We start from the raw sequence: 55,933 nt of genomic DNA on the forward strand, positions 1-55,933 counted from the left end.
CAGACACAACCCCCTTTTTTATTATTTTCTTTCGCATGTTTCTTTTTTCTACAAAACCAGTGTTTTCGTTGTTTTTATCAGCTATTTACGTATAAAAAGCAGGCTCATGGCCTGCTTTTTATTATTTTCATTTCGATTTAGTCAGTGAAAGTCACTCGTGCAATGGCTTTTTTACCCGATTGGATGATTAAAGTGACATTCTCTTTTACAGAGTAGCTCATATCGACCACATTCCAGTCAACTTTTACTGCACCACGACCCACGGCGTCTTTCGCTGCTGCTGCATTCGGGTTTAAGCCTGCAACACGAAGAATGGTTGCAATAAATAACTCACCACCAAACTCGCCACGAGAAATGGTCACTTCTGGGGTATCTTCTGGTACTTCGCCTTCAGTTACACGGTTACCTGCACTCTTATGTGCATTTTCCGCTGCTTCTGCATCATGGAAACGTTCAACCAACTCAAGCGCCAAGATACGTTTGATTTCCTGTGGGTTACGACCTGCTGCCATTTCATCAAGCAGTACTTTGATTTCATCAAGTGACTTGAAGCTCAGTAAATCAAAATAACGTTCAATCAAGCTATCTGGCATCGACAGGATTTTTTGGTACATCGCACCGGGAGTGTCAAATACACCAATATAGTTACCTAAAGATTTAGACATCTTATTCACGCCATCTAAACCTTCAAGAATCGGCACAGTAATACACACTTGTGATTCTTGACCATAACGACCTTGTAGAGTACGACCCATTAACAAGTTAAAGGTCTGGTCTGTACCACCTAACTCGACATCTGCCTCAAGTGCAATCGAGTCATAGCCTTGTACCAATGGATACAAGAACTCATGAATTGCAATCGGTTGATGGTTGTTATAGCGCTTAGTAAAGTCATCACGTTCTAACATACGTGATACGGTTTGCTGGCTCGCCAATTGAATTAAATCAGCTGCTGTTCTTTGATTAAACCATTCCGAGTTAAAACGAACTTTGGTTTTATTTGGATCTAAGATTTTAAAAACTTGTTCTTGATAGGTTTTCGCGTTGGCTTCAACTTGCTCACGAGACAACGGCGGACGTGTTGCGCTTTTCCCAGACGGGTCACCAATCATGGCCGTATAGTCACCAATCAAGAAAGTAACCTCATGTCCCAAATCTTGGAAGGTTTTTAATTTATTAATTAGAACCGTATGTCCTAAGTGTAAATCAGGAGCCGTTGGGTCAAAGCCTGCTTTTACACGGAGTGGACGATTCTCTTTCAGTTTTTTCAGTAAATCTTCTTCAGAGATAATCTCGTGCGTGCCTCGTTGAATGAGAGCAAGCTGTTCTTCGGCTGGCAAGAAATTTGACATCACAAAACCTAAACACATCAGTTATTCAATTTGTGCGATATACTAACATTTTTTCAGCATCTTGCAGGATAAGTTGTATATGAGCGCGATCTATATTGGTGTAATGACAGGCACGAGCATGGATGGTGTTGATATTGTTGCAACTTCATTCGACCCTTTAACGCTGCATGCCACGCTGACTGTGCCTTTTGAACTTGAATTACGCGATGAGTTGATGGCATTGACACTGCCTGATGACAATGAAATTGATCGTATGGGTAAAGCTGATGTTGCTTTAGCGCAAATGATTGGGCATGGCATTAATGAACTGATTGAAAAGAATAATTTAGATCGCACTCAAATTAAAGCCATCGGTTCACATGGGCAGACCATTCGCCATCGTCCTGAGCATGGTTTTACCTTACAAATTGGTGACCCCAATATCATCACAGAAATCACGCAACTGCCTGTAGTGTCGGATTTCCGTCGTCGTGACATGGCCGCTGGTGGTCAAGGCGCGCCTTTAGTACCTGCTTTCCATCAAGCGCTGTTTCAACATGACAGCATTCACCGCGTGATTTTAAATTTAGGTGGCATTGCCAATGTCAGTATGCTGCCTGCAAATAACCTAGACGGCGTTTATGGTTTTGATACTGGTCCTGCCAACATTTTGATGGATGCTTGGTGTCATCGCCACACAGGGCATCCTTATGATGAAAATGGTGATTGGGCTGCCTATGGCAATCCCATCCGTTCGTTATTGGAACGCCTACAGAATCATGAATTCTTTGCCAAAGAACCCCCGAAGAGCACTGGTCGCGAAGACTTTAATTTAGAGTGGCTAGATGAGCAACTCAGTGATTGGCGTAATGATCTGGAATATGATGAATTGGAAGATACGCCAGAAAATATTCAATCTACTTTAATGAAGCTCACCACACGTGCGATTAAAAAAGCGATTTACCGTAGCAAAGAAACCATGCCAACGGGGGAAATCTATGTCTGTGGTGGCGGTGCTTATAATTCACATTTACTTGAGCAACTCCGCTGGCGCTTACGTAAGCACAATTGGTCGGTACAAACCACGGATGCACTTGATTTAGCCCCGACATGGGTAGAAGCGACCGCTTTTGCGTGGTTAGCCATGCGTTTTGTAGAGCAGCTCAGTGGTAATTTACCTGCGGTGACGGGTGCAGCTGGAGATCGTATTCTCGGTACCATCACCACGGTATAAAACAAAAAAGCTTCTCAATTGGAGAAGCTTTTTTTATATATCTAGAAGCTTTTAAATTGAGAATGATGAACCACAACCACAAGTTGTGGTCGCATTCGGGTTCTGAATGACAAAGCGTGAACCTTCAAGTCCTTCAAGATAATCAACAACTGAGCCGATTAAATACTGGTAGCTTAAAGAATCCACCAACATTTTTACATCACCATTCATGAACTCAGCATCATCTTCATTGACGCTTTCAGCGAAATTAAAGCCATAAGAGAATCCTGAACAACCACCACCCGTTACATAAACACGTAACATAAGGTCGTTATTGCCTTCACTTTCGCGTAGTTGGCGAACTTTTTTGGCAGCATTATCTGACAATTCTAGAGCTTGGGCGTTCATGATGGACTTTCCTCGACTTCACTTCGTCTTTAATAAATAAAAGACCTGATATTCAGTATAGCATACTCAATATCGGGTCTGTATTTGAAGTTTAAAGTGCTGTTAAAGACTTTTTATACGATTATTTGTAGTTCTCATCCTGTAAACCGCATTCAAAGTTTTTGGCATCTTCACGGCAACGGAATTGCCATAACAATTTCATCATGCGCTTGTCATAGATTCCTTTAGCGGTCAGATTAATACGCGCTTCACGCATTAATTTTTGATAGCCTGGTTTGTCAGAAGCTGGAACTTCCATCCAATATTTTTGTGGAATGTCTGCTTTCATTTTTCCAAGAATGGTAAATGCGCGTGGTAATTGTGCTTTGACCCATTCTCTTGACTTTTGACCAAAACCAGCTGGGAATTTATCCGGATGAATGATTAAATTACCAGTGACTTGTAAAATTGGGTAATTCACAATCGCCCCTTTGGTTCCCAAGCCCTTATACAGTTCTAAAGGTTTGAACGCTGCCGCTGGTGCCCCAATAATATCCACCTGACCATTGTTAAACTTCGCACCAAAGTTGGTGATATCTGAACTGACCGCTTGTGCACCGACTTGTGACGCCATAATTTTTTGGGCTTCGTCATAATCTAAAACGGCGATTTTCTTACCTGCAGCTTTAGCAACCGTATTGATATTACGGTCATTCACAAGCAAATAGGCATCACCCACAGGAATAACACCAACCACCTCATATTTGCCATTCACCATCGCTTTGGCAAAAGTCGGGCTGGCTAAACCCTGCATCACTTTAACGGCCAATTTAAGATCGGTAATCGCCCCAATTGCATCCAATGAACCAGTAAATTGGTTAAACTGACGACCACGCATTCCTGTGATACTCACGCCATCACATTTTCCTGCTTTAAAGTCTTCTGCAATGACCGCTTCATTGGTTCCAACTTTAAGCTCAATATCAGCGCCCCAAGTTTTTGCAGCGAGTTGATAATCCTTCATTAATGCATAAACATCGCCACTTTTGCCCACGATATCAAATACACAAATTGTTTGTTTTGCCTGAGCACCTGCGGATACAGCTGCAATCCCTGTCGCAAGTAATAGTGTTTTAAACCATTGCATCTTATTTTTCCTTTGCATCTATGCTGATTGTTGTTGCATCCCATCCAACATCAAAAGACTGGCGGTATAGCTTTAAATACGGTTTACCAATGAATCAATGTTTTAATACAGTCATGTTTAATCATCCTGATTGAAACATCTTTTAAATCTTCCAGATTCGATTTGGTTTTTATATTTTAATATAATTACCAGCTTTGCCAATCAATACAATGGCTTAAATGACATCTGCAAAAAAACAAAAAAGCCTAGATAAATCTAGGCTTTAAGTCTTGATTATGGCGATTCAGGATTATTCACCCGGTAATGCACATTCAAAGTTTGCTTTGTCTACTGAACAACGTGCTTTCTTCAATACAGACATCATGCCTGCATCGTAAATACCACGTTTAGTCAGGTCCATACGACCATCACGTAATAATTTTTGATATTTCAAGTTGTCTTCGGCACTCAAGTTCATTTTGTATTTGGCTGGAATTTCAGCTTCATAACGTTTGATCATAGCGAATGCTTTTGGAAGTTGCTTCACAAAGTAATCACGAGATTTTTGACCAAAGCCAGCAGGGAATTTCTCTGGACGAAGAACAAGATCCGCAGTCACTTGAAGTACTGGGAAGTTAAACATTGCACCATTTGAACCTAAGCCTTTGCTTAATTCTAATGGTTTGTAAGCATAAGCAGGTGCACCGACCATATCGACTTGGCCGTTATTAAATTTAGCAGCAAAGTTAGAAATATCAGAAAGTACCGCTTGCGCACCTACACGTTGAACCATGATTTTTTGTGCATCGTCATAACCCAATACCGCGAATTTTTTACCCGCTGCTTTTTCAATTGAGTTAATGCTCTTGTCACGTACGAAAATGTAAGCAGCGCCTAATGGCGCAATACCACCGATTTCATACTTGTTACCACCTAAATTGGTGGTCATTTTGGCTGCATTACGTGCATCCAATACATAAGTAATCGCACGTTGTGCAACTTCATTGCTCGGTGCACCGCCCAATGAATCGACTGAACCTGCAAATTTGTTATATGGACGAGCACGCATTGCTGTCATCGCAACAGCAGCACATTTGCCCGCTTTAAAGTTATTGTCTGCAACCTGTTCATCCGTGATTGCAAGTAAGTTGACATCAGCGCCCCAGCCTTTCGCTGCGAGTGCCCAGTCTTGCATCATTTTGTATGATTCACCTGACTTTCCTAATAAGTCGAATACACACACATCTATTGCTGCTTGAGTAGAAGCAGACACACCAAAGATCGAAGTTGCTGCAAGAGCAAGTGCAATTTTTTTCATATTTTTCATCCTTTCACAAACTTTATGTTTGTCTCCTTGTTCGAAGCAAATATTAATCATGTTTTTTGAAAAAAAATAGAGCTTATACTCTATTTTTATGACTAGATTGTTTACTTTTTACCCTCTTTTATCTATTTCTATTATTTTCATAGGCAATTTTGTTATATATACCTAATTTTATGTATAGATTTAGATCTATTCAGTTATTCTCCTTTTTTATTCACCACTCAAAGTACACTCAAAGTTGGTCCGTTCAACCGTACAACGGGCACGCTTCAGCACATTCATCATACTCGCATCATATACGCCTTGCTTGGTTAAATTCATGCGTCCATCCCGTAACATTTTTTGGTAACGGGTTTTATCTTCATTGGTCAAAGTAATCTTTTTGGCATTCATTCCCGCTTCTAAACGCTGCACCATGGCAAAGTTACTCGGCAGTTTATTCACGAACCACTGTCGAGATTGTGGACCAAAACCACTTGGGAATTGCGCAGGACGAATAATCAGGTCACCGGTAATATTCACCACAGGGAAATTAAACAATGCACCATTGACCAAGCCTTTACTGATTTCTAAAGGCTTATACGCATAAGCAGGTGCGGCAATCACATCCACTTGCCCACTATTAAATTTTTTCACAAAATCAGAAATATCCGATGGCACAGCAACCAGATCGATACTTTCAACAATGGCCTTTTGTGCTTGATCGTAATGTAAATAAGCGAATTTTTTGCCTTTGGCTTTTTCAATGGTGTCGATCTTTTTGTCACGTACAAAAATATAAGCCAACCCAACTTGAATAATACCCGCAACTTCAAATTTCTCGCCGTTCATCGTTGCCGTTAAACGATGCTGATTACGTTTATCCAGTACATAGGTAATCGCCTTTTGCGCAATGGCGTTGCTGGTCACGGCCCCAACTGCATCAACTGAACCTGCAAATTTATTATATTTACGGGCACGCATCGAAGTCATATAGACCCCATCACATTTGCCTGCATCAAAATCTTTTTCCGCTTTTTCTTCGTCTTGATAAGGAATCAGTTCAACATCGCCCTGCCATGTTTTAGAAGCCAGCTTCCATTCCTCAATCAGTTTATAAGACTCCCCAGCCTTACCCAATAAATCAAAAACACAAATTTGTTGTTTTGCCTGTACAGGAGTGCTCATGACAAATAGAGCTGTAGCACTCAATGCCCAAAGTCCTTTTTTCATCTTGTTTTCCCTTACTTTGCTATTTTTGCACAATTTTCCATCAGCGCTTATTCAATATAGTCAGATTTTGACCAAAAGAATAGCGCTTTTATATACATATGTCGGGTTTTCATCTGTTTTCCCCATCTGCATCACAGAATCAAATCCCGAGATGGCTAGGCACGAGTCAACAAGAAAACATGCCCTGTAATCCCGATTTACTCACCGCCCAAGCTACATTCAAAATTGGTTCGATCTACCGTACAGCGCGCGCGTTTCAGTACACTCATCATGCTGGCATCGTAAATGCCACGCTTGGTCAATCCCATACGTGCTTCACGCAAGATTTGCTGATAACGGGTTTTATCCTCGTTACTGAGATTGATTTTGTATTTGGCTGGCAATTCTGATTCAAGACGCTGGATCAGTGCGAAATTGGTATTCAGACGGCTCAGAAACCATGCCCGAGAGTTCTGTCCAAAATTACTGGAGAATTTTTCAGGACGGATGATCAAGTCCATGGTCATATTCACCGCTGGGAACGTAATAATTGCCCCCTCATTTCCCAACCCCTTTGATAATTCTAAAGGCTTATAGGCATAGGCAGGTGCTGCCATAATATCGGCCTGACCAGTATTAAACTTTTTGGCAATATCAGAGATATCCGCAAGTACCGCTTGTCCACCTAAGCTTTTGACCACAATCTTTTGTGCTTCATCATAGCCAAGTACTGCAAATTTTTTCCCTTTGATTTGCTCAATGGTATTCATCTTCTTATCTTTGACAAAGATATAGGCCAAGCCAATTTGCGAAATTCCTGCAACTTCATAATTTTCATTATCAACGGTACTGAGCAGACGGCGTTGATTACGCTTGTCCAAAGCAAAGCTAATCGCTTTCTGTGCAATTGCATAGCTTGGCACCGCCCCAATGGCATCAATCGAACCTGCAAATTTGTTATAACGGCGCGCACGCATCGAAGTCATATAGACGCCATCGCATTTGCCTTGTTCAAAGTCATTTTCTGCCAGCGCTTCATTCTGATAGCTGATCAGAAAGGTATCACCACGCCATGCTTTAGCAGCCAAGGCCCACTCTTCCATGGCCTTATAGGCTTCTCCTGATTTCCCCAACAAATCAAAAACACAAATTTTGGTCGCTGCATGTGTTTCTGTATAGCTCCCCAACACCAGCATTGCCCCCAATGCAAGAATTCCCTTGTTCATCCTTAAATCCTATGCTGCTACTTTTAATCTTGTTGCTTATTTTTCATATAATTTAAATAATAATCTGATTCGCGTCACAAAAATAGAGCTTTTACTCTATTTTATCATTGGTTGATCAGCTCAATTCGAACAACTTGATCTTAAATATAAAAATTTGCATTCATGGGCGATCACCTTAAAATGCAGCTATCTATTCGCTATTTTGCATGCTCATGATCCAATTTGACCAAGTTTCATTACGCCGTGGTGGGCGAGTTTTATTCCAAAAAGCTTCAATGCAGCTTCATCCAGGCTGGAAAATTGGTCTTACAGGCGTGAATGGTGCAGGTAAATCGACTCTATTCGCTGCATTCTTAGGAGACTTGGTTGCAGATGAGGGCAATCTGACCCGCCCCGCGGTCTGGACTGTGGCGCATATGGCGCAAGAAATTAAAGCCTTGGAAATGCCAGCAATTGATTTTGTTTTATCTGGTGACGAAGAATATTGGGACATTCAAGAAAAATTAGCGCATCCAGATCAACTCAGTAATGATGATTTAGCTCGACTGCATGGCCGTTTCGATGAGATCCATGGTTATGCAGCGCCTGCCAAAGCAGCACAATTGATGGCAGGTCTGGGCTTTCTCGATCATCAATTAAAATTAAATGTCGCCAGCTTCTCGGGCGGGTGGCGCATGCGTTTGAACTTGGCGCGTACCCTTATGAGCCGTTCAGACCTGCTATTACTGGATGAACCGACTAACCATTTGGACTTGGATGCGATCTTGTGGTTAGAAGACTGGCTCAAAGCTTATGAAGGCACATTGGTCTTGATTTCACATGATCGTGATTTCCTCGATGCCATTACCGATCATATTCTGCATATCGAAAATCAAGAATTAACTTTATATACTGGTAACTATTCAACCTTTGAAACGACCCGTAGTGAACGCTTAGCGCAACAACAACAAGCCTTTGAAAAGCAGCAAGAAACGCGTGCGCATCTACAAAAATTTATTGACCGCTTTAAAGCCAAAGCCACCAAAGCCCGCCAAGCACAAAGTCGAATTAAACAGCTTGAGCGTATGCAACAATTGGCACCTGCACATGTTGATACCCCATTTACCTTTAGCTTCCGTGAACCAACCAAAATGAGTTCACCTCTACTGAGCTTGGATGCCGCTACAATTGGTTACGGCGATAAAATCATTGCTGAAAAAATTCGTCTGCAAATCACCCCAAGTTCACGTATTGGTTTACTCGGGATGAATGGTGCAGGTAAATCAACCTTAATCAAGACTCTTGTCGGTGATTTACCACTGCTCGCAGGGGAACGTAAAGCCTCTGAACTGCTCAATATTGGGTACTTTGCTCAGCATCAAATGGATGCTTTGGATGCTCATGCCAGCCCAATGCTGCAATTGGCACGTATTGCCGACAAGCACATCAGTGAAGCTGCTCTACGTGCCTTTTTAGGTAGTTTTGGCTTTAGTGGCGAGCGTATGGATACGCCATGTGAGAGCTTCTCTGGTGGTGAACGTGCACGTCTGGCGCTGGCACTGATCGTATGGCAACGTCCCAATGTCTTGATTCTGGACGAACCAACCAACCATTTAGACTTGGATATGCGTCTGGCGTTGACCATGGCGCTACAGGACTTTGATGGTGCGGTGGTGCTGGTATCACACGAACGCCAATTGATTGCCAGTGTCTGTGATGACTTGTTATTAGTGCATGCAGGTCAATGCACAGAATTTGCAGGTGATCTACAAGACTACGCCAAGTGGTTACGTGAAGCGCGCCAACAACAGATCAATGCACAAAATGCATCACAACAGCAAAGTACAACCAGCCAAGCCCCTGCCGTAAAAGTAGATAAGGAAGCGCAACGTAAAGAAGCAGCTCGTCGCCGTGAAATGACGCGTCCAATTCGTAAAAACATCGAAAAAGTCGAAGCTCAAATTGAAAAGGTTCAACCACGCTTAGCTGAGATTGAACATGCTTTAGCGGATAGTGCCTTGTATGAGGCCGACCGCAAAAATGATTTGATCAAGCTGATGAATGAGCAAAATGAGCTCAAAGCGAAATTAGAACAGCATGAAGAACAGCTTTTAGAGTTGATGATGGAACTTGAAGAGCTGGAAAGCTCTTTTGCAGATTAAGCTGCCAGCTGATTCATACACAGCTCTGTTTGAGTGTGTATGAATCACAACGTTTAAGGTCATTTATTTAAACAGAAGCATCCCATTTATGGCCCTAAAAGATGCTTTGGATACTTAAAAACACTATGAATAGCATGAAAAATGTCATGAATTTGTCGAGAATTTAAGATAAGGTAAAAATTGGAATTTTCTGAGAAAATTGAGCTTTAGGCTCAGGCTCGATATACTCAGCTGCCACTGTTGTAAATTTATAAGTGACGAATGAATCCTGAGGGTTAAATTCATTTCACATTTTTTGTACTTTAATTTGGTGAGTACTCTATTTTGGATCATACAAACTGAATGAATTCTTTAGATTTTATTTTTAATTTTGAACATATTCTACCGGTCTTGGTTCAAGAATATGGCTTATGGATTTATTTTATCCTTTTTCTGATTATTTTTTCAGAAACCGCTTTTGTTTTTATGTTCTTCTTACCCGGAGACAGTCTGTTACTCACTGTTGGTGCATTATGCTCTGTGGTTGAAATCATGCATCTTGGTTATATGATCAGCTTACTGTTCTTTGCAGCAGCACTGGGCTATATGGTGAATTACCATATTGGCCGTCATTTTGGCGATCGTATTTTCAATGTTAAATCACGCTTTATTAAGCAAGAATATTTGCAAAAAACCAATGTGTTTTTCTTAAAGCACGGGGGGAAAACCATCCTATTGGCTCGTTTTATTCCTTTTGCCCGTTCATTTGCGCCCTTAGCAGCAGGTTCAAGCAACATGAACTATAGCCATTTCGTTATTTATAACATCTTGGGTGCATTACTGTGGATCAGCGTACTCGTCACTGCAGGATACTTGTTTGGTCATGCGTTGATTCAAGTGAGTGACTTTGTCGAAAATTAACAAGCTCTTTTGCTGACAGCAATCTAATTATTCATTCATTTCAAGCTTAAATAGATCATTGATAGGTAGGCGATTTCATCGACTACCTTTTTTTAATCATTTTATTCAGTGTAAGGTTTCACGTGGAACGTAAAAAACAATAGTAAATAATAATGAAAATAATTATCAATAAAAATAAAATCACTTCATAAAAACACAAATCTTAAGGAAGCCAATGTTCTCAGCCTCATTGGAAAATCAGTTATGAAGCAAACAGCAACTGCCATTAAAAAAACCAACTCGCGCTGGTTTCGCATTAACTTATGGATTCATCGCTGGGTCAGTTTGGTGATTGTGGTGCCCTTTGCGATTTTATCCATCACTGGGGTCATTCTGATTTTCCATGAAGAGATTGATCATGCACTTGGTGTAGAGCCTACGGCTCAACATTCTTCTTTACAACAGCAACGACCGCTAGCCGACTCAATCGCGACCGCACAGAGAACCTACCCTACCGAGCAGATTCTCAGTACAGGCTATGACCCCGAGCATCATCCTGGTGTACTCCTTATCGGGATGGCGAAACCTGAACAAAGCTTTGAACAAGCACGTTGGCTGTTTGCAGATATTGGTTCTGCAACGCTGATTGATCGACCAAATGAACGAGATACTTTGACTGGCTTCTTACTGGAACTGCATGCCAACTGGTTTCTAGGTTTTATTGGACAATTGATTGGGGCACTGATTGCTTTGTTAGTGTTCTTATCTTTGGTTTCTGGCTTGGTGATCTATGCCCCCTATGTGAAAAAATTCTTTTTGGGCATTCTTCGTTTTAGAAAGGGTCAGCGACTATTACAGCTCGACCTACATAATTTAATTGGCTCTGCAATCCTCGGTTGGGCCTTGGTAGTGACCTTAACTGGATTTCTACTGGGTTTTGGTACGGTTGCAATTGGAGTTTGGCAAATGACTGAACTGAAAGCCCTGCAAGACAAATATCAGCATGCCCGTGTGATTCATCCAAATTTAAGCATTGATCAGGTCTATGCGGCCGCTCAGAAAGGTCAAACAGATTGGCACCCCACCAGTGTGTTCTACCCAAAAACAGAATACGCCACCCAAGGTCACTATATGGTGTTACTGCAAGGCAATGAGGGCTTAAAAGAGAAGATGCTAAAAGTCGCCTTGGTCAATGCAGAAACAGGACAAGTGGATACGGTTGAAGAATTACCCACCTATCTGAAAGCTATTTTACTGTCACAACCGCTGCATTTTGGCAATTACGGCGGCATGCCCCTCAAGATCTTATGGAGTCTATGTACCTTACTCACCTTATTTATCACTTTAAATGGCGCATGGTTATGGTGGGCAAAACGCCAACAAAAAGGCTTAAAAGGAGTCAACAATGCAACTGTGGAATAAGTTAAGTGTGTTATGGCTGTTGGCTTTATGCAGTATTTTAGGAATTGTTGGCATGCTGCTGATGGATGGTATTGCAGATGTTATTTTTTTGATCATTACCCTACTCCCTCTATCGGTTGCAGGATGGAGAGCTTATCTTTTACAGCACGGTAAAAGATAAGCTCTTTTTATTGGGTATTGATGCCTAAACTAATTAAGCATCAATATCTGCATTTAACGCATTTTCTTCAATGAAGGCACGACGTGGTTCTACATCATCACCCATTAAGCAAGAGAACATACGATCTGCTTCAATCGCATCATCAATAGTCACTTGCAACATATTACGGTTTTCAGGATCCATCGTGGTTTCCCAAAGCTGCTCAGCGTTCATCTCACCCAAACCTTTATAACGTTGGATCATCATACCGCGACGTGAGTCTTGTAAAATGTGCTGCCATACTTGATGGAAGCTCGTGACCTGAATACGGCGATCACCTTTTTGCAGATAAGCCCCATCTTCCAGCAACTTGAACCAGCTCTTCGAGTTCTTCAGTAAACGTGCGTACTCAGCAGAATTTAACAGACCTGCATCTAATAGATACGAATGCGGTAAGTTATGCACGTAGACGGTGACGCGTGGCCAATAATGTGCTGATTTCTCGCCCTGCGCATTTTCACGCTCAAACGCTTCTAATGTAATCTCGGGACGTAGGCTTGGTTGTAATTTTTCAATTGCAACACGTAATTGCTCAGCCCATGTTTCAACATAGTCGCGTTCATGGTTGTGATCTGTTTTAAATGCATCAAGCTCAAGTAAACCATCTAACAAACTTGCAGGATAACGTTGAGTCAGGCGTTGTAAGCTTTTTTGTGACACTTGATAGTCGGCAATAACACTGGCTAATGCAGCCCCATTAATCGCAGGTGCCTCAGCGCTAACATGTAATGCAAGTTCATCAATCGCATTGGAAATCAAGAAGGTTTCCAGTGCATCATTGTCTTTCATGTACTGCTCATGCTTACCTTTCTTCAACTTATACAATGGCGGCTGTGCAATATAGATATAGCCACGCTCAACCAATTCTGGCATTTGACGGAAGAAGAAGGTCAATAACAAAGTACGAATATGTGAACCATCCACGTCCGCATCGGTCATGATGATGATTTTGTGATAACGTAATTTGTCTGGATTATATTCTTCCCGACCAATACCACAGCCCAAAGCGGTAATTAAAGTACCGACTTCTTGGCTTGAAATCATTTTGTCAAAGCGCGCACGTTCCACGTTTAGAATTTTACCTTTCAACGGTAAAATTGCCTGCATTTTACGATTACGACCTTGTTTGGCACTACCGCCCGCAGAGTCACCCTCGACCAGATACAGTTCAGACAATGCAGGATCTTTTTCCTGACAGTCTGCCAATTTACCCGGTAAACCGGCGATGTCTAGAGCACTCTTACGACGGGTCATTTCACGTGCTTTACGTGCTGCGTCACGCGCACGTGCTGCATCAATAATCTTGCCTGCAATCGATTTTGCGGCTTGTGGATTTTCCAGCAAATAAGCTGAAAACTCTTTGTTCATTGCCTGCTCTACTGCAGGTTTCACTTCACTCGACACCAATTTTTCTTTGGTTTGTGATGAGAATTTTGGATCTGGCACTTTCACTGAAATAATTGCAGTTAAGCCTTCACGCGCATCATCACCTGTGACAGCAACTTTTTCTTTCTTAAGAATATTTTCACTTTCAAGATACTGGTTTAAACCACGAGTTAACGCAGCACGGAAACCTGCAAGGTGTGTACCACCATCTTTTTGTGGAATATTATTGGTAAAGCAACGAACGTTTTCTTGGTAACTTTCATTCCATTGCAATGCAACTTCAACGGCAATACCACTATCCGTATCAGCGGTGAAATGGAAAATCTCATTTAAATGGGTTTTACCTTCGTTAATGTATTTAACGAACTCGGATAAACCACCTTCATAATCATAAACATGTTCGAAGTTTACACGCTCATCACGCAATACAATTCGCACGCCTGCGTTTAGAAAAGACAGTTCTCTTAAACGGCGAGCCAAAATATCGACATTAAAAATGGTTTGGCTAAAGGTGAGTTCACTCGGCCAGAAACGAACCGTTGTACCCGATGTATCGGTTTCACCTACAACTTTTAATGAATATTGCGGATCGCCATGCGCGTATTCTTGTTCATGGATTTGGCCAGCACGGTGAATGGTCAAATGCAATTTTTTAGATAAGGCATTTACAACTGAGACACCTACACCGTGTAAACCACCCGACACCTTATAACTGTTGTCATCGAATTTACCACCTGCATGCAGAATCGTCAGAATCACCTCTGCCGCCGACACCCCTTCTTCTGGGTGAATATCGGTTGGAATTCCACGACCATTATCCGAGACACTCACCGATTCATCTTCATGAATCGTCACGATAATCTCGTCACAGTGTCCTGCTAAAGCTTCATCGATGGCATTATCCACCACCTCAAACACCATATGGTGTAGACCTGTCCCATCATCGGTGTCACCGATATACATGCCAGGACGTTTACGAACCGCATCTAATCCACGTAATACTTTAATACTAGAGGAATCATAAGCCTTTTCATTTGTTTGTTCTGTTTGAGAGACTGATTGAGACTCTGAACTCATGGTTACTCCCTAGTAATATTGATCTATTGAAAGATGAAAAATAAAATTATGGCGCAGCAAGACTGACTTGACCGTGAACAACGTGGAATAATTGAAAAGAAATCGACAAATCCTGTAAGTGTTTTAATACCGACGCATGGTCTAAGGTGGTCATAAAAACTTGACTTCCCAACTGACTCAATCGCTCAATTAAACGTTGTTGTGCAGTCTCATCTAACTCTGCTGTCAGATCATCTAATAATACCACAGTTTCCTTATTACTCGCATGTAGCATTGCAATTTGTGACAGTTTTAATGCCATGATTAACAACTTTTTTTGCCCGCGAGAGAGCACATCATCGGCATTGCCAAACGGCGTTTTTAAACGTAAATCAGCGCGATGCGGACCGTACTCGGTATAACGTCGATCGAGGTCTTTTTGATGCTGCTGAACCAAGTCCTGCAATAAACCTTGTTCAGTATGAAAGCCGGGATTGTATTCCAGTTCAATTTCAAGATTGGGTAGAAGTTGCTTTAAATCTTCATGGAAAAATTGGTTCCATTGCTCAACAATACTGACCCGTTGTGAATGCAGCATTTCACCATAATCACTGAGCATTTTATTCCAAGGCTCTAAATCAGCCAAAGTCAGATTACGCCGTGTCTTGAGCAAACTATTGCGTTGTTTGAGTGCCCGAGAATAATATTGCCATGCAAAATAAAACTCAGGTTCCACGTGGAACATTAACCAATCTAATAACTGCCGTCGAGGCTTTGCACCATGGTCAATAATATCGGTACTCTGTGGATCGATATGCTGTAAAGGCAATAATTTTGCCAGTTGACCTTGAGTCGCAATAGTATCGCCATTGACCTTAATCACCTGTTCGCCCGAAGCCAACTTTTGCATACCAATACGCTCACTGGCAGATTGTGCAAATACAATTGCATCCCCTGCATCATATTGGATGTAATGTTTTGGAATATGGGTACGAAATGAACGACCTGTTGCCAGTAAATGTATGGACTCGAGAACTGAAGTTTTTCCAGAACCATTTGCGCCGTAAAAAATATTAAACGGTTGCAACTCATGGAGTGCAACCGTCTTTAAATTACGTACACGTTCGATATTTAAACGCGTGATTTGCATGCTTTAAAACTCAAATCTCGCCATTAAACTCGCATTGGCATCACGACATAGGTTTGATCAGGATGCGCTGGATCTTGAACAAGCACCGATTGATTGGCTTCACTCATGCTCATTTTCACATCATCACCATCCAGTACACCCAACACTTCAAGAATATATTGTGCATTAAATGACATTTCTAGAGGGGCATCTTGATATTGAATTGCAATATCTTCTACCGCTTCATCCTGTTCTGGGTTATTGGCACGCAACTGCAATGAATCTTGATTAAAATTCAAGAAAACACCACGAAGTTTTTCATTACTTAAAATAGCAACACGCTGCAACGACTGTTTAAACACATCATGTGCAATAAACACATGCTTATCACCATTTTTTGGAATGACACGGCGATAATCCGGGAACTTCCCATCAATTAACTTCGTCGTGAAACGAACGGTAATATCACCCTGCTCTTTATCACGGCTTGGCGTATTAATGGTGACGTTCAACAATTCACGCCCAATCAATAAGGTCAATTGCTCATCTTCAAGACTCAGTAAACGTTGTAATTCACCTACGGCTTTACGCGGAACAATGGCCTGCATCGGCGCTGCCGCTGTTGAAGAAGCCAACACCTCACACAAGGCTAAACGATGTCCATCAGTGGTTACTGTACGCAATTGATTTTGATCAATTTCCAACAAAGTACCGGTCAGGTAAAAACGGACATCTTGTACAGCCATAGCAAAGGCCGTTTTTTCAAATAAACGCTTCAATTCGCGCTGCGTGACCTGAACTTGTGTACCCTGACTATTTTCAGTAGTTAACAATGGATAATCTTCCGCAGGAAGTGTACCCAAAACGAAACGGCTATTGCCCGATTTTAAAATACAACGTTGATCTTCAGTAATTTGCAGGTCAATCAAGGCTGCTGTCGGAAGAGATTTACAAATTTCGACCAGTTTACGCGCAGGAACCGTGGTTTCACCCGCTTCCAAGCAAGCACCTTCTGCTAACGTAGTGCTGGCAACCAATTCAACTTCCAAGTCAGAACCTGTAATGGTTAAAGCTTGTTGTGTGGTTTGAATTTTAACGTTTGAAAGAATATTCAAGGTATGACGGCGTTCAACAGCCCCCACCACATGGGATAAAACATTGACTAAACTTTCTTTAGCGATTTTCAAACGCACGATTTTATTCCTCTTACAACAGAAGCCGATATGAATGTTAGCAGTGTACTATGCTGCACTTAAAAATAGTTTGCAACTCTGAAAAATAGATTAACTTTGTAACAAGCGCAGTAAATTTTTATAGTCTTCATTAAAAATAGGGTCTTCTTCACGCAAGCTGACCACTTTTTCACAGGCATGCATCACGGTACTGTGGTCACGACCACCAAAAGCCATGCCAATTTCCGGGAAACTATCCCCAGTTAATTCACGTGCCAAACCCATGGCCAATTGACGTGGGCGTGCATAAATACGGGTACGTTTTGGACCAATCAACTCTTTTAATGGAATTCGGAAGTATTCACTCACCACCCGCTGGATATTTTCCACGCTAATGGTACGTGCACGAATCGCCAAAACATCTTTTAACGACTCGCGTACGACATCTAGGTCAATGACAGTACCTTTGAAACGTGAAATCGCGACCACTTTATTCAGAGCACCTTCAAGCTCTCGCACATTGGCAACCACTTGTTGTGCAATAAACAAAGCACAGTTTCTTGGTAAATCAACACCACTATTTTCAGCTTTTTTCAGCAAAATCTCGATACGGGTTTCGATATCTGGTGGTTCAACCCCCACAGATAAACCCCATGAAAAGCGAGAAACTAAACGTGGATCAAGTTCAGTCAATTCTTTTGGATAACGATCTGAGGTTAGAATAATTTGTTTAGATTCATCCAATAAAGCATTGAATGTATAGAAGAATTCAACAAGACTGGCTTCTTTTCCTGCGAGCAAATGAATATCATCCACCAACAATAAATCTAAAGAACGACAATTTTTCTTAAACTCTTCAACCTTACCTTTTTGTAATGAACTGACAAAGTCCTGTACGAAACTTTCCGAAGTCATATACATCACACGTGCATTTGGCTTGGCTTGTAACAGCGCATTGCCCACGGCCTGCATTAAATGGGTTTTACCCAGACCTGTTGGGCCATACAAAAATAAAGGGTTGTGTTGCGAAGCCCCTAACTGCGTTAAAACTTTACGGCAGGTTTCAGCAGCCATTTGGTTAGAACGGCCTTCAACAAACAAAGAGAAGGTAAATAATGGATTGAGTTGTCTTTTCTTCGGTATTTTAGTGACATTTTGACTGGGTTGAACCAAGTCAGATTCTTTTTTTACTTTTGTTGGAACAGCAACAGGTGCACTACTCAACGCTGCTGTTGTGGTTGCAGGTTGCTCATTAGAAGACAAAATTGTCCCAGGACGTGAATCAACCAGAATTTCAACCTGACGAACTCGGCCTTCCGACAATTGTTCCGCAAGAATAGAGATCAGTTCTAAATGGTTATCTTGAATATAACGCGTCCAATAGGGGTTCGGTGCGTATAAACGCATCACACCATCAACCTCTTCAGCAACCAAAGGACGAATCCACATCGCAAAGACGTTATCAGATAGCTCTTGTCGCAAGCGAGTTAAGCAGTCTGTCCAGAGCATGTGCATCCCCTATATATCCATTTTTTAAATTCAAAAATAAAAAACCGTCACCCCCTCATCTTTCAAAGGGGTCGCCATTCTAACCAAGTTATCCACATCTGTCAGGACAATTTATGGGACTTTTGCTGAAAAAGACAGCATTCGTTTATAAATTTAAATTCAAAACCATATGTGCATAACTTTTTGCACAAGCTGTGGATAGTTTTAAGCTCAAAGTTATCCACAAACTATAAAATTGATAAAAACATGCTTATCCACAGCATAACTTTATGTTTATTCATGAAAAAACATCACTTTCCACAGAATAAATGCGCCCTAATAAGAATAAATTTAAATTTTAAAATTTGAATTTACTTATAGGGTTCACTCGAATTGTGGATAACTGAGCATATCGAAATTTAAATTCAAAATCCAAGAATTAAATTTAAATCAGAAGATGGATTGTTGATAAGCTTGTTTGTAAGCTGTGAATATAGACGAATACTGATATTATTTAAATAGATAGCTTGTGTATATTTTTTGTTTTCAATAAAAGCATATAACTTCGAGCAGTTTTATTGCTTCAAAACAGAACAAAGAAAATGTAAAGTTTTTGATTTTTCATTGACAGCGTAAACATTGCGCAATAAAATCGCGGACCTTTATAGAAAGATCATTTTGGAGTTTCGAAATGAAACGTACTTTCCAACCATCTGAATTAAAGCGTAAACGCGTTCATGGTTTCCGCGCTCGTATGGCTACTAAAGCAGGTCGTCAAGTTTTAGCTCGTCGTCGTGCAAAAGGTCGTCATAGCTTAACTGTTTAATACTGTTAAGCTGACCAGACTTGGGTGATGACACTTTACAGTTTCGGCACTGAATCTCGTATTCGTTGTGCCGCTGATTATAAAAGTGTATTTGATGGTGCGCTTTTTAAAGTGCATCAGCCCCATTTCCTTTTTTTAGCAAAATTAACCGAACAGCCGAAAAGCCGTTTGGGTATTGTCGTTGCTAAAAAAAAGGTGCGTCGTGCACATGAACGAAATCGAATAAAACGTCTTGCTCGGGAGAGCTTTCGTTTACATCAAGCGCAATTTAATGCTGATATCGATATTGTGGTGATGCCTAAAGTAGGTATAGAAGCAATCGCAAATCAAGAATTACATCAACAATTAGATTTTGCTTGGCAAAAATTACAACGCTTAGCAAAGAAGCATTCCAAAGTCGTTGTGACATCCCTCCAAAATTAGAGATCTCCAATGGTACGTTTACTGCATTGGTTGATAAGATGTTACCAAATCGCAATTAGTCCATTATTGGGTCCTCGTTGTCGCTATATTCCCACTTGTTCGCAATATGCAATCGAAGCCTTGCAGACACATGGCGCGGTCAAAGGTGTATGGTTATCGACTAAGCGAATTTGCCGTTGTCATCCTTGGGGTGGGTCAGGCTATGATCCTGTGCCTCGTAAAGCACTTCGTTTTATTTCGTTTCATCAAATAGATTCTCAAATGCATCACGTTGCTGTACCCTTTCGTGATCGTTTATTCAAGCAAAATCTCTCTAACCATTTGGGATTATAGATATGCAACAATGGGCCAGATTTGCAATTCTTGGAGCCATGTTTGTTACCGCATATTTGCTTATTTTGGCTTGGCAAAAAGATTATGGTCATGCTGCACCAGCACCGCAACAACAAGCGGCTGCTGTGACTGCACATGAAGTATCTGCAGATTTGCCAAATGCTCAAAATGCAACAGCGGCTTCAGACTTGCCACAAGCAAATGTGACTGCATCACAAGCCACAGAACATAATACATCTGTGAGTCAGCAACTGATTTCAGTACAAACTGATCTTTATCACCTGTGGATCAATCCTAAAGGTGGTGATATCGTCCGTATTGAATTGTTAAGCCATGATGAAAGCAAAGACAGCGACAAACCGTTTGTCATGCTGGAAAGCGATGCGAAACGTACTTACGTCGCTCAATCTGGTTTAATTGGTTTAAATGGACCAGATAGCAGCCGTGGCGGTCGTCCAATGTATGATGTTGAAAAAACAGCATACACGTTGGCAGATGCGAAAAGCGTTGCGTCGAAAGATGGTAAAACACAGCAAGTGTTGACTGTGCCGTTGGTATTTAAAACACCTGAAGGTGTGGAAGTGATCAAATCGTTCACCTTCACGCAAGGCGATTACCCAATTACCGTTAAACATCAAGTCATTAACCGCAGTCAGCAAAGCTGGCAAGGTCAAATGTTTGGTCAATTAAAGCGTGATAATTCGGATGACCCAGGTAAGTCTTCACAAGGTATTTTCACCCTGGGTACTTATCTTGGTGGCGCTTGGGGTACACCAGATGCGCATTATAACAAGTTAAAATTTACCAACTTTAATGACGAAAAATTAAATGTTGAAGCCAAAGGCGGCTGGGTTGCCATGGTTCAGCATTATTTTGTGAGCGCATGGATTCCTGGGAACTTAAAACTCACTCAGGCCGATGGTCAGCCATATAATGCAAAATTAGAGTCACGTCAGTCTACGGACGGCATGAATATCATGGGCTTCACTTCTCCAGTGATTAATGTACCTGCAGGTACATCAATGGAAGTGGATGCTAAACTGTATTCAGGTCCAAAAATCCAATCTGAACTCAAAGACTTAGCTGCTGGTTTAAACCAAACTGTTGATTACGGTTGGTTATGGCCAATTGCGAAATTATTGTTCTTGGGTTTGCAATTCTTCCATAACATTATTGGTAACTGGGGCTGGTCAATTATCTTATTGACGATCTTGGTGAAGTTGATTTTATGGCCACTTTCTTCAAAAAGTTATCGTTCGATGGCGAAAATGCGTGTGATTGCACCAGAAATGCAACGCATGAAAGAAGAATTTGGTGAAGACCGCATGCGTTTCTCGCAAGAAATGATGGCATTATACAAGCGTGAACAAGTCAACCCATTGTCTGGTTGCTTACCGTTGCTATTACAAATGCCGATTTTCTTAGCCTTGTATTGGGTATTGATGGAATCAGTTGAACTCCGTCATGCACCGTGGTTAGGCTGGATTCAAGATTTATCTGCGATGGATCCATGGTTTATCTTGCCGTTGATCATGGGTGTGACCATGTTCGTTCAGCAAATGTTGAACCCACAACCGACTGATCCAATGCAGGCAAAAGTGTTCCGTATCATGCCAATCATGTTTACGGTATTCATGTTGTTCTTCCCTGCGGGCTTAGTGCTTTACTGGATCGTCAACAACAGTATTACCATTTTGCAACAATGGTTTATTAACAAAGGTGTCGAAAAAGACCGTCTCAACAAGGTTGAGCCGAGCGCTTAAGTTCGAACTTTTACTGAATAAATCCGCTTAAGATGGTAATCTTGGGCGGATTTTTCTTTGTCTGTATTTAGCGGTTGAACCCAACAACCCTTGCGTTTTTTAGGTGAATTTAACATGCAACATCAAACCACAATTGCTGCGATTGCTACCCCATTAGGTCGTGGTGGTGTGGGGGTGATTCGACTCTCTGGACCGAAAGCTTATGCCATAGCAGAGCAACTGACCCAGAAAAAGCTCCCTGCGGCACGCATGGCAGGTTTCCGCCAGTTTTGTGATGCCGATGGCTCGGTGATGGATGAAGGCATTGTATTGTGCTTTCCGAACCCGCACTCCTTTACTGGGGAAGATGTGGTGGAGTTACAGGGGCATGGCGGTCCAGTCATTCAAAATGCCCTGTTAGCACGTTTACTGGATTTGGGCGCAACTGCTGCAAAGGCGGGTGAGTTTTCCATGCGTGCCTTTGAAAATGGCAAAATGGATCTGGTGCAAGCAGAAGCAATTGCCGATTTGATTGATGCGACATCACAGGCGGCAGCACGTTCGGCGGTTCGTTCTTTACAAGGTGCTTTTTCAACCAAAATTAATACGGTTTTAGAAAAGCTGATTCACTTACGTTTGCATGTTGAAGCCGCGATTGATTTCCCAGAAGAAGAAATTGACTTCTTGGCTGACGGAAAGATTTTGGCCTTGTTGGACGATGTACAAGACTCGGTTCAAGCGGTACAGCAGTCTGCGCGGCAAGGCCAGTTATTACGTGAAGGTTTACAGGTGGTGATTGCTGGTAAGCCAAATGCAGGTAAATCCAGCCTGTTGAACGCGCTCGCAGGCCATGAGCGTGCCATTGTGACTGATATTGCAGGTACTACTCGTGATGTACTACATGAAAAGATCAGTTTAAATGGCTTGCCGATTACCCTAACTGATACTGCAGGTTTACGTGAAACTGGAGATATCGTTGAGCAAGAAGGGATTCGTCGTGCGATTAAGGAAATCGAGCAGGCAGATTTATTGCTGTTGGTTTATGACTTAAATCAGGGTGATGAACCTTTGCAATTGGCGCATGAATATTTTGCAGAGCATTTAGAGCCAAAACGTTTACTATTGATTGGCAATAAATGCGATTTAACGGGTCAAGATGCCACGTTAAGCGATTATCAGGGCTTTCGTCATATCAGCGTTTCTGCAAAACAAGATATGGGGGTTCAAGCGCTCATAGATGCGATTACAGCGCATGCTGGCTTTCAGCCTGAAGAAGATACCTTTATTGCCAGAACACGCCATTTAGACGCAATGAAGCGTACTCAGCGCTATCTTGCAGAAGCACGTGAGCAACTCGTTGTGTTTAATGCAGGTGAACTGGTGGCTGAATCATTGCGTCTAGCACAAAATGCACTGGGTGAAATCACAGGTGATTTCAGTGCCGATGACTTACTTGGTAAGATTTTTGGTTCGTTCTGTATTGGTAAATAATGAATTAAATCAAACATTAATGGCTTGGGTTGTGTTGCAATCCAAGCCATTTTTTCTATCACTGATCTTCAGTTTGTTGCTCTTCTTCAGGCTTTTCTTCTTGTACCACATTTAACACAGTCATCATTGCAACGGGTGCGCCTTCTTGGCGAGTACTTTTCAGCTTGATCTGTAAACGCAATTCATTGACTGAATCGGCATTGCGTAAGGCTTCATCATAGCTAATCGCGCCTTCGTTATACAGCTCAAATAAGGCTTGGTCGAAGGTTTGCATCCCCAGCTCACGCGATTTGCTCATAATCTCTTTCAGTGCATGGAATTGCCCTTTGAGAATGTTGTCGGCAATCAATGGGGTATTCAATAAAATTTCAATTGCAGCACGACGACCTTTGCCATCTTGGGTACGAACCAGACGTTGCGAAATAATCCCTTTCATGTTGGATGATAGATCCATCAGCAACTGATTGCGACGTTCTTCTGGGAAAAAGTTAATAATTCGATCCAGTGCTTGGTTGGCATTATTGGCGTGTAGGGTACCTAAGCAAAGATGACCTGTTTCCGCAAAGGCAATTGCATGTTCCATGGTTTCAGTATCACGGATTTCACCAATCAGAATCACATCAGGTGCCTGACGTAGTGTGTTTTTCAAGGCATGCTGCCATGAATGACAATCAACCCCCACTTCACGATGGGTAATCATCGATTTTTTGTGTTTATGCACGTATTCCACTGGGTCTTCAACGGTAATGATATGTCCCGCTGAGTTTTCATTACGATGGTCAATCATGGCAGCCAAAGAGGTGGATTTACCTGAACCGGTCCCCCCAACAACCAACACCAGACCACGCTTTTCCATAATCACATTTTTCAAAGATTCTGGCAGTTTCAGCTTTTGAAAGGTTGGAATTTCTGAGGTAATGGTACGAATCACCATACCAATTTGCAGCTGTTGTTTAAACACATTGACACGGAAACGGGAAACATTGGGCACATTGATTGCGAAATTACATTCCCATTCTGTTTCAAATTCTTGGCGCTGTTTTTCATTCATCAAACTATAGGCAAATAGCTTGGTTTTATCTGCGGTGAGTGCCTGTTGCCCCAATGGACGCATCAGGCCTTGCAATTTAATGCTCGGTGGAAAATCAGCGGTGATAAATAAATCGGATCCCCCATATTCCACTACTTTGCTAAGCATATGAAACATAAAGGTTTTGGCTTCTTCTAATAGTTCCGCGTTATACATTGAGCTACCTAAATTTTTACAATGAAGCAAAGTTCATTGCTGTAATACGATGACAATCATCCCGATAGGGAAACATTTTTTTGTTTCTTGAAGATGAATAATGATAGATCAAGGCGACTCGATTTAGGCCATTTTATTCCATCATCTTCACTGTGCTGCTGAATGATGCGAATTATTCCAAAAAGCGAGGTGTTGATCTATGTACTTTTTAAAATTATTAAATAATTATCAATGTGATGGACCTAAATTGTCAGTTTTTTACTGAATCGATCGCTTGCAGCGCGTGTATGGGGGGATATGAACAGGATAAACGGACGTTCCACGTGAAACATCGCATGAATTGGTTGAGTTTTGGTTGTTACTGAGTAAGCTTGGCTGTTGAGCGGCTTGAGACTGATTACAATAGCCGCTGATTTTTGAATTGAGTGTTCGTCATGTTAAAAAAAATTGGGATGTTCTCATTATTGAGCTGTATGTCAGCGATGAGTTTTGCCAATGTAGACAGCTTAAAAAGCAATTTAAATAAGCAATATCCCAATATCCAAGTCAGCAACATCCAACCTACAGAAATGACTGGTTTATATAGTGCCAGTCTGGATAATCAGATTATTTATTTGGATGAAAGTGCACAACACATGTTTGTCGGTTCAATGGTGCGTCTAAAAGATCAAAAGAACCTCACCAAGGATTTAGTGATCCAACAAAATTCGATTGACTGGAAACAACTGCCTTTTAAGGATGCCATTAAAACGGTTAAAGGCAATGGTAAGCGTGAGTTAGCGGTGTTTTCGGACCCGAATTGTTCATATTGCAAAAAATTAGAAGCTGAACTGGACAAGCTGACCGATGTGACGATTTATACCTTTATCTATGCTTTAAAACCACAATCGATCGCGGTGTCAAAATCGGTTTGGTGTGATGCCAATCCAGCCTATGCATGGAAAAACTTGCTACAAAAGAATCTGCAACCGAAAGAAAAAAGTTGTGCCAACCCGATTGAGCGTAACCTTGAACTCGGTCGTAAACTTGCTGTGGATGCCACGCCAACCTTGATTTTCTCAAATGGTTTGAAAATGGTGGGTGGACGCAGTGCTGAAGAAATTCAGATGATTTGGAAAGAGCTCGGACTCTAAATGAAAAAGCTCCCCGATCATTGTTTAAAATGAATGGGGAGCTTTTAGAAGGGATTTAACTTTTTTTGGTGATGAGTTTATAAAGAAATAAAATAATCACCGCACCCAAGACAGACGCAATAAAACCAGCTGCCGAATTTTCAGCATATAAGCCAAGTAAACGTCCACCGTAGGTGGCGAGTAATGAACCTGCGATACCCAATAAAGTCGTGACAATAAAGCCAGCTTTGTCATCACCTGGATGAATTGCGCGTGCAATTAAACCAGCAAAAAAACCAACAACAATGGCTACGATCAGAGACCACATTATCTTTTCTCCTTGTTTTAAAAGCGGTATTTCTTATTATCCTGCTTGATCCAAGCGTACTTTGTCTGTAGTGGATTGCCTATTTATGTCGTATTTTTGTGCATTCTTTAGCAGGCTTTGTTTAATCACACAGCATAAAAAAGGTGCCCTAAGGCACCTGAGTCAGCATTATGATCAGCCCATGACAGTTGTCATCGGTATTGATGCAATGCCAGTAAGGTTGAGTCATTAAAGACCGATTTCACCAATAAATGGGAGGTGACGGTATTTTTGATCGAAATCCAGACCATAACCAACAATAAAGCGATCTTCGACTTCAAAACCGAGAAATTTAACTTCTAATGGAATTTCACGGCGTGATGGCTTACTGACCAAAGTACACAGTTCAATCGAGTTCGGGTTACGTGTTTGCAGCATTTCAACCACTTTGCTTAAAGTGTTGCCAGAGTCGATAATGTCTTCCACCACCAGCACATCTTTACCATGAATTTCACCATCCAGATCTTTCAGGATCTTGACGTCTCTTGATGAAACAGTAGTGCCATTGACGTAGCTAGAAACAGTCATAAAATCGAGTTCGTGTGGCTTTTCAATGGCACGGCATAGGTCGGCCATAAAAATAACTGAACCACGTAACAGGCCAATCAATACCAGTTCTTTATCACTTTGAGCATAGTGTGCATTGATCTTTTCGCCCAGTTCTTTGACTTTGGCTTGAATCTCTTCACTTGAAATCATAATGCGCATTGCAATGGTCATCGGTAGATTCCTAAAACTTAAAAAACGGGAAAATAAAAAAGGTGTTGACCTGCAACACCTCGAAATCTTGAGCTAATCCGCCAATTTTAAAACAAAATCACCGTTCATGCACCTTTTGATGATGAAGAATATGTTTCATTTTGAGCAGATGCACGATCACGTTTTAACAGAACAGCACATCCAACGGCGAATATGATCCACCCAAGTTTTTGTTTATTTAAACGTTTCGCTTTGGCTGTAGGCTTTTTGTCCATAGATATAGGTTGCCTCAATATTTCGGTCATCGCCCATGGTGAATAAGGCGAATAGGCTGTCATCAACCGATTTTGAACGGGACTGACGCAGTTGCTGCAATGCGGTCGGTTTCAGGTTCAGTACCACAAAATCAGCTTCTTTGCCGAGATTGAAATTACCGAGCTTGTCATCCAGATGCAAGGCTTTTGCTCCACCTAAGGTTGCATGATAGAGCGACTCAAACGCAGAAAGTTTATCACCTTGTAGCTGTTGAACCTTGTACGCTTCATTGACGGTTTGCAATAAGCTAAACGAGGTCCCTGCCCCAACGTCGGTGCCAAGGCCGACTTTAACCTGCTGTTGCCAAGTTTTGTTCAATGGGAATAAACCGCTACCCAAGAATAGGTTTGAGGTTGGACAGAAGGCAATTGCAGAATCAGTCTCATGCATGCATTTCCATTCAGCATCTTCTAAGTGGACACAGTGTGCGAATACCGAGCGCTGGCCAGTTAAACCATAGTGATGATAGACATCCAGATAGCTCTTTTGCTCAGGGAACAAATCTTTGACCCAAGCAATCTCATCTTTATTTTCACTCAAATGGGTATGCACATAGACATCTGGGAATTGTGCTTTGAGTTGGCCTGCTTTTTCGAGTTGTTCTGGGGTGGAGGTCGGCGCAAAACGTGGGGTAATTGCATACAGTGCACGACCTTGGCCATGCCACTTCTCAATTAATGCTTTAGAATCGTTATAGCCGCTGTCTGCGGTGTCACACAAGGCTTCGGGTGCATGACGATCCATCATGACTTTACCCGCGATTAAGCGCATTTGGTGCTGTGCTGCGGCCTCAAATAAGGCATCCACCGACTCAGGATGTACCGTACAGAACACCAATGCCGTGGTGGTGCCATTTTTGAGTAGTTCATTGACAAAGAATTGCGCAATTTCTTTCGCATAGGCTTGGTCTTTGAACTGGATTTCAGTTGGGAAGGTATAGGTGTTTAACCAGCTTAAAAGTTGCTCGCCGTAGGCCCCGACCATTTCAGTTTGTGGAAAGTGAATATGCGTATCGATCATGCCCGGAATGATCAACTGTTCTGGATAATGCTGAATTTCAACGTTTGCAGGAAGATGGGCTTGAGCGTCGTTCCACGTGCCAAACCAGCGAATTTTGCCCTGTTCAGTGATCATGACACCATCTTCGAGATAGCGCACTTGATCGGCAATTTCAGCAGCTTGGGAAACGGTTTTTTGAATATCTAAGAAGCGACCACGAATCACCGTGATTGGAGTAGCCAAAGTCATAACAACCTACAATTTTACTTTTTTCGGTTGATTGTACCTGATTTTGCCAAAGTTACTGGATTATTCGTCTAATTCATCGGCTTAAAAGGTATATAAATGTGACTCATAATTTAAAGCAACTCAGTTTGGGGGAGATCAGAATGTATGTCTTATCTGGGGGAAACGCAGAGACAGAGCAAGGCAATCGAAGCAGACTGTTTGATCTAATTATGCAGTCCCCTGCTTTGTATGAGATGTTGCAGCAATTGGCTCGATTACATCCTGCAGCTTATTTAAGTGCGGGTGTGCTTCGGAATACCGTATGGGCACATTTACATGGTCAAAGCTTTGACTTGAACAATTGCGATATAGATGTGATTTATCATGATGCAATGCAAACAGATGAGCGTTTGCAAAAACAATTGCAGCAAGATTTAGAGCGTATCTTTCCTGAACAACAATGGGATGTGGTGAATCAGGCCTTGGTACATACTTGGTATCGTCAGGACAATGCAGCAAACATTCAACCTCTAGTATCGCTTGAACATGCCTTGTCGCTATGGCCAGACACAGCAACGGCGATTGCGCTCAGGTTAAACTGCGTTGGAGAACTGGAACTGATCGCACCCTTTGGCCTGCATGATTTATTTGCATTGAGATTGCGTTGGAATTCAGCATTGGTCAGCTATGACACATTTAAACAACGGCTTGAGTCCAAACAGTGGTTACAGCAATGGCCTAAATTGCAATTAGTTGATGATGCTCAAATAAAAAAGGGCCTTCATTGAAGACCCTTTTGATATGCTTTGTGCTTATTGTTCTTGGCGTTTGTTATGACGTAACGAGAGATAAGCCGTGATGCTCAACACCAGTACGATAAAGCCTAACGAGATCCAGATTGGCATGTGGAATACATCGAGCAATAACATTTTTGCACCAATGAACAATAAGATGATGCCCAAACCATACGGTAAGTAGTGCATTTTGCTTGCAGCGCCTGCCAATAAGAAGAACATCGCACGTAAGCCCAAAATCGCCATTAAGTTTGCGGTTAACACAATGAACGGGTCACTGGTCACAGCGAAAATCGCAGGAATAGAATCCACCGCAAAAATCACATCAGACGCTTCTACCAAGATTAACACCAAGAACAAAGGCGTTGCCCATAACACACCGTTCTGACGAACGAAGAACTTATTGCCTTCCAACTGTGGGGTAATCCGCATGTGTTTGCGTAACCATTTCAGGATTTTGATATCTTCAATATTGGTCTCTTCTTCATCCTGCCCTTTCAAGAACTTAAAGCCTGTGTAGACGAGGAACGCACCGAAGATATACAGCACCCAAGAGAACTCTTGTACAAACCAAGCACCAATAAAGATAAAGATGGTTCTTAAAATGATTGCACCGAGTACGCCGTAAAGCAGGATTTTACGCTGGAATGCAGGAGGGATTGCAAAAGCCGCAAAAATCATCAGCCAGACAAAGACGTTATCAATTGCCAGCGATTTTTCCAGTAAATAACCCGCAAAGTATTCCATGGTTTTTTGGTTGGCGATGGTTGCGCCAACGGTTTGTTGTAGATACAACCACAAACCACCACCAAAGATCATGGCAACGGTAACCCACGCAATACTCCAGTAAGCCGCTTGCCTGATGGGTACATCTTGGTTTTGTTTTTGTTTAAAGCCTAAAAAGTCGACCAGTAGCATGACCGTTACGATTCCGAAGAACGCAACGTACAGCCATAAATTACCGATAGTTTCCATCACAACTCCCTATCTGGCAAATGGACATAAAAAAACCTTGACCAGTTGCCAGATGAATTAAATAAAACATCTGTTTCAACATGATCAAGGTCTTGCCTACATCACGATCGTTTGTGATGCTCAGAGTCCGACTTTTTGCAAAGTGTAATGACGAAACTCTGACACCTAAATTGTTCAGTTTCACAACCTAGGCTTGGAGGAGGCTACTCCCCTTGTCAAATTCTGTTATGGATGATGACATCCAAAGATAGGCATAGAATTACATAAATAATCGATTTAAGCAAACTTTGTGTGCATAAATTTTAAACATTATTTTTTATCTTGGTGAGATAGGAAAATTCCTCAACTTGGATTAATTTAAACTCGAACTGCTTAGTAAAGTGATGAGAATAAAAACAGATGAGTCCTACAAAAATTCAAGATAAATCCCGAAAGGTACTAGCACCGCGTGATCCAACCGAAGCCCACCGAGCCGCGACACCTCTAGAATTGTTATTTGACCTGATTTTTGTGGTTGCGATTGCAACCGCAGGACAACTACTCCACCATGCGATCATTGAAGCGCATCTATGGCATGCTTTACCGACCTATTTGATGGTGTTTTTCGCCTTGTGGTGGGCATGGATGAACTTCACCTGGTTTGCCTCAGCCTATGACAATGATGACACGCTGTATCGCTGCTTGACCTTTGTGCAAATTGTTGGCTCATTGGTAATGGCGGCGGGCATCCCTGCAGTGTTTCAAGAACATAATTTCGATGTGATTATCATTGGTTATGTGATTATGCGTTTGGCTTTAGTGACCCAATGGATTCGTGTCGCCAAGCATGACCCTGAACGAAGGGTGACGGCTTATCGCTATGCTGTTGGCATTGTCTTGGTGCAGTTGGGGTGGTTAATCGGTAATTTCAGCGCCATTCATATGACGCCTTTGTTATTCTTTATTCTGGTTTTGGCTGAACTCGCTGTACCGCTATATGCTGAAAAGTATGCGATAACGCCTTGGCATCCATACCATATTGTTGAGCGTTATGCATTACTCACCATCATCGTGTTGGGAGAGTCGATTATTGGCAGTTTTGCCGCAACGCAGGAAGCTTTTTCTAATCATGATGTCAATTTCAAAGAAATCTTTTTGGTGATTGGCGGATTGTTGATGATGTTTGCCATGTGGTGGGTCTATTTTGACCGCAGTCATCATCACCATCAACGTCGTGGGGTACAGCCTTTTTTATGGGGCTATGGTCATTTTTTTATCTTTATCAGTATTGCGGTCTTAGGTGCTGCTTTAGCCGCAGCGGTTGATGTTTCAACTCAACATGCCCACATTTCCAGCCAAATGATGGGATGGCTGATCGCTGCCTGTCTGGCGATTTATAGCACCTATATTTGGTTGTTTTACGAGGCCTTTGATTTATCTGGATGGCGACGTTGGCTCTATCCAATCACCATTTTGATCCTTTTCACGATTCCTTTATTTTTTGCCGATATTGGTTATATCGTTTTTGTGATGGCAGTGGTTTATATCCTGCGTCTTGTCATTGCTAAACTGTATTTGAACAATTGTAATGATAAGCGGATGGCTGCAAGCACATAATCAAAGCACTGCTATCGCGTAGATTGCGAGAACAAGCGAGAAACGAGATATACGCGCTTGTTTTAAGCAAAGATTTTTAGAATTTCTGTGCGTAAGAATTGATGGCGTGAATTATGTTTCACCTGCTCATGCCAATACATGCCCATATTGATTTTAGGGAGCTCTATGGGCAGTGCATGAATCTTCAGATTCTCCGCATAATGCAGATGTTTGAGAATACTTTGCGGAATGGTCAAGATCGCTTTCGGATATTGAGCCAAGACTTGCAGTGCCGTTGCATAATGCTGGCAACGCAGAAAAATCTGCCGTGACAGTTGCTGCCGATTGAGATAAATATCTTCCAGTAATAAGCCTGTGCGCCGTGACGACACCCCAATGTGCGGTGAAGATAAATACAGTGATAAATCCATGTCTTGCTGTTGGGTACAGACCACAAAATGGTCTTCTATCAGGTTTTCAAACTGTAAATGATCCTGATGCGGTTGCACCAGATCAATGACAAAATCAATCTGTTGGGCGGAGAGATCTGCCAACATGTTTTTACGATCCAGCTTGGAACTCAGAAACTGAATATCCAAATTCATTTGGGCAAAATGATGAACCAGTTGCGGAAAAATAATCGGTTCGATTTCATCGTGAATGGCAATTTTCAGGCTTTGTAGCATACTCGGCATAAAGTCCTGCTGGGGCACTGCAATCTGTTGAATCGCCAGTAATGCCGTTTGAATCGGCTGATAAATTTGCTCGGCATAGGGCGTTGGCAGCATCTTTTGCCCGCTACGCACAAATAGATCATCTCCGAGTTGTGTGCGTAAGCGTTGTAAAGCATGACTGACCGCAGATTGGCTGATACAGAGCAGTTGTGCGGCTTTGGAAATGCTTTTTTGCTCAAAAATGGCAATAAACAGTGGATACAGATTGATATCGATGCGATGAAAATGCGCCACTTCCAGTGGGCTTGTATTATGAATCTGATTCATAGTTTTGCATAAAATAAAATCATTTCATTCATAATAAATTTTCGCTTATGGTGATGTAAAGCAGCGAATCAATATTCGCCATATTTAGATTGAGGGAAATGATGATGTTTGCATTATCTGAACGCGCACAGGACTTTATTGCACGAACAAAAGCCTTTATTCAACAAGAAATAGAACCGATTGAAAAAGCGTTCTGGGATGAAGTACACCATCGCAATGTTGATGGTGACTGGACTAAGTGGCAGTGGCCTGAACAATTACAACAATTGAAAGATAAGGCAAAAGCGGCGGGCTTATGGAATATGTTCTTACCTGATGCAGAGCTCGGTGCAGGCTTATCGGTTCAGGAATATGCACATATTGCTGAACTGACAGGACGTAGTCTGCTTGCCCCGACCGTATTTAACTGTAATGCACCAGACAGCGGCAATATGGAAGTGTTATGGCGTTATGGAAGCGATGAGCAAAAGCAACAATGGCTACAGCCCCTACTCGCTGGCGAAATCCGTTCCGTATTCTGTATGACTGAACCTGCGGTGGCATCCAGTGATGCCACCAATATGCAAGCCACGGCAGTAATTGAAGGCGATGAGATTGTCTTGAATGGACGCAAATGGTGGTCATCTGGCTTGGGTGATCCGAATGCCAAAGTGATTATCTTTATGGCTTATACCCCAGATCCAAGCAAAGACCGTCATCATCAACATTCGATGGTGCTGGTGCCGATCGACACACAAGGGGTAACGATTGAACGGATGTTGCCTGTGTTTGGCGATTATGATGCGCCGCATGGGCATGGACAGGTTAGTTTTGACCATGTGCGTGTACCCGTCAGCAGCTTTATTGGCGGTGCTGGGCAAGGTTTTGAAATCGCACAAGGTCGTTTAGGGCCAGGGCGGATTCATCATTGTATGCGTTGTATTGGTGCGGCAGAAAAAGCCTTGGAGCTGATGATTGATCGAGGCATGTCACGCAAAGCTTTTGGCAAAGAAATCCTGAAATTGGGTGGCAATTTAGAACGCGTCGCAGATGCACGTGTGCAGATCGATCAAGCGCGATTATTAACGCTGTACGCTGCTTATAAGATGGATACACAAGGCAATATGGCGGCTCTGACAGAGATTTCTGCAATCAAAGTAGTGGCACCGACAGTATTACAACATGTAGTCGATATGGCGATTCAGATTCATGGTGGTGAAGGTGTTTCACGCGATACGCCATTGACAGCCTTTTTCAATCAAGCGCGTAGTTTACGTTTGGCCGATGGACCTGATGAAGTCCATAAAGGCATGATTGCCAAATTAGAACTCAAAAAACGTGGCTATGGTCGTTCATAAGGATAAAAGTAAATGGCAGTAATTGATGTGGGTGGGCAAGTTCGTCACGGTGAAGAACTAGATATCGCGGCGGTTGAAAGCTGGTTAAAAAAACAAGGTGTGGATCTGCAAGGACAGGCACAAGTGACCCAATATTCAGGTGGCGCATCGAATTGGACCTATCGTTTGCAGTATGACAATGCAGACCTGATTTTACGTCGTCCACCGAAAGGGACCAAAGCCAAATCAGCGCATGATATGGCGCGTGAATACAATGTGCAGAAGCATCTTGCGCCGTTCTACCCTGTCCTGCCTGAAATGATTGCACTGTGTCAGGACGAGAGCGTGATTGGCTGTGATTTTTATGTCATGAAACGGATTGAGGGCATTATTCCGCGTGCCAATTTACCCAAAGAATTACAGCTGGATGAGCCGCAAGTACAGCAGCTGTGTCTGAATGTGCTGGATAAATTGATTGAACTACATCAAGTACCTTATCAAGGGACTGAACTAGAAAAATTGGGCAAAGGCGAAGGCTATTGCCGTCGTCAAGTTGAGGGTTGGGATGTACGTTACAGTAAAGCACTAACGCCAAATGTACCTGATTTTGCTTTTGTGCGTGAATGGTTGCTGCAACATATCCCTGCCGATGCTAAAACTTGCGTGATTCATAATGACTGGCGTTTTGATAATGTCATTTTAGATCCACAACAACCGACTCAAGTGGTTGGGGTACTGGATTGGGAAATGGCGACACTGGGTGATCCATTGATGGATTTGGGCAGTGCACTCGCCTACTGGATTCAAGAGGATGATGATGCTTTGATGAAATCCAGCCGCCGCCAACCCACCAATTTAAAAGGCATGCTGACACGACAACAAGTCGTGGATTATTATCTGGAAAAAACAGCTTTACAACCTGATAACTGGGCATTTTATGAAGTGTTTGGTTTGTTCCGCTTAGCGGTGATTGCGCAACAAATCTATTATCGTTATTACCATCAGCAAACCGATAATCCAGCCTTTAAAGATTTCTGGATCATGATTCATGCCTTACATATTCGGGCCTTAAAACTGATTGCGCAAAACCATCCGCAAGCGCAACCATTGATTGCTGAATATGGTGCAAAACTACAGGATATTTTAAAACGATGACCACAATTTATTTGGTGCGACATGGGCAAGCCTCATTTGGTGCGGCAAGTTATGACCAGCTTTCAGCCAAAGGCGAACAACAGGCACAGGTCGTCGGTGATTTTTTTAAACAGACCCTAAAGCAAACGCCGCTGATTGTGGCAGGTTCAATGCAACGTCATCAGCAAACAGCACAATTGGCTTTATCACAAAGTTTTCAGGATGCAGCGATTCAAACTGAATCGGTATGGAATGAGTTTGATCATCAACAGGTGTTTGCACAGTACGAACCACGTTTTAATCAACCTGAATTGCTGAAACAGGATGTTGAATTGATGGCCAATCCACGTGCTTATCTGGCCAAAATCTTTGATGGCGCGATTGATCGCTGGATTGGAGAGCAATATGACCATGAATATCATGAGACCTGGTTAGGCTTTCAATCACGTGTAGAAAGTGCTTTGCACGGTTTGTGCCAGCAGATTGATGCCACACAACCGCGTCAGGCGGTGGTATTTAGTTCTGGCGGTGTGATTTCGGTGGCGGTCGGTCAGGTATTAGGTCTGGATGCTAAACAGATTTTTGCACTGAATTGGTCGATTGCCAATGCCAGTATTACGACGTTGCGTTGGACAGATGGTCGTTTGCAATTACTCAGTTTCAATGAGCATCATTATTTGAAAGCGCGTGATGCTGAACTTTTAACATGGATTTAAAAAATAGGTGGCAGGCATGGCAAAGACGATTTTAATTACAGGGGCAAGTTCGGGTTTGGGCGCAGGTATGGCGCGTGAATTTGCTGCCAAAGGATACAATCTGGCACTGTGTGCACGACGTTTAGAGCGTTTGGAAGCCTTACAACAACAGTTGCAAAGCCAGTTTTCGATTCAGGTCAAAATCAAGACCCTTGATGTGACTCATTACGATGATGTGTTTACGGTTTTTAAAGCCTTTCAGCAAGAATTTGGAACGATTGACCGAATTATTGTCAATGCAGGCGTGGGCGATGGTCGCCGTATTGGCAAAGGGCATTTTGAAGTGAATCGTGCTACGGCAGAAACCAATTTTATTTCTGCCTTGGCGCAATGCGAAGCGGCAGTTGAAATCTTTAGAGCGCAAAACAAAGGCCATTTGGTGGTGATTTCCTCCATGAGTGCGATGCGTGGTTTACCCAAGCATTTGTCGACTTATGCAGCCAGTAAAGCCGCAGTGGCACATTTGGCAGAGGGTATTCGTGCCGAGTTGTTGGATACGCCAATTAAAGTCTCAACGATTTTCCCGGGTTATATTCGTACCGAATTGAATGAAGGTGCCAAGAAATTACCGTTTGAAGTGGATGAGAAAACGGGAAGTAAGGCTTTGGTGAAAGCGATTGAGAAGGAACCCGTGAAGGCTTATGTGCCGCAGTGGCCGTGGTTGCCAATGGGGATTGCAATGAAGATTCTGCCGTTGAAATTGGTAAATAAATTGAGTTGATTGCCATTAAAATGAATCGGAGATATCTCTATTTGGCAATATTTCACAGCCTCATATAGGCTGAATAGTCGAGTTGTTTGGGTATAGGCGTTTCCTTACTTTTCAAAGATGAAAAGTAACAAAAATCTTTTGTTGAGCAGAGGGTACATCCATGTCACCCCTGCTCAACAGGCGGCATCCATGCCGCCTGTCACGATAGTGAATACTGTGACAAGATTAGATTATGAAAGTAGGCTATGAGCTAGATTACGACAAAGCCGTAATCAACTTTTGGTGTAAACCGCCAAAACCACCATTGGACATGATCACCACAGCATCGCCCTCACCTGCTTCATTGACCACACGGGCAATGATGTCATCTAAAGAGCGGCTGACTTCTGCCTTGTTTGCTGATGCTGAGATCACAGGTTGTAAATCCCAATCCAAGCCCTCTGGCTGATACCAAATCACTTCATCCGCTAAACGAGCAGAATGTGCCAAACCATCTTTGTGGCTGCCCATACGCATGGTGTTAGAACGTGGTTCAATGATCGCCCACAGCTTACGTTCGCCTAGACGTTTACGTGCGCCGTCGAGTGTGGTTTCAATCGCAGTTGGGTGGTGAGCAAAGTCATCATAGACTTCGATACCACGCACCGTGCCTAACAGCTCCATACGGCGCTTAACACCACCGAAGTTAGATAAAGCTTCACAGGCTTGTTCAAGGCTGACACCCACGTGTTGTGCAGCAGCAATGGTTGCTAAAGCATTGGCAACACTGTGCTGCCCTGTCATGTTCCATTTCACTTCACCAATCACTTTGCCGTGTTCAAGTACTTTAAAGTGACTGCCATCGGCACTGATCAACTCAGCAGATAATGCGGCTTGGTCATTTGGTTTTAGACTGGTACGAAGCACAGGCGTCCAGCAACCCTGTTCCAAGACTTCATCAATATTGGTTTCAGTGATTGGCGCAATAATGCGACCTTCACTTGGAATGGTACGGACTAAATGGTGAAACTGTTTTTGAATCGCAGCAAGATCATCAAAAATGTCGGCGTGGTCAAATTCAAGGTTATTTAAAATTGCTGTTTTAGGGTGATAGTGAACAAACTTAGAACGTTTATCGAAGAAAGCAGAATCATATTCATCTGCTTCTACACAGAAATATTTGCCACCACCTAAACGTGCACTTTCACTAAAACCAAGCGGTACGCCACCGATCAAGAAACCTGGATTTAAACCTGCTTGATCAAGCACCCAAGCCAGCATGGTGGTGGTGGTGGTTTTACCATGTGTACCTGCGACACCAAGTACATGTTTGCCTTGGAGCACATGGTCGGCCAAGAATTGTGGGCCAGAAATATAAGGCAGACCTTCATTCAGCATGTATTCAATCGCATCAATACCACGTTTCATGGCATTGCCGACAATCACAAGATCAGGATGCGGTTGCAAGTGGCTACGGTCATAGCCCTGCATCAATTCAATACCTGCATTTTCAAGTTGAGTCGACATTGGTGGATAAACATTGGCATCTGAACCTGTGACTTTATGTCCTAAATCTCGTGCGAGTAGAGCCAAAGACCCCATAAATGTGCCACAAATACCCAAAATATGCAGATGCATAACGCGCCTTCTCCACTGCTTTTCATACAGCACTGATATCGTATGTATGATTGTCGTTATCAATAAAAATCAAACGCAACGATAGCAAGGCTTGCATGGAAAAGATAGTCAAAATTCGTTGTTGTTGTTTACTTATAATGATGCGGATAGATGCTAATATTTCAACGGTTTTACTGGCATGCTATTCCCTATTGTTCAGCCCTGATTTGGATAAAAGAACCCGATGTTGAGCCCGACACTTTTAGCACTATGTTTGTTGATTATTTCCAACTGTTTTATGACCTTGGCATGGTATGGGCATCTGAAAATCTTGCATGATGCGCCCATTTGGCAAGCGATCTTATTTAGCTGGTGTATTGCGCTACTGGAATACAGTTTTATGATTCCTGCCACCAAGTTGCTCAATCAGCATGGCTGGAGTCTGGGTGAAATGAAAATCACCCAGGAAGTGGTGACCTTAATGGTGTTTGTGCCCTTTATGATTTTTGTGTTTAAACAACCATTTAAACTCGATTACATCTGGGCGATGCTGTGTTTAATGGGTTGTGTCTACTTTGTTTTTAGAAATCAAAGTTAATTTTTCAAGGCGTCAGTTAACGCGTTCTTTTGTTGGGGATGCCTGAAAAAACCGCTATAATATCTGCCAATTTATTCCCTTGTGCTTGGCGTAAGTCGAGATACTTGTCTATTTTTATCATGTTTTGGAAAAGCCAATGAATGCGGTCGCAACAGATAGCCAACCTTTAGTCGGAATTATCATGGGTTCTCAATCAGATTGGGCAACACTTGAACATACCGCTAACATGCTCAAACAGTTGGGTGTTCCTTTTGAAGCTGAAGTGGTTTCTGCGCATCGTACGCCAGATCGTTTATTTGAATATGCTGAAACAGCTCGTGAACGTGGTATTCAGGTAATTATTGCAGGTGCCGGTGGTGCTGCACATTTACCAGGTATGTGTGCTGCTAAAACTGATTTACCTGTATTGGGTGTACCGGTGAAATCATCGATTTTGAATGGCGTTGATTCATTGCTTTCGATTGTACAAATGCCAGCAGGTATCGCCGTAGGTACTTTGGCAATTGGTCAGGCTGGTGCGACGAATGCTGCAATTCTGGCGGCACAGATTTTAGGTTTAACTCGTCCAGACATTGCAAAAAATGTAGCGGACTTCCGTACAGCACAAACCGAAAAAGTGTCGAATAATAATATCCCTGGTCAAGTGTAACGGGGCTGAACATGAATAAAACCATCGGTATTTTTGGTGGCGGGCAGCTTGGCCGCATGATGGCGCAAGCCGCTTTACCACTGAATATTCAATGTACTTTTTTTGAAGCAGAAACAGATTGTCCTGCTGCGATTTTGGGTCCAGTTTTTTCGAGCCAAGCGGCGCAGGGATTACAGGATTTTATTGCAAGCGCGGATGTATTTAGTCTTGAATTCGAAAATACGCCTGTTGCAGATGTGGATGTTTTGACACAAAGCAAAACTTTGCACCCTCCCCGCCTTGCTTTGGCGACTGCACAAAATCGTTTGGCTGAAAAACGTTTGTTTGATGAGTTGAGCATTCCAGTTGCGCCGTATCGCGCTGTGGATAGTTTAGAAAGCTTAAAACAAGCGGTATCGGATCTTGGATTACCCATCGTATTGAAAACGGTAACGGGTGGTTATGATGGTAAAGGTCAATTCGTTTTACGCACTGAAGATCAAATTGAGACCGCTTGGGCTGAATTAGGTCCTGCAAAAAGCTTGGTGGCAGAAAGTTTTGTCAAATTCAGTCGCGAAGTATCGATTATTGCGGTACGTGGACAAAATGGTGATGTGAAAACTTGGGCTTTGGCTGAGAATCATCATCATAATGGCATCTTGTCACACTCAATCGTACCTGCACCAAATAGTGCTGATCTACAGCCTGTTGCGCAAGACTATATTACCCGTTTGTTGAAGCACTTAGATTATGTGGGTGTTCTCACCCTTGAACTATTTGTGACGGAACAAGGTTTATGCGCCAATGAAATGGCGTGTCGTGTGCATAACTCAGGTCATTGGTCGATTGAAGGTGCGATTTGCTCGCAATTTGAAAACCATATCCGTGCCGTTGCAGGCTTACCATTGGGTGCAACTGAAGTCATTCGTCCAAGTGTGATGATCAATATTATTGGTCAGCATCCCAAGTCAGAAGATGTTTTGGCACTGAATGGTGCACATTTACACCTCTATAATAAGTCTGAGCGTACTGGCCGTAAGTTGGGACATATTACTTTAATGCCAAATCATTCAGATGATTTAACCGATTTATGCCGCCAATTGGCGAAAATATTACCTGTTCCATTGGCATTAACCGATGATATGAGCATCTAAACTTATCCACAATGCCTAAAAAAGCGATCTTTGGATCGCTTTTTTAATTCTAGAATACTTTTAAATTTAAAAAAATAAACATTAGGGTGCTGTGGGTAAGTTGTTTCCGGTATTTTGAATTTAAAGTTGCGTCGTTTATTTGAATTTAAATGAAGTGGATAAGTTGTTTTGCATTTTAAATTCAAAATAGAGATCTCGTTTTAAATTTAAAAATAAGATGATAATAGGTTTTTAAATTTAAATGATGGGATGTGGATATCTATTTTCTCTATATTAAGGACATAAAAAATAAAAGTTTATTGTTTTCTTGGCGTTCTTTTTGAATCACTTGCCGTTTAACTCGAAGAAATGAATTTAAAAGTGGATAAGTTTTTTAAATTTAAATGATCGAGTTATCTAGTATTGTATTTTTGAATTTAAATTGGGCTTGTTGATAACTTTTAAATTTAAAATAAAGCCTGAATTATGAATTTAAAAGCAGTGTTTTAAATTTAAAACCAAGAAATGAATTCAAAGTTACGTTTCCAAACTATACATCTTCATAGAGCGTGTTAAGGTGGAGAGGAAATTTAAATTCAAAAGTTTTGGTTCAGTCATGAAACGTCATTTTTCTTTTTTTCTAGGCACTGCCTTATTTACTTTTTTCAATCAGGCGCATGCTGAGCTGGTGATTAACGGTGCAACGGTTTCGACACCCACCACAACAGCAGCTGTTGCCAGTAGTAATTATACGCCAAATTCCAATTTTCAGGGCTGTATTGCCAATTTACGTTCACAGGCAATCGCATCGGGTGTATCAGGCGCAACCTATGATCGCTATACACAAAATTTGACGCCAGACTACTCTGTCATTGATAAATTAAATTATCAGCCTGAATTTTCGACCCCGATCTGGGATTATTTATCTGGCCTTGTGGATAACGAACGCGTACAAGCAGGACAGCAAAAACTTACTCAACATCGTGCAGTTTTGAACCGAGTTGAGCAGGCCTATGATGTACCTGCTGAAACGGTGGTAGCTGTATGGGGTGTAGAAAGTAATTATGGTGATATTTCGGGTAAATATCCTTTATTACAGGCATTGGGTACTTTGAGTTGTGAAGGTCGTCGTCAAAGTTATTTCCGTGGTGAGTTTTTTGCCACCATGCGTATTTTACAACGTGGTGATTTAACCCAAGACCAACTTTATGGTTCATGGGCAGGGGCTTTTGGTCATACTCAGTTTATGCCATCCACGTATGAGCGCTTAGCCGTAGATTTTGATGGCGATGGTCGTCGTGATTTGGTTTCAAGTACTACGGATGCCTTAGCTTCAACAGCTAATTTCCTAAAACGAGCAGGGTGGCAAACCGGTATGCCATGGGGCTTTGAGGTTAAAATCCCGCAAGGCATGTCGATCTCTGGTGAAAGTCGTCGTAATAAGAAAGCACTGAACAGCTGGATTGCGCAAGGGGTCACCCGTGCGGATGGCACCGCGTTAATTCAAGGCAATTTATCTGGCAGTACACCAGCAGGTTTGATTTCACCAGCGGGTGCCAATGGCCCATTATTTCTGGTATTTAAAAACTTCGATGCAATTTATAGCTATAACGCGGCTGAAAGCTATGGATTAGCCATTGCGCATTTATCGGATCGTTTACGTGGTGGTACGCCATTTTTAACCGCTTGGCCAACCGATGATGCAGGGACATCCCGTGCAGAACGTCGTGAAATTCAACAGTTTTTAGTACAGCGTGGCTATGATATTGGTGCAGTCGATGGGTTGATTGGCGATAAAAGTCGTCAGGCCATTCGTCAAGAACAGAGCCGTCTCGGTTTAAACCAGACTGGACGTGCAGGGCAGCAGATTTTACGTGCGTTCCGTCAGGAACAAGCGAAGCAAATGATGCAGTAAATCTATATCAGATGAAATAAAAAAAGGTCTGCCCATGGGCAGACCTTTTTTAATTAAGGGGCAGCATCTAATTTAACGGCTTCTAAAATATCAAAAATTACCGCTGTGACATCTTGGCTTAAATCACGATCATTAAAGATTTCATAAGCGGTGATAGTGACATCGGTATCACTTGGTAATTGTTTTTGTTCTTCTTCAATCAAGTGCTCGATAGGCAATAGCGTTTGTTTGATTTCAAGATGCAATACTTCATCATAAGCAAGATTTTCATCTTCAAGCTCTAACTCTTGCTCATTGAAATAAGGAATTAAGATGGCATGGAGATAAGGGCTAATATCTTGAATATTCAAGAGTTCGATATCACGAGTCTGTTCAATCGTACTGATGTGGTCGTTCACTTCAATTAAGATATGATAATAACTCATGCTGATCTCCATTAAGGCTAAGATGATGTTTTATCATCACAATAACATGAATAAATCAAAACAATCGACCCATTCTTGTTATTGCTTAGCAGATCATCTTATATCGACCTATTATGTTCGATTAATCCGCTAAACCTAATAGCTTTAGATCAGTCTCAGTCAGTTGAAAATCTTTTGCATCCTGATCTTTAATCCGTGGATACATCAAAGATCTTGGATCACGGGTATGTTTTAGACCCAAAGCATGACCAAATTCGTGTGCTAAGGTTAAACGTAAGTCATCAGTTGATGAAAATTCATAAATAAAAATCTGCTTTCCATCAAATTGACCTTTGTGTAGCACTTCAGGCTTAAACGTCTCATTAAACTCATTTACAGAAGCACTTAACTGTTGATGGACTTGTTTCGATTTTTCAGCCTTTTCCTGAGTTTGCTGAACTTTATGGTTGTATTCAGTAATCTTTGCCTGCAATTTCTGGGCTTGTTGCTGCAACTGTTGTTGCTGTTTTTGCAGTGCAGCGAACAATGCTTTATTGTTGCTGTCTGCCTTATATTGCGCTAAGCCTTGTTGATATTGTTGGGCCTGATTTTCGTAGGCTTTCTTTTGTAGTTCAAGTTGAGCATTGCTTTCTGCTAAATCAGCATTGGTTCTCTGCAATTTCTCATTTCTATTCAACCAATTCTGTTGTTCTTGCTCAAGTTGACTCAAACTTTCAGCACGTTTCATGCTACGAATTTGACGTTGGTCAAAAACCAGATTAATCACAAAATCTGCGTCAGGATCATACACAAAATATTTTTGCCCCGTGTTCTTTTCCCAAATTGCAGCAGCTTGTTTACTTAAGTCGATCATTTGTTGTTGATCGATGTTCAAACGCGGGTCAAGTTCAGCAATACGATAACGTAAAGGTTGTTCTGTGTTATAGCGAACTTGCGACTGTGCTGGAGCAGTCGAGCTAATTTTAGCAAAAGTCGAGACTGGGGCTAGCAAGGTAAAACATGCAGCCATAAGGAGAGATAAAAGACGCATAATAGGAGATAAAGCTTGAAAGAGGTCACATTTTAGTCAAAAAAAATCAGTAGTCAAATTGATGGAAGATCGTTCAATTTATGAGTTTTAACGATATTTCTGGAAAATGAATAAAAATACATTTGTAGACATATTGGTAAAAAATCGTGCAAAAAAAACAGGATTTGTTTATTAAATGATCTAAAACCAATGCGAGAACAACTGTTTATTTTTTATTTTTAATGCATTAAATCTTTAATCGATGATCAAAGTAAGCTTCAAAAATATTTTTTACATCTAAAAAAATACATTCTATTTCACATAAAATATTTATTTATTTGTACAAAAACTATACTTAGAGTCTAGTCAATGTTAATTCTTGTAAAGAAAAACCTGCTGTTGCTATCAATAAATGGCTTTTACCAAATCCTTATCAGAATCAGTGAGTGCAAATTGCTGAAAGTTTTGTTTTTGAATCACAGGGTACATCAGTGAGCGCGGATCATTGGTATGCTCTAAACCGAGTGCATGACCAAATTCATGTGCTAAGGTCAAACGCAGATCATTGGTAGAAGAAAATTCATAAATCAGAATCTGTTTGCCGTTGAAATGGCCTTTATGGAATAAGTGGGGCTGAAACACTTGATTAAATTGACTTGCTGACGCAACCAGTTGTTGATTGTTCTGATTTAAACTCTGGATACGTTGATTGAGTTGTTGGGTACGTTGATTATGTTCTTGAACTTCCTGCTGCAGTGCCAAAGACTGTTGTTGTAATGCTTTTTGTCTTTGTGAAAATTGTTGTGCCAAGTCTTTGGAACTGGAACGGCTTTGATTGAAGCGCTGTACTTCTGCATTATAGTGCTGGAATTGGGCAGCGAGTTGAGCCTGTTTAGTGGCAATCAAAGCGGTCGTTTTTTGGATTTCATCTTTGGCCTGTTTTAATTGTTGATTCAGCGTTTCCCATTGCTTTTGTTGCTGTTTCAGCTGATCTAAGCCTTGTAGTCGCTCAGCACTGCGTTGTTGACGCTCATCAAAGACTAAATGAATGCTGAATTCAGCTTGTGGATCATAAATAAAGTTTTGTTGTCCTGTTTCTTGTTCCCAAAGCTTGGCTGCTTGCTGGGTGAGTTCGAGGACTTGTTGTTGACTTAAATTAAAGCGTGGATCAATGTCGGCAATACGATAATGCACTATTTTTTTTGTGGCTTGGTGCTGATGTCCATCCGTATGATTGATATTTGCTTGAGCGCTGCTGAACTGAGGTAGGCTCACACTCAAACAAGCAATAAAGAATGCTAGATAATGAACTCGCATGCTGAAATCCCCCCAAATAAAACTTATTTTTCATCATTATTTTGTGGGCGTCAAAATGCTATGTATTTAATAAATAAAACTAAAAAATGTGATTTTGTTCTAATAAATAAAAAATTGAATCGAGTGATTTACACAATAAAAAAATGAAGAACATGTTTGTTTTTTGATCGTAAGTTAAAAAATATCAACGGATTAAATTGATAATGGCAAAAAATCCTCGAGCAGAGAGCGAAAAAATGGCCAATTGTTAACTTTTGTAAAATTTATCCAAAGTTGAAAAGTTTTTTACTTTATAGTTAAAAATTGCTGGATTGTGACATTTATAGTCCATCCAATTTGAGTCGTTTTTTCGAGAGATCAGACCATAACAATGTGTTGGGACTATCTTGCTAATAAAAGAGAGAGGTCTGCTTGGGTCAAACGGAAATGCGCGGTATCTTGATCTTTCATAATAGGATGCATGAGTGCTTGTGGATCATCAGCATGTTGTAGCCCCAATGCATGGCCAAACTCATGTGCGATGGTTAAACGTAAGTCATCTGTTGATTCAAATTCGTAAATTAATATTTGTTTGCCATTAAATAAGCCCTTATGAAATAAATGGGGTTTAAAGCGTTGCTTATATTGACTGACGGAGGCATTGAGCTGCTGGTCTAAAGCATTGAGTTCATCAACCTGCTGATTTAACTGCATGATTCTCTGATTATATTGAGCAATTTCTTGTTGTAATGTTTGCACATTCTGCTCTAAATCCCGCTGCCGTTGCTGAAAATATTCTGGGTTGGCAAAAGAACTGGGATGCTGTCGTGCATTTTGTTGTTCTTGATTATAGTGCTGTATTTGCTGATTCAGTTGTTGCTGTTTTAAGTCGAGAAGCTGTTTACTGCTCAGGATTTCCTGTTCAATCTGATCAAGCTGCCGCTTTTTTTCTACCCAGTGTTGTTGATTCGATTCAAGTTGGCTGAGGTGTACTCGGCGTTGTTCGCTTTCCATTTGACGCTCATCATAAATCAGGTGAATCGCGAGCTGCGCATGAGGATCGTAAACAAAATAATCTTGCCCAGTACCATCTTTCCAAATTTGTGTCGCTTGTTGGCTAATGGTTTTGACTTGCTCGATACTGAGTTTAAAACGAGGGTCAACTTCGGCAATACGATAGCGTAGACGTGTATCCAGTGGACTGGCGATACGGTCTGTCAGCGAGTTAAATTTAAGCTGAGGGTGTTGGCGGGTTTGATAGCCTGACCAAAGTAAAAAGAGTACCAATACAAGAAGGAGGAAGAATTTCATTCGCTATTTTTGGAAAATAGAGGTTGATATAGGCTTGGCACCACTAAGAATCCCCATATGAGGGTGGTGAAGATATTACCTAGCTCATAAAAAATGGCGCCAAAACCAGATATGAATGTCGAAGCATAGCTTGGTAAAAGATAAATAAGTAACAGTGGGAAAAAACTATAGACGTAAAGCTTTCTTGCCCATTGTTTAAATAAAAGTAAGCCGATGAATACAATAACAAAACCAAGCATAAGTATGCCTGAGATGACAAGTTCCCAGTTCTGAGGATCTCTTGATACGAGTTCGCTTATTGCAATGGATGTTTCATTGTAAGCATCAAATATTGAGCTTATGAGAAAACTAAGCAGTGAAAATATAAGCATTAATCTAAATCTAGTTTTGCTAATGACATGATCTGTTTTCATCTTTAATCTAAGTATCATTTTTTTAATAATTGGGATTATACCGAAAATAATTTCATGTGCATTAAGCCAATATTATTCTATTAAACTCGATTTGCTTAAGGTTTAGGTTTAGTATTTTATGTGGGGTTAACTCATACACGGGTTATATGGTGGGTGAGACAATTCATTCTGACAATTAAAATAAAATGCAAAGGAATATGCATGCTGAAATATCTACTCAAAGCGCCTGAGGCTGCATGGGCGGTGGCTTCGCCCGCACCAGCAAAGGCAGAAAATCTAAAAATTAAATATTTGGGGACTGCAGGGTTTATTCTGTCTGATAATAATCGAACCTTAGTGCTTGATCCTTTTATTAGCCGTCCAAGTCTTTGGCAGACCTTTACTCAACCTTTATCTAGCGATCCAGCATTGGTCAAACACTATATCCCTGATGCAGATGAGGTACTGATTGGCCATGCACATTATGACCATATTCTGGATGCTGCAGAAGTGTGTAAACAAACAGGCGCTCGCTTGATTGGTTCACAAGCCAGTGTGATGTATGGACGCTCAGCAGGTTTAGCTGAGCAACAGATATATGAGACAAAGGGAAGGGAAGTGATTCGCTGCGGGAAGTGGCAAGTGATTGGTTTACCTTCAATCCATGGTAAGGCTCTATTTGGTCGTGTTCCATTGCCAGGAGATATGACTGCACCGCCACCATATCCACCGAAGTTTCATCAGTTACGACATGGTTTGGTCTTGAATTGGTGGATTGATACAGGACAACTGCGCGTTGTTCACATTGATTCCGCCGCTTTTATCGAGCAAGAGTTGCAGGGCAAACAAGCTGATATCGTGTGTCTGTGTGCGATTGGGCGTAAATATCGCCCGAATTATGTCAAAGATGTGGTGCGACTACTGAAACCGAAATACATTATTCCATGTCATTGGGATAGCATGGTGACGCCGATTGATGACGTTCCTCAGTTGTTGCCAGGGGTGAATATTCCTGAGTTTATTGAAGAAATAAAAGCCTGTGGTGTAATACCTTTGTTTATGCCGATTTTGGGTGAGCTGTATTTTGAGCAATCTAAATCAACCTAATCGCCACTTTCTATACATTGGTTTTAATTCATTGTTCGTAGCCCAACAAGGGGCTCCATGCTGCATTATAAAAATTTAATGCAAAAAAAACCGCGCTTGCGCGCGGTTTTTTTTAAAGAGACAAATTATTTTTTGTCATCTTTTACTTCTGTGAATTCAGCATCTACAACGCCATCGTCCGCTTTTTGTTGTTGACCCGCATCACCACCTTGGAATGCATTTGGATCAAAACCTTCTGCGCCGCCAGCACCTTGTGCTTGTTCATAAGCACGTTGAGTGATTGGCATTAAGATGTTTTGTAAAGCTTCAGTTTTCGCTTTGATGTCTTCAACATCATTTTCTTTCGTTGCTGCTTCAAGCTCAGAAACCGCAGTTGTGATCGCAGTTTTTTCATCTTCAGTAACTTTGTCACCAAGATCTTTTACTGCTTTCGTCGAGCTAGAAACGAGCGCATCTGCTTCGTTACGTGCTTTCGCTAACTCTTCAAACTTACGATCTTCTTCAGCATTCGCTTCAGCATCTTTAATCATTGCTTCGATTTCAGCATCAGACAAACCTGAGTTTGCTTTAATCTGGATCGATTGCTCTTTACCCGTGCTCTTATCTTTAGCCGATACTTTCAAGATACCATCAGCATTGATGTCGAACGATACTTCAATTTGCGGTACACCACGTGGAGCAGGTGGGATATCGCCTAACTGGAAGTTACCCAACAATTTGTTTTGTTGAGCCATTTTACGTTCACCTTGGAACACTGAAATGTCTACAGCAGGTTGGTTATCAGCAGCAGTAGAGAATACTTGAGATTTCTTCGCAGGAATCGTCGTGTTTTTCTCAATAATCGCTGTTAATACGCCACCCATGGTTTCGATACCAAGTGTTAACGGTGTTACGTCTAATAAAAGTACGTCAGTTTTGTCACCAGACAATACCGCACCTTGAATCGCAGCACCAATCGCAACCGCTTCGTCTGGGTTCACGTCTTTACGTGGCTCTTTACCGAAGAATTCTTGTACTTTTTGTTGTACAAGTGGCATACGTGACTGACCGCCCACCAAGATCACGTCAGAGATGTCAGACGTCGAAAGACCCGCATCTTTAAGTGCAATACGGCAAGGCTCAATCGTACGAGCAACTAAGTCAGCAACCAAACCTTCAAGTTTTGCACGAGTTACGTTGATCACTAAGTGTTTAGGACCAGTCGCATCAGCCGTGATGTATGGAAGGTTGATTTCAGTTGCATTTGATGAAGAAAGCTCGATTTTTGCTTTTTCAGCAGCTTCTTTCAAACGTTGTAACGCAAGTGGATCATTTTTCAAGTTCACACTTTGTTCTTTCTTGAACTCTTCAACCAAGAATTCAATTAATGCGTTATCAAAGTCTTCACCACCAAGGAAAGTATCACCATTTGTAGATAACACTTCGATTTGTTGGTCGCCATCAAGGTCAGCGATTTCAATGATTGATACGTCGAATGTACCACCACCTAAGTCGTAAACCGCAATTTTACGATCGCCTTCTTTTTTGTCCATACCGAACGCAAGTGCCGCAGCAGTTGGTTCGTTGATGATACGTTTAACATCAAGACCTGCAATTTTACCTGCATCTTTAGTTGCTTGACGTTGTGCATCGTTAAAGTAAGCAGGAACAGTAATCACTGCTTCAGTTACTGTTTCACCTAAATAGTCTTCTGCAGTTTTCTTCATCTTTTTCAAGATTTCAGCAGAGATTTGTTGAGGTGCTAATTTTTTATCGTTTACTTCAACCCAAGCATCGCCATTGTCTGCTTTGATGATTTTGTAAGGCACAAGACCGATATCTTTTTGTACCGCTTGATCTTCGTAGCGACGACCGATTAAACGCTTGATTGCGAATAATGTATTTTTCGGGTTAGTTACCGCTTGGCGTTTCGCGCTTTGACCCACAAGGATCTCGCCATCTTTATATGCAATGATCGATGGAGTTGTACGCGTACCTTCTGCGTTTTCGATTACTTTTACTTTATCGCCTTCAAGTACAGCAACACATGAGTTGGTAGTACCTAAGTCAATACCAATAATTTTTGCCATTGTTTGTGTTCCTCTAAAATTTTGTTGCAATGTTTTGCTTGTTATTCGATATGAGAGTCAATTGGTATTTTTCAAGCATTTTTATGAAAAAAAATCAAAAAACTCTCAGATTCGTACGCTTTTGAGCAAATAAACGCTTTGCTTACGTAGATTATTGACCCACCATCACCATCGCTGGGCGAAGTAAACGGCCATTTAAGGTATAACCTTTCTGTAAAACAGTACCAATTTGATTGGCTTTGGCATTCGGATCGATACCTACGGCTTGGTGTAAATCCGCATTGAAACCATTTTGAGTATCTGCTTCGACTACGCCAAACTTCTCAAGCGTGGTGAGTAGTGATTTCAAAGTCAGCTTAATCCCTTCAAGTACAGGTGTTTCTTCTTCACCCGCAGCCTGAATTGCACGTTCTAGGTTATCGACAGAATCCAATAATTCTTTCGCAAATTTTTCCAGCACAGTCTCTTTATGCTTTTCAGACTCACGTTGAATACGTTCAACACTCTTTTGTGCTTCATAAACAGCATTGGCTGTACGTGCTTTTTCGAGTTTTAAGCTTTCTTCGAGTTTGGTGATTTGAGCTTGTAAATCTTCAACGCTAAGCTCGTTTGCTTGCTCTACACCTTCAGCTTGAGTTTGTTCAGTTTGTTGCTCATTTTGAATGTCTTGAGCTTGCTCATTGTGCTCATTAGCCATTGATGATCTCCGTTGAAAAAAGTTCTTAAACATGTACAGTCCTTCTGGCGTTAATGCTCATAGGGTTAAACCCGAACTGCCACATCTTGGTCATTCATAGATAGGGATGAAGTATGGGCAACGCGACAAAATTCAAGCGTTCAGGTCGATTTAAATCTTTTAATTTTGCTGATTTAAGTAAAAATTTAAGTTTTCAATCACAAAAGCAATAAATTCTTGGGTGATTTTCGGTAAATGTTGTCTGGATGCATAAACCAAAGATAAGGTGAGATCGGGTGCCGAAAAATCGGTAAACACCTGTTGCAAACGTTGTTGAGCAATATCTTTACGCACCAGCAACGTTGGCAGCATCGCAATCCCTTGGGCTTTAAGACACATCTGATAAAGCGCAATCACATCATTGCTTTTAAACGTAACATTTAAAGGGTAGTTCTGGGGTTGCTGATCTGTATCAAATAAGGTCCAGTATTGGTTATGTGTGTGATGGGCTATACATTCATGTTGAATGAGTTGACTGGGATGTAACAGGGGAGTGTGGTCTTGTAAGTAATGTGGGTGTGCGCAAAAGGTGGATTCAATTTGACAGACTGGGCGGGCAATCAGTCCTTCTGCGACTTTCTGAGTAATCCTCAAAGCAAGATCCACATGAGCATCCATGAGGTCAACAGTATTCTCTGTGAGATACACATCAAAATGAATCTGGGGATAGCGTTTTTTAAATTGCTTAATACATTCATTCACACCAAGCTGAAATAAAAATAAGCCACAGGTAAAACGAATCGTGCCACTGTGCTGTTCTGGCGCGGCTAAGCCTTCTAATAGTTGTTGCTGTTGTAAAATATTTTCGCAGTAGACCAGCGCTTTCTCACCAGCAGGGGTGAGTGAAACTTTACGGGTATTGCGTTGAAACAGACGCGTCGAAAAAGTTTGTTCGAGATGGTCTAAGTAACGGGAGACCATCGCTTTAGAATAATCGAGATGTTCAGCAGCTTTGCTCAGATTGCCTTGATGCGCAATACAAACAAAGACTTGGATCGCTTTTAATGTGTCCATCGTTATTATCATTGTTGCAAGATATGCAACATTTTATCTTAGTTTAGAGTGTTTATTCAGCAATAATTGCAATTTAAAGTGTCTCTTATCAGATTGGAGACGATAAGATGAATACCAAACCTTATATTATTGCTTTATCAACTTTGGCAGCAACATCTGCTGCTTTCGCACAAGATTTAAAAATCCAAAACTTTTTGGCTCAACCTGAGCACTTCGGTGTGACTTCAACCTTGATTGAAGGTGATAAAGAAGTGTTATTGGTGAATGCGCAATTTTCTAAATCGGAAGCATTGCGTATTGCGGCCGATATCTTAGATAGCGGTAAAACCTTAAAAACCATTTTTGTCAGCTATGGTGATCCAGACTTCTATTTTGGTTTAGATGTGTTTAAGCAATATTTCCCGAACGTGCAGGTGATTGCGACTCCTGAAACGGTGAAGCATATTCAGGATACGCAAGCACTGAAAGTACAGTACTGGGGACCAAAAATGGGTGCCAATGCACCGAGCAAAATTATTGTTCCGCAAGCGTATACGGCTAAAACCTTAAAATTAGAAAATGAAAATATCGAAATCAAAGGTAAGAAAGAACTGACTTATTTATGGATTCCGAGTGCCAAAGCAGTTGTCGGTGGTATTCCAGTATCATCGGGTATTCATCTGTGGACTGCGGATACCCCAACAGCCAAAGATCGTGCAGAAGTGGTACAGACTTTAGAGAGTATCAAAGCCTTAAATCCACAAGTGGTGGTGCCTGCACATATGAAAGTAGGCGCAGCGGAAGGTCTTGATGCGGTGAATTTCTCAATTGATTATTTAAAGCAATATGAGAAAGCGGTAAAAGCCAGCAAAAATTCAGCTGAATTAATTGGAATTATGCAAAAACAGTACCCAACTTTAGGCGAGTCAAGCAGTTTAGAGTTGGGCGCCAAAGTGGTGAAAGGCGAGATGCAATGGCCTTAAATCAAGCTAAATAAATGGAAAAACCGTGATCAGAAGTCACGGTTTTTTTATGGCTGCTACATTTATTTTTAATCAAAATTACGCAATTGTAATCTTTTAAGCAGATTGTACGGTATTTCTATGAATTATAAAAAAATAAGATAATCGCTTTTTAACTGAAAAAATAAAACTAAAAACCGTGAAATTACTTTAACTCTAATGCTTTGGCAATTTTGAATGTTTTTTTTAATATGTGAAATATGAAAAGAGTTGATTTAAGAAAAATTGCAAAATAGAGCGGCTTATATAACAAACTGCAACTAATCCGCATCACGTCCGAGAAAAAAATTGTGAATCATAGGCATCGCAAAGACAACTTTGCTTTTTGTCATAATGAAAGGAAATACGAAATGAAAAAGTTAGCATTGATTTCTGCGGTTGTAGCCGGTGTTGCATTAACAGCTGTAGGTTGCTCAACTCAAGGTGGTTTAGACGCGTCTGGCTCAGCTCAAACAACAGGTGCAAGCCCAGCAGGTGTACAAGGTGGTGTCGGCGTACAAGGTGGTTCATCAGTTGATGTTCAATCTGGTGGTGCTTCTGCTGACGTATCGGGCTCAGTTTCTGGTTCAGCAGGTACGACCGCTCAATAATTTTTTTAGAATGAAGTTAGCTTCGCATGAGATTAAACACACGATGCCGCATGCAATCTTACTAATGTACTGCTATACATTGCGCGAAGTTAACTTAATTCATAAAACTGACACTTTTAGAGTGCTATAAACTAGAACGAATTCATTCGTTCTAGTTTTATCGTTTTAACAATCTCATGTTAAAACAGCATTTAATTGACATAAAAAATAGCTGTGAATAAGCACTATGGATAATGACTTTTTGATAGTAGCCCTTTAGCGTACGACATATTTTTCAAATCTTGAACTTGATCTAAGACTTTAGAAAAGCATATAGTCGAAGACAACAAGAATTATGGACAGAGCGAAGAAGGGGACAGAAGTGACAGCATTACCTCAAAAAATTCAAACAATTTTAGACAAAGGGCAAGGCCCTGCTGCACGAGCGCTAGATAAGCTCCCCAAAATCGTACAAGAGTCTCTCGCTAAGCTTCTCGCTTATCCACACCAATATCCAGATTTAGATTCTTTTACTAAATGTCTGATGGCCGTCCAAATTAAGCAAGGGCGCATTGGCTTTATTGGTGATGATCCAATTGAGTCTCGCCGTCAGTTTGATGCGCAAATGTTGGCAATTATTAATAAACCAACATCGATTGAATCTGTTGAGGATATTCGTCTCCCTTTACAAAGTGGTACGGTCTTTGCCAGACATTATCATCCTGCACCGAATAAGAAATTGCCGATCATTGTGTTCTATCATGGTGGTGGTTTTGTGGTGGGCGGTTTGGATACCCATGATGAAGCCTGCCGTCTGATTGCCAAATATGCAAAAGTACAGGTCTTAAGTATTGATTATCCACTTGCACCAGAAGCATCACCACAACTGCTGATCAAATCATGTGAAGATGCACTGGCGTGGGTATATCAAAATCGCCGTCAATTGAAAATCTATAAGAATCGTATTGCGGTTGCAGGTGATAGTGCAGGGGGCAATATTAGTACTGTGGTTGCACAGCACTCTGTTGGTAAAGCCTATGCACCACAAGCACAATTATTGATTTATCCCGTGGTTGACTTCAAAAGCCGCCATCCTTCGTTCTATGCCTATGGAGAGGGTTTGGTGCTGACCAGTAAAGATGTGGATTATGTGACTGACTATTATGCAACACAGCATGATGTTGCATTAGATGATCCGTTGATCTCACCAACCTATGGCAGTCTTAGAAAGTTGGCGCCTGCTTATGTGATTACAGCAGGGCATGATCTATTGCATGATGAAGGTGCAATCTATAGTCATAAGCTCAGACAAAACGGGGTAAAAGTACAATACGTGGATTACCCTGATCAAACCCATGGCTTTATTAACCTCACGCCAGTCTCAAGCAAGGCAAAACGCAATACCATTGAAGTTGCCAAAAACTTTAGAAAATTTTGGGACAAACATTGTTAATAAAGTCCGAGCCGATGTTTCACGTGAAACATCGGTTTTTTGTTTTAAAGATAACAAATAGAAATAGCAAAATAGAATCAGCAAAACTAAGATGAGCGTTCACAACAAATTAATGATCAAGCCGAGAAAAGCAATGATGAAAAAGTTGTTCATGACAACAGGTTTAATTTTGGCAAGCAGCCATTTATTTGCAAATACCATGGTTGATATGAAAACCAGTATGGGCAACATCGAAATTGAACTTTTTGATGATAAAGCACCTGTGTCGGCAAAAAACTTTGAAAGCTATGTAAAAAGCAACTTCTATACAGGCACGATCTTCCATCGTGTGATTCCTGGCTTTATGGTGCAGGGCGGTGGTTTAGATGCCAATATGATTGAGAAGACAACTAAAGCACCAATCGTGAATGAGTCTGGGAACGGTTTGAAGAACACCCGCGGTACTTTAGCCATGGCACGTACCAGTAACCCGAACTCTGCAAGCAGCCAATTCTTTATTAATGTCGCAGATAATAACTTCTTAAATAAGTCACCGATGGATGCAGGTTACGCCGTATTTGGTAAAGTAACTAAAGGCATGGATATTGTCGATAAGATTGTAAATGTACCAACGGCAAACTATGGGATGCATCAAAATGTACCGAAACAACCCATTAAAATTATCAGCGTACAGATAAAGAACAGTAAGTAAAAAACAAAGCAGAAATATGTATAGAATATTTCTGCTTTAATTTTATATACTTACGAGAGTTATGCTGCTTTGTTGAACATGTTTGTGTGTAAAAAAAGAACACTTGATAAAACAAGGGTTTAAAAAGACTTGCACACTAAAAAAAATCTCCTATAATGCACTCATCCCGACGCGATGAAGCAAAAATAACTTAGCTTTAACTGGTTAAGTTGTTAAATATTTATTGCGTTAATTTACCGCTGACGAGGTGGTAAAGAGATCATTAAGAGAATAGAAG

General features: G+C 41.5%; 51 protein-coding genes. 26 read left to right on the forward strand and 25 right to left on the reverse strand.

Annotated elements, in window-relative coordinates; all coding sequences use genetic code 11:
- Nucleotides 1-137: 137 nt before the first annotated feature.
- Nucleotides 138-1,370: a tyrosine--tRNA ligase gene (tyrS, locus tag A7P54_RS01640; protein ID WP_016543200.1), complete on the reverse strand. Its 1,233-nt coding sequence runs from the start codon at nt 1,368-1,370 to the stop codon at nt 138-140.
- A gap of 61 nt (nt 1,371-1,431) precedes the next feature.
- Here tyrS and A7P54_RS01645 point away from each other — a divergent pair, with 61 nt between their 5' ends.
- A complete protein-coding gene (locus A7P54_RS01645; protein WP_171548468.1) occupies nt 1,432-2,565 on the forward strand; it encodes an anhydro-N-acetylmuramic acid kinase in 1,134 nt (377 codons plus the stop codon).
- Nucleotides 2,566-2,616: 51 nt separating this feature from the next.
- Here the strand turns inward: A7P54_RS01645 and erpA are convergent, their stop codons facing one another.
- From erpA to A7P54_RS01670, 5 genes are all read right to left on the reverse strand, one after another.
- Complete coding sequence (gene erpA, locus A7P54_RS01650) at nt 2,617-2,952, reverse strand: iron-sulfur cluster insertion protein ErpA (RefSeq protein ID WP_005186235.1); 336 nt, start codon at nt 2,950-2,952, stop codon at nt 2,617-2,619.
- Nucleotides 2,953-3,073: 121 nt separating this feature from the next.
- Nucleotides 3,074-4,078: a putative solute-binding protein gene (locus A7P54_RS01655; protein ID WP_171548469.1), complete on the reverse strand. Its 1,005-nt coding sequence runs from the start codon at nt 4,076-4,078 to the stop codon at nt 3,074-3,076.
- 289 nt (nt 4,079-4,367) lie between these two features.
- Nucleotides 4,368-5,375 carry a putative solute-binding protein gene (locus A7P54_RS01660; RefSeq protein WP_171548470.1) on the reverse strand — a complete coding sequence of 336 codons (1,008 nt, stop codon included), beginning with the start codon at nt 5,373-5,375 and terminating at the stop codon, nt 4,368-4,370.
- Nucleotides 5,376-5,591: 216 nt separating this feature from the next.
- A complete protein-coding gene (locus tag A7P54_RS01665; protein ID WP_004803362.1) occupies nt 5,592-6,593 on the reverse strand; it encodes a putative solute-binding protein in 1,002 nt (333 codons plus the stop codon).
- 197 nt (nt 6,594-6,790) lie between these two features.
- Nucleotides 6,791-7,798, reverse strand: coding sequence for a putative solute-binding protein (locus tag A7P54_RS01670; RefSeq protein ID WP_033134279.1), 1,008 nt, complete (start codon nt 7,796-7,798; stop codon nt 6,791-6,793).
- A 212-nt stretch (nt 7,799-8,010) separates the two neighbouring features.
- Between A7P54_RS01670 and A7P54_RS01675 the strand changes: the two genes are divergently transcribed.
- The 4 genes from A7P54_RS01675 to A7P54_RS01690 all read left to right on the forward strand — a co-directional run bounded on the left by A7P54_RS01675 (nt 8,011) and on the right by A7P54_RS01690 (nt 12,400).
- Entirely contained in the window at nt 8,011-9,939 is a 1,929-nt protein-coding gene (locus A7P54_RS01675; RefSeq protein ID WP_171548471.1) for an ATP-binding cassette domain-containing protein, read from the forward strand.
- Between the two features lie 342 nt (nt 9,940-10,281).
- Nucleotides 10,282-10,839 carry a VTT domain-containing protein gene (locus tag A7P54_RS01680; protein ID WP_004803355.1) on the forward strand — a complete coding sequence of 186 codons (558 nt, stop codon included), beginning with the start codon at nt 10,282-10,284 and terminating at the stop codon, nt 10,837-10,839.
- Between the two features lie 243 nt (nt 10,840-11,082).
- Nucleotides 11,083-12,240 (forward strand): PepSY-associated TM helix domain-containing protein, encoded by a 1,158-nt coding sequence (locus A7P54_RS01685; protein ID WP_171548472.1) that lies wholly within the window; start codon nt 11,083-11,085, stop codon nt 12,238-12,240.
- On the forward strand, nt 12,224-12,400 hold the full coding sequence (locus A7P54_RS01690) for a hypothetical protein (RefSeq protein ID WP_171548473.1): 177 nt from the start codon (nt 12,224-12,226) through the stop codon (nt 12,398-12,400). The genes A7P54_RS01685 and A7P54_RS01690 overlap by 17 nt, the downstream gene beginning before the upstream one ends.
- A 33-nt stretch (nt 12,401-12,433) precedes the next feature.
- Here the strand turns inward: A7P54_RS01690 and gyrB are convergent, their stop codons facing one another.
- From gyrB to dnaA, 4 genes are all read right to left on the reverse strand, one after another.
- Complete coding sequence (gyrB, locus tag A7P54_RS01695) at nt 12,434-14,902, reverse strand: DNA topoisomerase (ATP-hydrolyzing) subunit B (protein ID WP_171548474.1); 2,469 nt, start codon at nt 14,900-14,902, stop codon at nt 12,434-12,436.
- A gap of 46 nt (nt 14,903-14,948) precedes the next feature.
- Nucleotides 14,949-16,031, reverse strand: coding sequence for a DNA replication/repair protein RecF (gene recF / locus A7P54_RS01700; protein ID WP_005201766.1), 1,083 nt, complete (start codon nt 16,029-16,031; stop codon nt 14,949-14,951).
- A 23-nt stretch (nt 16,032-16,054) separates the two neighbouring features.
- Entirely contained in the window at nt 16,055-17,203 is a 1,149-nt protein-coding gene (dnaN, locus tag A7P54_RS18885) for a DNA polymerase III subunit beta (protein ID WP_005201768.1), read from the reverse strand.
- A gap of 90 nt (nt 17,204-17,293) precedes the next feature.
- Nucleotides 17,294-18,691: a chromosomal replication initiator protein DnaA gene (gene dnaA / locus A7P54_RS01715; RefSeq protein WP_004803339.1), complete on the reverse strand. Its 1,398-nt coding sequence runs from the start codon at nt 18,689-18,691 to the stop codon at nt 17,294-17,296.
- A 670-nt stretch (nt 18,692-19,361) separates the two neighbouring features.
- Between dnaA and rpmH the strand changes: the two genes are divergently transcribed.
- The 5 genes from rpmH to mnmE all read left to right on the forward strand — a co-directional run bounded on the left by rpmH (nt 19,362) and on the right by mnmE (nt 23,485).
- A complete protein-coding gene (rpmH, locus tag A7P54_RS01720) occupies nt 19,362-19,496 on the forward strand; it encodes a 50S ribosomal protein L34 (RefSeq protein WP_000831329.1) in 135 nt (44 codons plus the stop codon).
- 27 nt (nt 19,497-19,523) lie between these two features.
- Nucleotides 19,524-19,919: a ribonuclease P protein component gene (gene rnpA, locus A7P54_RS01725; RefSeq protein WP_004656857.1), complete on the forward strand. Its 396-nt coding sequence runs from the start codon at nt 19,524-19,526 to the stop codon at nt 19,917-19,919.
- A 9-nt stretch (nt 19,920-19,928) separates the two neighbouring features.
- Nucleotides 19,929-20,252: a membrane protein insertion efficiency factor YidD gene (gene yidD, locus A7P54_RS01730; protein ID WP_004803336.1), complete on the forward strand. Its 324-nt coding sequence runs from the start codon at nt 19,929-19,931 to the stop codon at nt 20,250-20,252.
- 2 nt (nt 20,253-20,254) lie between these two features.
- A complete protein-coding gene (gene yidC / locus A7P54_RS01735) occupies nt 20,255-22,015 on the forward strand; it encodes a membrane protein insertase YidC (protein WP_004803334.1) in 1,761 nt (586 codons plus the stop codon).
- A gap of 114 nt (nt 22,016-22,129) precedes the next feature.
- The gene (gene mnmE / locus A7P54_RS01740; protein WP_005186269.1) at nt 22,130-23,485 is read left to right on the forward strand and encodes a tRNA uridine-5-carboxymethylaminomethyl(34) synthesis GTPase MnmE; all 1,356 of its coding nucleotides are present in this window, start codon (nt 22,130-22,132) and stop codon (nt 23,483-23,485) included.
- A 58-nt stretch (nt 23,486-23,543) separates the two neighbouring features.
- Here the strand turns inward: mnmE and A7P54_RS01745 are convergent, their stop codons facing one another.
- The gene (locus A7P54_RS01745) at nt 23,544-24,731 is read right to left on the reverse strand and encodes a PilT/PilU family type 4a pilus ATPase (protein ID WP_171548476.1); all 1,188 of its coding nucleotides are present in this window, start codon (nt 24,729-24,731) and stop codon (nt 23,544-23,546) included.
- Between the two features lie 434 nt (nt 24,732-25,165).
- Between A7P54_RS01745 and A7P54_RS01750 the strand changes: the two genes are divergently transcribed.
- Nucleotides 25,166-25,864: a DsbC family protein gene (locus tag A7P54_RS01750; protein WP_005201776.1), complete on the forward strand. Its 699-nt coding sequence runs from the start codon at nt 25,166-25,168 to the stop codon at nt 25,862-25,864.
- Between the two features lie 55 nt (nt 25,865-25,919).
- On the opposite strand, the gene A7P54_RS01755 is transcribed toward A7P54_RS01750, so the two are convergent.
- The 3 genes from A7P54_RS01755 to guaD all read right to left on the reverse strand — a co-directional run bounded on the left by A7P54_RS01755 (nt 25,920) and on the right by guaD (nt 28,472).
- The gene (locus A7P54_RS01755; protein WP_004656846.1) at nt 25,920-26,171 is read right to left on the reverse strand and encodes a GlsB/YeaQ/YmgE family stress response membrane protein; all 252 of its coding nucleotides are present in this window, start codon (nt 26,169-26,171) and stop codon (nt 25,920-25,922) included.
- A 228-nt stretch (nt 26,172-26,399) separates the two neighbouring features.
- Entirely contained in the window at nt 26,400-26,930 is a 531-nt protein-coding gene (gene hpt / locus A7P54_RS01760) for a hypoxanthine phosphoribosyltransferase (protein ID WP_016162105.1), read from the reverse strand.
- Nucleotides 26,931-27,143: 213 nt separating this feature from the next.
- Nucleotides 27,144-28,472 carry a guanine deaminase gene (guaD, locus tag A7P54_RS01765; protein ID WP_033134274.1) on the reverse strand — a complete coding sequence of 443 codons (1,329 nt, stop codon included), beginning with the start codon at nt 28,470-28,472 and terminating at the stop codon, nt 27,144-27,146.
- 140 nt (nt 28,473-28,612) lie between these two features.
- Here guaD and A7P54_RS01770 point away from each other — a divergent pair, with 140 nt between their 5' ends.
- Nucleotides 28,613-29,239: a nucleotidyltransferase family protein gene (locus tag A7P54_RS01770; protein ID WP_171548477.1), complete on the forward strand. Its 627-nt coding sequence runs from the start codon at nt 28,613-28,615 to the stop codon at nt 29,237-29,239.
- A gap of 24 nt (nt 29,240-29,263) precedes the next feature.
- On the opposite strand, the gene A7P54_RS01775 is transcribed toward A7P54_RS01770, so the two are convergent.
- Nucleotides 29,264-30,220 (reverse strand): TerC family protein, encoded by a 957-nt coding sequence (locus A7P54_RS01775; RefSeq protein ID WP_005201784.1) that lies wholly within the window; start codon nt 30,218-30,220, stop codon nt 29,264-29,266.
- 399 nt (nt 30,221-30,619) lie between these two features.
- On the opposite strand from A7P54_RS01775, the gene A7P54_RS01780 reads away from it, so the two are divergent.
- Nucleotides 30,620-31,816, forward strand: coding sequence for a low temperature requirement protein A (locus A7P54_RS01780; RefSeq protein WP_171548478.1), 1,197 nt, complete (start codon nt 30,620-30,622; stop codon nt 31,814-31,816).
- A gap of 62 nt (nt 31,817-31,878) precedes the next feature.
- Here A7P54_RS01780 and A7P54_RS01785 read toward each other — a convergent pair whose 3' ends face one another.
- Nucleotides 31,879-32,796, reverse strand: coding sequence for a LysR family transcriptional regulator (locus A7P54_RS01785; RefSeq protein ID WP_171548479.1), 918 nt, complete (start codon nt 32,794-32,796; stop codon nt 31,879-31,881).
- A gap of 104 nt (nt 32,797-32,900) precedes the next feature.
- Between A7P54_RS01785 and A7P54_RS01790 the strand changes: the two genes are divergently transcribed.
- Genes A7P54_RS01790 through A7P54_RS01805 form a run of 4 tightly spaced genes read left to right on the forward strand, consistent with a single transcriptional unit; the run spans nt 32,901 to nt 36,722 of the window.
- Nucleotides 32,901-34,133, forward strand: a complete 1,233-nt coding sequence (locus tag A7P54_RS01790) for an acyl-CoA dehydrogenase family protein (RefSeq protein WP_171548480.1) — start codon at nt 32,901-32,903, stop codon at nt 34,131-34,133.
- Between the two features lie 12 nt (nt 34,134-34,145).
- Nucleotides 34,146-35,267: a phosphotransferase family protein gene (locus tag A7P54_RS01795; protein ID WP_171548481.1), complete on the forward strand. Its 1,122-nt coding sequence runs from the start codon at nt 34,146-34,148 to the stop codon at nt 35,265-35,267.
- Nucleotides 35,264-35,962, forward strand: coding sequence for a histidine phosphatase family protein (locus A7P54_RS01800; protein ID WP_171548482.1), 699 nt, complete (start codon nt 35,264-35,266; stop codon nt 35,960-35,962). The genes A7P54_RS01795 and A7P54_RS01800 overlap by 4 nt, the downstream gene beginning before the upstream one ends.
- Before the next feature lie 16 nt (nt 35,963-35,978).
- Entirely contained in the window at nt 35,979-36,722 is a 744-nt protein-coding gene (locus A7P54_RS01805; RefSeq protein ID WP_171548483.1) for an SDR family oxidoreductase, read from the forward strand.
- 246 nt (nt 36,723-36,968) lie between these two features.
- On the opposite strand, the gene mpl is transcribed toward A7P54_RS01805, so the two are convergent.
- A complete protein-coding gene (gene mpl, locus A7P54_RS01810; protein ID WP_004803289.1) occupies nt 36,969-38,330 on the reverse strand; it encodes a UDP-N-acetylmuramate:L-alanyl-gamma-D-glutamyl-meso-diaminopimelate ligase in 1,362 nt (453 codons plus the stop codon).
- 223 nt (nt 38,331-38,553) lie between these two features.
- On the opposite strand from mpl, the gene A7P54_RS01815 reads away from it, so the two are divergent.
- The 4 genes from A7P54_RS01815 to A7P54_RS01830 all read left to right on the forward strand — a co-directional run bounded on the left by A7P54_RS01815 (nt 38,554) and on the right by A7P54_RS01830 (nt 42,583).
- On the forward strand, nt 38,554-38,907 hold the full coding sequence (locus tag A7P54_RS01815; RefSeq protein WP_005186310.1) for a DMT family protein: 354 nt from the start codon (nt 38,554-38,556) through the stop codon (nt 38,905-38,907).
- 136 nt (nt 38,908-39,043) lie between these two features.
- Complete coding sequence (purE, locus tag A7P54_RS01820; RefSeq protein WP_033134266.1) at nt 39,044-39,556, forward strand: 5-(carboxyamino)imidazole ribonucleotide mutase; 513 nt, start codon at nt 39,044-39,046, stop codon at nt 39,554-39,556.
- Nucleotides 39,557-39,567: 11 nt separating this feature from the next.
- Nucleotides 39,568-40,689, forward strand: coding sequence for a 5-(carboxyamino)imidazole ribonucleotide synthase (locus A7P54_RS01825; RefSeq protein WP_005201801.1), 1,122 nt, complete (start codon nt 39,568-39,570; stop codon nt 40,687-40,689).
- A 595-nt stretch (nt 40,690-41,284) separates the two neighbouring features.
- Nucleotides 41,285-42,583 (forward strand): lytic murein transglycosylase, encoded by a 1,299-nt coding sequence (locus A7P54_RS01830; RefSeq protein WP_216077016.1) that lies wholly within the window; start codon nt 41,285-41,287, stop codon nt 42,581-42,583.
- A gap of 53 nt (nt 42,584-42,636) precedes the next feature.
- Here A7P54_RS01830 and A7P54_RS01835 read toward each other — a convergent pair whose 3' ends face one another.
- The 5 genes from A7P54_RS01835 to A7P54_RS01855 form a co-directional block, all read right to left on the reverse strand.
- Nucleotides 42,637-43,020 (reverse strand): hypothetical protein, encoded by a 384-nt coding sequence (locus A7P54_RS01835; RefSeq protein WP_162180594.1) that lies wholly within the window; start codon nt 43,018-43,020, stop codon nt 42,637-42,639.
- Nucleotides 43,021-43,129: 109 nt separating this feature from the next.
- Nucleotides 43,130-44,038 carry a matrixin family metalloprotease gene (locus A7P54_RS01840; protein ID WP_004803277.1) on the reverse strand — a complete coding sequence of 303 codons (909 nt, stop codon included), beginning with the start codon at nt 44,036-44,038 and terminating at the stop codon, nt 43,130-43,132.
- A gap of 384 nt (nt 44,039-44,422) precedes the next feature.
- Nucleotides 44,423-45,334 (reverse strand): matrixin family metalloprotease, encoded by a 912-nt coding sequence (locus A7P54_RS18790; protein WP_216077017.1) that lies wholly within the window; start codon nt 45,332-45,334, stop codon nt 44,423-44,425.
- A 381-nt stretch (nt 45,335-45,715) separates the two neighbouring features.
- Nucleotides 45,716-46,624 (reverse strand): matrixin family metalloprotease, encoded by a 909-nt coding sequence (locus A7P54_RS01850; RefSeq protein WP_171548485.1) that lies wholly within the window; start codon nt 46,622-46,624, stop codon nt 45,716-45,718.
- A complete protein-coding gene (locus A7P54_RS01855) occupies nt 46,621-47,037 on the reverse strand; it encodes a hypothetical protein (RefSeq protein ID WP_171548486.1) in 417 nt (138 codons plus the stop codon). The genes A7P54_RS01850 and A7P54_RS01855 overlap by 4 nt, the downstream gene beginning before the upstream one ends.
- 201 nt (nt 47,038-47,238) lie before the next feature.
- Here A7P54_RS01855 and A7P54_RS01860 point away from each other — a divergent pair, with 201 nt between their 5' ends.
- Entirely contained in the window at nt 47,239-48,123 is an 885-nt protein-coding gene (locus A7P54_RS01860) for an MBL fold metallo-hydrolase (RefSeq protein ID WP_171548487.1), read from the forward strand.
- 125 nt (nt 48,124-48,248) lie between these two features.
- On the opposite strand, the gene dnaK is transcribed toward A7P54_RS01860, so the two are convergent.
- From dnaK to A7P54_RS01875, 3 genes are all read right to left on the reverse strand, one after another.
- A complete protein-coding gene (gene dnaK, locus A7P54_RS01865) occupies nt 48,249-50,192 on the reverse strand; it encodes a molecular chaperone DnaK (RefSeq protein ID WP_004803271.1) in 1,944 nt (647 codons plus the stop codon).
- Nucleotides 50,193-50,343: 151 nt separating this feature from the next.
- Nucleotides 50,344-50,889 (reverse strand): nucleotide exchange factor GrpE, encoded by a 546-nt coding sequence (gene grpE / locus A7P54_RS01870; protein WP_004803267.1) that lies wholly within the window; start codon nt 50,887-50,889, stop codon nt 50,344-50,346.
- 159 nt (nt 50,890-51,048) lie between these two features.
- Nucleotides 51,049-51,942: a LysR family transcriptional regulator gene (locus tag A7P54_RS01875; RefSeq protein ID WP_005201815.1), complete on the reverse strand. Its 894-nt coding sequence runs from the start codon at nt 51,940-51,942 to the stop codon at nt 51,049-51,051.
- Between the two features lie 107 nt (nt 51,943-52,049).
- Here A7P54_RS01875 and A7P54_RS01880 point away from each other — a divergent pair, with 107 nt between their 5' ends.
- From A7P54_RS01880 to A7P54_RS01895, 4 genes are all read left to right on the forward strand, one after another.
- Entirely contained in the window at nt 52,050-52,904 is an 855-nt protein-coding gene (locus A7P54_RS01880) for an MBL fold metallo-hydrolase (protein ID WP_171548488.1), read from the forward strand.
- A 389-nt stretch (nt 52,905-53,293) separates the two neighbouring features.
- The gene (locus tag A7P54_RS01885) at nt 53,294-53,533 is read left to right on the forward strand and encodes a hypothetical protein (protein ID WP_005201819.1); all 240 of its coding nucleotides are present in this window, start codon (nt 53,294-53,296) and stop codon (nt 53,531-53,533) included.
- Nucleotides 53,534-53,894: 361 nt separating this feature from the next.
- Nucleotides 53,895-54,965 (forward strand): alpha/beta hydrolase, encoded by a 1,071-nt coding sequence (locus A7P54_RS01890; protein ID WP_201772401.1) that lies wholly within the window; start codon nt 53,895-53,897, stop codon nt 54,963-54,965.
- Between the two features lie 133 nt (nt 54,966-55,098).
- Nucleotides 55,099-55,656: a peptidylprolyl isomerase gene (locus tag A7P54_RS01895; RefSeq protein WP_005201825.1), complete on the forward strand. Its 558-nt coding sequence runs from the start codon at nt 55,099-55,101 to the stop codon at nt 55,654-55,656.
- The last annotated feature ends 277 nt before the right edge of the window (nt 55,657-55,933 follow it).

The organism is Acinetobacter sp. Ac_3412, assembly GCF_013072675.1.
Classification (GTDB): Bacteria; Pseudomonadota; Gammaproteobacteria; order Pseudomonadales; family Moraxellaceae; genus Acinetobacter; species Acinetobacter higginsii.

What these genes read in the sequence shown, in the direction of transcription:
- tyrS (WP_016543200.1), bottom strand. Translation starts at nt 1,370, where the DNA reads ATGTGTTTAGGTTTTGTGATGTCAAATTTCTTGCCAGCCGAAGAACAG.
- A7P54_RS01645 (WP_171548468.1), top strand. Translation starts at nt 1,432, where the DNA reads ATGAGCGCGATCTATATTGGTGTAATGACAGGCACGAGCATGGATGGT.
- erpA (WP_005186235.1), bottom strand. Translation starts at nt 2,952, where the DNA reads ATGAACGCCCAAGCTCTAGAATTGTCAGATAATGCTGCCAAAAAAGTT.
- A7P54_RS01655 (WP_171548469.1), bottom strand. Translation starts at nt 4,078, where the DNA reads ATGCAATGGTTTAAAACACTATTACTTGCGACAGGGATTGCAGCTGTA.
- A7P54_RS01660 (WP_171548470.1), bottom strand. Translation starts at nt 5,375, where the DNA reads ATGAAAAAAATTGCACTTGCTCTTGCAGCAACTTCGATCTTTGGTGTG.
- A7P54_RS01665 (WP_004803362.1), bottom strand. Translation starts at nt 6,593, where the DNA reads ATGAAAAAAGGACTTTGGGCATTGAGTGCTACAGCTCTATTTGTCATG.
- A7P54_RS01670 (WP_033134279.1), bottom strand. Translation starts at nt 7,798, where the DNA reads ATGAACAAGGGAATTCTTGCATTGGGGGCAATGCTGGTGTTGGGGAGC.
- A7P54_RS01675 (WP_171548471.1), top strand. Translation starts at nt 8,011, where the DNA reads ATGATCCAATTTGACCAAGTTTCATTACGCCGTGGTGGGCGAGTTTTA.
- A7P54_RS01680 (WP_004803355.1), top strand. Translation starts at nt 10,282, where the DNA reads ATGAATTCTTTAGATTTTATTTTTAATTTTGAACATATTCTACCGGTC.
- A7P54_RS01685 (WP_171548472.1), top strand. Translation starts at nt 11,083, where the DNA reads ATGAAGCAAACAGCAACTGCCATTAAAAAAACCAACTCGCGCTGGTTT.
- A7P54_RS01690 (WP_171548473.1), top strand. Translation starts at nt 12,224, where the DNA reads ATGCAACTGTGGAATAAGTTAAGTGTGTTATGGCTGTTGGCTTTATGC.
- gyrB (WP_171548474.1), bottom strand. Translation starts at nt 14,902, where the DNA reads ATGAGTTCAGAGTCTCAATCAGTCTCTCAAACAGAACAAACAAATGAA.
- recF (WP_005201766.1), bottom strand. Translation starts at nt 16,031, where the DNA reads ATGCAAATCACGCGTTTAAATATCGAACGTGTACGTAATTTAAAGACG.
- dnaA (WP_004803339.1), bottom strand. Translation starts at nt 18,691, where the DNA reads ATGCTCTGGACAGACTGCTTAACTCGCTTGCGACAAGAGCTATCTGAT.
- rpmH (WP_000831329.1), top strand. Translation starts at nt 19,362, where the DNA reads ATGAAACGTACTTTCCAACCATCTGAATTAAAGCGTAAACGCGTTCAT.
- rnpA (WP_004656857.1), top strand. Translation starts at nt 19,524, where the DNA reads ATGACACTTTACAGTTTCGGCACTGAATCTCGTATTCGTTGTGCCGCT.
- yidD (WP_004803336.1), top strand. Translation starts at nt 19,929, where the DNA reads ATGGTACGTTTACTGCATTGGTTGATAAGATGTTACCAAATCGCAATT.
- yidC (WP_004803334.1), top strand. Translation starts at nt 20,255, where the DNA reads ATGCAACAATGGGCCAGATTTGCAATTCTTGGAGCCATGTTTGTTACC.
- mnmE (WP_005186269.1), top strand. Translation starts at nt 22,130, where the DNA reads ATGCAACATCAAACCACAATTGCTGCGATTGCTACCCCATTAGGTCGT.
- A7P54_RS01745 (WP_171548476.1), bottom strand. Translation starts at nt 24,731, where the DNA reads ATGTATAACGCGGAACTATTAGAAGAAGCCAAAACCTTTATGTTTCAT.
- A7P54_RS01750 (WP_005201776.1), top strand. Translation starts at nt 25,166, where the DNA reads ATGTTAAAAAAAATTGGGATGTTCTCATTATTGAGCTGTATGTCAGCG.
- A7P54_RS01755 (WP_004656846.1), bottom strand. Translation starts at nt 26,171, where the DNA reads ATGTGGTCTCTGATCGTAGCCATTGTTGTTGGTTTTTTTGCTGGTTTA.
- hpt (WP_016162105.1), bottom strand. Translation starts at nt 26,930, where the DNA reads ATGACCATTGCAATGCGCATTATGATTTCAAGTGAAGAGATTCAAGCC.
- guaD (WP_033134274.1), bottom strand. Translation starts at nt 28,472, where the DNA reads ATGACTTTGGCTACTCCAATCACGGTGATTCGTGGTCGCTTCTTAGAT.
- A7P54_RS01770 (WP_171548477.1), top strand. Translation starts at nt 28,613, where the DNA reads ATGTATGTCTTATCTGGGGGAAACGCAGAGACAGAGCAAGGCAATCGA.
- A7P54_RS01775 (WP_005201784.1), bottom strand. Translation starts at nt 30,220, where the DNA reads ATGGAAACTATCGGTAATTTATGGCTGTACGTTGCGTTCTTCGGAATC.
- A7P54_RS01780 (WP_171548478.1), top strand. Translation starts at nt 30,620, where the DNA reads ATGAGTCCTACAAAAATTCAAGATAAATCCCGAAAGGTACTAGCACCG.
- A7P54_RS01785 (WP_171548479.1), bottom strand. Translation starts at nt 32,796, where the DNA reads ATGAATCAGATTCATAATACAAGCCCACTGGAAGTGGCGCATTTTCAT.
- A7P54_RS01790 (WP_171548480.1), top strand. Translation starts at nt 32,901, where the DNA reads ATGTTTGCATTATCTGAACGCGCACAGGACTTTATTGCACGAACAAAA.
- A7P54_RS01795 (WP_171548481.1), top strand. Translation starts at nt 34,146, where the DNA reads ATGGCAGTAATTGATGTGGGTGGGCAAGTTCGTCACGGTGAAGAACTA.
- A7P54_RS01800 (WP_171548482.1), top strand. Translation starts at nt 35,264, where the DNA reads ATGACCACAATTTATTTGGTGCGACATGGGCAAGCCTCATTTGGTGCG.
- A7P54_RS01805 (WP_171548483.1), top strand. Translation starts at nt 35,979, where the DNA reads ATGGCAAAGACGATTTTAATTACAGGGGCAAGTTCGGGTTTGGGCGCA.
- mpl (WP_004803289.1), bottom strand. Translation starts at nt 38,330, where the DNA reads ATGCATCTGCATATTTTGGGTATTTGTGGCACATTTATGGGGTCTTTG.
- A7P54_RS01815 (WP_005186310.1), top strand. Translation starts at nt 38,554, where the DNA reads ATGTTGAGCCCGACACTTTTAGCACTATGTTTGTTGATTATTTCCAAC.
- purE (WP_033134266.1), top strand. Translation starts at nt 39,044, where the DNA reads ATGAATGCGGTCGCAACAGATAGCCAACCTTTAGTCGGAATTATCATG.
- A7P54_RS01825 (WP_005201801.1), top strand. Translation starts at nt 39,568, where the DNA reads ATGAATAAAACCATCGGTATTTTTGGTGGCGGGCAGCTTGGCCGCATG.
- A7P54_RS01830 (WP_216077016.1), top strand. Translation starts at nt 41,285, where the DNA reads ATGAAACGTCATTTTTCTTTTTTTCTAGGCACTGCCTTATTTACTTTT.
- A7P54_RS01835 (WP_162180594.1), bottom strand. Translation starts at nt 43,020, where the DNA reads ATGGAGATCAGCATGAGTTATTATCATATCTTAATTGAAGTGAACGAC.
- A7P54_RS01840 (WP_004803277.1), bottom strand. Translation starts at nt 44,038, where the DNA reads ATGCGTCTTTTATCTCTCCTTATGGCTGCATGTTTTACCTTGCTAGCC.
- A7P54_RS18790 (WP_216077017.1), bottom strand. Translation starts at nt 45,334, where the DNA reads ATGCGAGTTCATTATCTAGCATTCTTTATTGCTTGTTTGAGTGTGAGC.
- A7P54_RS01850 (WP_171548485.1), bottom strand. Translation starts at nt 46,624, where the DNA reads ATGAAATTCTTCCTCCTTCTTGTATTGGTACTCTTTTTACTTTGGTCA.
- A7P54_RS01855 (WP_171548486.1), bottom strand. Translation starts at nt 47,037, where the DNA reads ATGAAAACAGATCATGTCATTAGCAAAACTAGATTTAGATTAATGCTT.
- A7P54_RS01860 (WP_171548487.1), top strand. Translation starts at nt 47,239, where the DNA reads ATGCTGAAATATCTACTCAAAGCGCCTGAGGCTGCATGGGCGGTGGCT.
- dnaK (WP_004803271.1), bottom strand. Translation starts at nt 50,192, where the DNA reads ATGGCAAAAATTATTGGTATTGACTTAGGTACTACCAACTCATGTGTT.
- grpE (WP_004803267.1), bottom strand. Translation starts at nt 50,889, where the DNA reads ATGGCTAATGAGCACAATGAGCAAGCTCAAGACATTCAAAATGAGCAA.
- A7P54_RS01875 (WP_005201815.1), bottom strand. Translation starts at nt 51,942, where the DNA reads ATGGACACATTAAAAGCGATCCAAGTCTTTGTTTGTATTGCGCATCAA.
- A7P54_RS01880 (WP_171548488.1), top strand. Translation starts at nt 52,050, where the DNA reads ATGAATACCAAACCTTATATTATTGCTTTATCAACTTTGGCAGCAACA.
- A7P54_RS01885 (WP_005201819.1), top strand. Translation starts at nt 53,294, where the DNA reads ATGAAAAAGTTAGCATTGATTTCTGCGGTTGTAGCCGGTGTTGCATTA.
- A7P54_RS01895 (WP_005201825.1), top strand. Translation starts at nt 55,099, where the DNA reads ATGATGAAAAAGTTGTTCATGACAACAGGTTTAATTTTGGCAAGCAGC.